A 55688-nucleotide genomic window follows, 5' to 3' on the forward strand; every position below is an offset into this window, starting at 1 on the left:
ACATCACCCATCTGTCTCAGACAGGTTGACAACTTCCGAATTGCTGCAGCGGATGGCGAACAACGTAGCGGATCGCTCTAGCGGCCGGCGGTGCCCGCGATGTTCTCGAGCATGCCGCGGAAGATGATGCCGTGGAAGGGAACCAGCGCGTACCAGTAGAGACGACCGGCGACTCCGCGCGGGAAGAAGATCGCCCGCTGGTGCACGCGCGACCGGCCCGACTCCAGCGGTTCGACCCGCCACTCGAGCCACGCTCCGCCGGGTGCCCGCATCTCCGCGCGCAGGCGCAGCAGCGTCGGACGTTCGATCCGTTCGACGCGCCAGAAGTCCAGGGCGTCACCGGTATGCAGGGTTTTCGGGTCGCGGCGACCGCGGTGGAGTCCGACGCCGCCGACGAACCGGTCGAGCCAGCCGCGGATGGTCCACGCCAACGGGAAGGAATACCAACCGTTCTCGCCGCCGATGCTCTCGACGACGGCGAACACCTTCTCCTGGGACGAATCCGACTCGAGTGACCGCTCGTCGGTGAAGACGACCTCGCCGGCCCAGTCCGGGTCGGACGGAAGCGGATCGGCGGGTGCACCGACCGGTGATGCGTTCGTCCACGTCGTCTCGACCTCTCCCCGTTCGATACGGCCGAGGGCGAGCCGGACCGCGTCGCGGTAGCCGGTGAGGCCGGATTCCGGTGGGGGGATGATCGAGTCGACGTCATGGTTGCGCATTACCGCGTCGGTCGACAGCGATTCGAGGAGCGCGCGACCGAGAGGCGGAGGAATCGGCGTGACCAGACCGATCCACAAACCGGCGAGCTTCGGTGTGAGGACGGGCAGGACGAGGATCCGGCGTTTCGTCAGACCGGCGACCTCCGAGTACTGCTGCATCATCTCGCCGTACCGCAGGACGTCGGGCCCACCGATGTCGTAGGTGCCGCTGCGGGGGAGGGGTGCATCTGCGGCAGCGAGCAGATAGTGCAGGACGTCGCGCACCGCGATGGGCTGGATCCGGTTGTTCACCCAGCGTGGGGTCGTCATGACGGGGAGTCGGTTGCTCAGATGCCGGATCATCTCGAACGACGCCGAACCCGAACCGATCACGACGCCGGCCTGCAGCACGAGCGTCGGAACACCGGAATCCGTCAGGATACGTCCGACCTGGGCCCGTGAATACAGGTGCGGTGAGAGATCACCCGACTCCGGGTGCAGCCCACCGAGGTACACGATGCGGGAGACGCCGTGGTCGCGTGCCGCGTCGGCGACGTTCTGCGCCGCTCGCTTCTCCGCGTCGACGAACTCGTCGCGACCACCCATCGAATGCACCAGGTAGTACACGACGTCGATGTCGCGGCATGCCGCGCGCAGCGATTCGGCGTCGTCGAGGTCGCCACGGACGATCTCGACGTCGTCGGCCCACGGCACGTCGCGCAATTTGTCGGGGCTGCGCGCGAGCACCCGTACCCGGTAACCCGCCTCGAGCAGGCGCGGAGCGAGCCGCCCACCGATGTAGCCGGTCGCTCCGGTGACCAGGACACGCTTTCCGCTCACGGTTCCTCCAGGATGTGGCCGAGTTGGTGGCGCAGCGACGCTTCGAGATCGGGACGCCGGAACCGGTGCCCGGCGTCGATCAGCGCCTTCGGGACGACGAACTGATCGGCCTGGGCGACCTCGCGTGCACCCTCGTCGCCGAGCAGCAACCGGGGGCCGAAACCGGGGACGGGCAGCAGCGCGGGCCGGTGCAGCACCGACGCCAGTACCCGGGTGTACTCCTCGTTGCGCACCGGCTGCGGTGCAACGGCGTTCACCGGTCCGGTCAGGCCGGGGTCGGTGAGGGCACGGTGGTAGACCTCGAGGAGGTCGTCGATGTCGATCCAGGAGAACCACTGCCGGCCGTCGCCGATCCGGCCACCGAGACCGCTCGCGAACAGCGGCCGCATCAACTGGAGCGTTCCGCCGCGGGGTGTCTGGACGATGCCGGTGCGCACGTGCACGACCCGCATGCCCTTCTTCTCCGCGGGATGTGCCGCGGCCTCCCAATCGGAGACGACGTCGGCGAGGAAACCCGTTCCACGTGATGCGTTCTCGTCGAGCGGTGTGTCTCCTCGGTCGTAACCGTAGAGGCCGATCGCGGACGCGGAGACGAAGGTCGCGGGACCGTTGGGTGTGGTCGCGGCGAGTTCGGCGAGTCGGCGTGTCGGTTCGATGCGGCTGTCGCGGATCGCGGCCTTGTGGGAGTCGGTGAACCGTCCCGCGATCGACGCGCCCGCGAGGTGGACGACGGCGTCGACGCCTTCGAGTAGGTCGGGCGCCGGATCCTGAGGGTCCCAGCATCGTTCGTCGGTGCGCTGCGGTTTCCGGCGCACCAGGCGGACTACCTGGTAGCCACCCGTGGACAGGAAGGCCGTCAGGGCAGTACCCACGAGTCCGCTCGATCCGGTCACCGCGACCGTCCCGGGTCGGATGCCCTGCGCGTGCGACCAGCGGTGGCTCGCGAGATCGTCGGCGAGCTGGCGGTGCCGGTAACGGAAGGTCTGGGTGAGGAAACAGCCCGGTACCGGCGTGTCGACGCGATCGGTGACGCGGGTGCGGAATTCGTCGACGACGTCGAAGCGGTGTTCGTGGCGCCACGAGCCGATGACGGTGGCGGGGCGCGACAACAGGCCGTCGTGGGAGAGTTCGTCCACGAAACGTGCTGGCGGGTCGTAATCCTCGGGTCTGTGCCGGGAGATCCAGCGCAGACCGCCGGGGAGACCGAGGACGGCCGTACCGGATTCGAGGGAGTCGGCCTCGGCGACGACGTTCATCGGCTGCCAGGGCGGGATCAGGTGGAGGATGGCGCCGGGCCGGGAGTGCCAGTCGAACACCTCGTCACGCGGTGCGTCGACGACGCTCGAGAATTCGATGCCCATGCCCTACCTCCTGTTTGCAGTGATGCTCACCCGGTGGTGACGGCGCCGGGGCGCCCGGTGGTGACGGCGCCGGGGCGGACTCCTGCACCGTATCCACTCAAGCAGGAAGGATGCTGATCAGAAAGGTGTATGCGTCGACGAGCGGGTTGTGGATGGCCATGAAAGCTGCCTCGACGAGAGCGCGCACTGCGATGTCCTTTCGTTGGGTGTACGGCGAACAGGTTGTCCGTCCAGAAGTTGTTCGGAGCACCGCCACGACCGGATGGGTCGTTTCGCCGTCTTCTTCATCGGGGTGAGCGAATCCGCTCGTATCTGTCCAGAGCGACGCGGCGTTCGTGTGCGTGATCGACGACCGGTTCCGGGTATCCGTCCGGAGGGCCGTCGGGCAGGCTGTGCACACGAGCGCCGTCGATGCTCCGCAGTTCGGGTACCCATCTGCGTACGTATTCACCCGTCGGATCGAACTTCTCGCCCTGCCGGGTCGGATTGAACACCCGGAAGTAGGGAGCGGCGTCGGTGCCGCTGCCCGCCGTCCACTGCCAATTGTGTTGGTTGGAGGCCAGATCGCCGTCCACCAGATGCTTCATGAAATGTCGCGCCCCACGCCACCACGGCAGGTGCAGGTCCTTCGTCAGGAACGACGCGACGATCATCCGCACCCGGTTGTGCATGACGCCCTCTGCGAGGAGCTGCCGCATCCCGGCGTCCACGATCGGGAATCCCGTGCGGCCCTCGCACCACGCGGCGAACAGGGCGTCGGCGTCGGGTCCGGAATCGTAGGTGATGGCGTCGAAGTCGCTGTTGTAGTTGGTCCGGGCGGTCTCGGGCCGCTGGAACAGGACGTCGGCGTAGAAGTCGCGCCACGCCAGTTCGCTGCGGAAGGTGACGGCCCCCTCGTCCGACCGGTTCCTCATGTCGTGCAGCAGGGTCCGCGGATGGATGCAGCCGAACTTCAGATAGGGCGACAGGCCGCTCGTGCCGTCGTAGGCCGGCCGGTCACGGTCGGTGGCGTACCGCTCGAGACCGTCGTCGAGGAATTCGCGCCATCGCTCCAGTGCGGCCGCCTCTCCGGGGGGAGGTGTGGGTTCGTCGCCGGCTTCGGGAATCGGCACGCGTGTGGAGCAGCCGCTCGGGTCGACCCAGTCGGCGGTGTCCGGTCCGGTTGCCGCGGGTGTGTGCCATCCGTGGTCGTTCCAGGCGCGGCGGAAGGCCGAGAACACCTTGTATGCAGTGCCGTCGGGTTTCGTTATGCGGCCCGGCGTGACGGCATACGGCGAGCCGGTGGCCACCAGCGGGACGTCGCCGAGCGCTTCGGCGACCGCTCGGTCGCGTCGCGTGCCGTAGGGACCGTGGTCGGAACTGATGTGGACCGCGGCCGCATCGAACTCGGCGGCGACTTGCGGCACCAGCATCATCGGGTCTCCCTGGACGACGAGCAGGCGCCCGCCGAGATCCCGGTCGAGGGCTTGCAGGCATCCCATGAGGAAGTCGCGCCGGCGGGCACCGGACGGGCGGAGCAGTGCGTCGTCGAGGACGAACAGGGCGAGGACGTCGTCGGCGGCCTCGGTGGCCGAGAGCAGGGTGGGCAGATCGTTCAGTCGGAGATCACGACGGAACCAGATGATGCTGGGGCGGGCCATGGATCCAGTGTCGGGGACAATGGGTGCCATGTCCGACGCATTCGATGTACCGATCCGTGACGAGTCGATCCGGCTCGGTCAGTTCCTCAAGCTCGCAAGCCTCATCGAGTCGGGTGCGGAGGCCAAGGAAGTGATCGCCGACGGCCTGGTGTCGGTCAACGGTGAGGTGGAGGTGCGTCGCGGCCGTCAGCTGAAGGTGGGCGACGTGGTGGAGATCGCCGGGGCGAGCGCGCGGGTCGCGCACGAATAGCGGGTCGACCCGCGCGCTCGGCTGATCAGTTCTCGACGCGGACGACGACGCCGTCGGAGTCGCTGTAGACGATCTCGCCCGGGTTGAATGTCACGCCGCCGATCTCGACGGGCACGTTCTTCTCGCCGGAGCCGGTCTGGGTGCTCTTGCGCGGGTTGGTGCCGAGGGCCTTGATGCCGATGTCGAGTGTGCGCAGGATGGCGGAGTCGCGGACCGCGCCGTTGACGATGACCCCGGCCCAGCCGTTGTCGACACCGCGACCGGCGATGATGTCACCGACGAGCGCGGTGTGGATGCTGCCACCGCCGTCGACGACGAGCACGCCGCCGTTGCCCGGCTCGGAGAGGGTCTGCTTGACGAGCAGGTTGTCCTGGAAGCAGCGGATGGTGGTGATGGGGCCGACGAACTCGGTGCGGCCGCCGAACTGGATGAACTGCGTGTCGCAGCTGCGGATGTCCGGGCCGATCTCGTCGGCGAGGTCTGCTGTGGCTGTGAAGGCAGGGGTGTCACTCATGGTGCGAGGATAAGCGGACACGCTGCCCCGCACCGTGGGAGGTCCGGTCAGGACGCGCGACCGAAACGGCGTTCGTAGTCCTCTCGTTCGCGGGCGGCGCGGGCGCGTGCCTTCGCGCTGAGCAGTTCCGGATCGAGACCGTGCTGCTGGAGGCGGTGCCGCTGCCAGATGGGCATCAACGCCACCGAGAAGTAGACCCATGGCAGCAGCAGCAACAGCATCATCGCGATCGGGATCCACACCGGCCCCGGGATCAGCAGGAACAGCAGGAGCAGCGGGATGATCGGCAGGTTCCATCGCAGCAGGTAGCGGCGTGTTCCGCCGGGGCCCAGGACGTCGTCGCGTACCCACTCCCGCATCTCGGGCGGTAGCGCGCGACCGAACATGTAGCCGATCCGCTGCAGGAAATTCGGTCGTGCACTACTCATCATGAGACCCAGGATAGGCCGTCACCTTTCGTAGAGGCCTGCCAGCCTGTCGGCGAAGTTGTCGACGACGACCTTCCTGCGCAGCTTCATGCTCGGCGTCAGATCACCCGATTCGACCGACAGTTCACGCTCGATGATCGTGAACTTCTTGATCTGCTCCCACCGGTTGAGCTGCAGGTTCAGCTCGTCGATGTATCCGGAGATCAGATCGTGGGTCTTGTCGTGCCGTGCGATGTCCTCGAACGATCCGCTCACACCGTTCTTGTTCGCCCACTCGCCGACGGATTCCGGATCGAGCGCCACCAGCGCCACGCAGTAGGGCTTGCCCTCCCCGTAGACGACGATCTCCGACGCGTACGGGCACATGCCTTTGAAGGTCGCTGCCAGCGACGACGGGGCGACGTACTTGCCCTGCGACGTCTTGAACATGTCCTTCTTGCGGTCGGTGATGCGCAGGTAGCCCTCGTCGTCGAGGCTGCCGATGTCGCCGGTGTGGAACCATCCGTCGTCGGAGAGCGACTCGGCGGTCGCGTCGGGCCGGTTGTGGTAGCCGGTCATCACACCGGGGCCGCGGACGAGCACCTCGCCGTCCTCCGCGATGCGGACCTCCGTGCCCGGGACGGGCCAGCCGACCGTGCCGATGCGGTTGGCGTAGGGACGGTTGACGAACGTCGCGGCAGAGGTCTCGGTGAGTCCGTAACCCTCGAGGACGGGGATGCCGACGGCGTCGAACCATTCGCCGACCTCGGGGTTGAGCGCCGCCGAACCGGAGATGAAGAACCGCAGGTGACCGCCGAAGCGTTCGCGGATGGTGGAGAAGACCAGCTTGTCGGCGAGGCCGTGCTGCAGTTTGTCCAGCAGTCCGGGCGACCTGCCGGCCTGCTTCGCTTTCGACACCTTCCGGCCCACGCCTACGGCCCAGTCGAAGATCTTCTTCTTGGCGCCGCCTTCCTCCTCCATCATTCCCTCGACGCGCGCGTGGGCCTTCTCGAAGATGCGCGGGGCCGCCCCCATGAAGGTCGGGCGGACCACCGCGAGGTTCTCGACGATCTTGTCGACACGTCCGTCCACCGCGGTGGAGAAGCCGATCTGCAGAGGGAGGGTGAGCAGCACCTTGCCGAAGACGTGCGACAGCGGCAGCCACAGATACTGCAGGTCGTCGGAGCTGAGCATGTGCAGCGCGTCGATGGCGGCGGCCTCGTAGGTCCACGCCGAGTGCGGCAGGCGCACGCCCTTCGGCTTGCCGGTGGTACCCGAGGTGTAGATGAGGGTGGCCAGGTGCTCGGCCCTGATGCTGTGGATGCGGTTGAGCACCGCTCCGGAGTCCTCGGCGAGCAGGCCACGGCCCAGGTCGGCGAGCTCATCGAAATTGATGACCCAATCACCGTCGCCGGTGCCCTCGACGACCACGACCTTCGCCACCTCGGGCAGATCGCTGCGGTGGCTCACGAGCTTCTCGACCTGCCCGGCGTCCTCGGCGATGACGATCCGGCTGCCGGAGTCGGCGACGATGAACGCGACGTCGTCGGCGTGGGTGGTGGGGTAGACGGTGGTGGTTGCGGCGCCCGCGCACATGACGGCGAGGTCGCCGAGCACCCATTCGTAGCGGGTGGACGACGCGAGGGCCACGCGGTCCTCGGCCTCGATACCCAGGGAGATCAAGCCGGCCGCGAGCAGTCGTACCCGATCCCCGGTCTGTTCCCAGGTGACCGACGTCCAGCCGTCCTTCCCGTCGGGGTAGCGGAAGGCCTCGGCGTCGGGTGTGGCGGCCACTCGATCGAGCAATAGGCGGGCGACCGAGGGGGCCCGTTCGTCGATGACCGCTCGGTCGACCTTTTCCTCGGAGACGCGCGTCGTTGTCGTCATATGTCGAAGTCTAGGTAGCGGAACCGTCCTTCTGGTGAATATAAGTAGAAACTTATATAGTTGGTTCATGCACGGGTTCGAGGTCCTCGCAGATCCGGTTCGCCGCCGCATTCTCGAACTGCTCGCGGGCGGTCCGCAGGTGGCCGGTGAAATCGTCGCGGCGATCGGCCGGGAGTTCTCGATCTCCCAGCCGGCGGTCTCGCAACATCTCAAGATCCTGCGCGACCAGCGGTTCGCCGCCGTCCACAAGGACGGCACCCGCCGCTACTACGAACTCGATCCCGAGGTCCTCGTCGAACTCGAGGACTGGCTCGCGGGTCTGCATACGCCGGTATTCGCGGCGCTGGACGCCCTGGAGACCGAGATCGCGCGCGGCAAGCGTGAGCGGCGGAGCCGCGACGCCGTCCCGCCCGCGCTCCCTGCTTCCGACGAGAGAAGGAAATCCTCATGAAGAACGTGATCACGAGCAACGAGACGAGTCGCCGCACGGTCGGTCGTCGCACCGTCGAGGGCCACGAGGCCAAGGTTGTCACGATCTCGCGCAGCTACCGCACGAGCGCCGAGGACCTGTGGGAGGCGTGCACCGACCCGCAGCGCATCCCCCGCTGGTTCCTGCCCGTCGAGGGCGACCTCGAGGTCGGTGGCCGGTACCAGTTCCAGGGCAACGCCGGCGGTGAGGTCCTCACCTGCGACCCGCCCCGGACGTTCAGGGCCACCTGGGAATTCGCTGGTCACGTGAGCTGGATCGAGGTGTCGGTCCTGCCCGAACCGGGAGACCGGGCGCGCCTGGAACTGACGCACATCGCCCACCCCGACGAGCACTGGGAGCAGTACGGTCCGGGCGCAGTCGGTATCGGCTGGGACCAGGCGCTTCTCGGACTCGGACTGCACATCGAATCGGGAGAAACGGTGGACCCGAAGGAATTCGAGACCTGGTCGATGTCCGAGGAAGGTCTGCAGTTCGTCCGCGACAGCAGCGAAGGCTGGTGCGAGGCCGACATCGCCGCGGGCGAGGACCCCGAACAGGCACGCGCAGCCGCCGAGCGGACGAGTGCGTTCTACACGGGCGAATAGAACGGGCTCACGCTGCGTCTCCGACGCACGGGGTCAGGCCGGGGCTCCGACGCCGATCACGTCGAGGTCGTGGCCGATGACGAGGCGCCCGGCGAATCCGGCGCCGCATCCTTCCCAGGTGGAATCGGGCCGATTGCCCGGGACCATGTGCGAGAGCACCAGGGTTCCCACGCCGGCTTCCTGGGCGATCGGGCCGATCCTCGATGAGGGTGGCGTGCCGGATCTGCTCGGCGTCCATGACGGCGAGGACGTCCTCGGCCTGCTGTTCGATCGTGGGCACGTGGTCGACGGGATCGGAGAGCCCGAAACCGCGGCGCTGGAAACAGACGGCGCGCGAACAGGTGGCGAGGCGTTCGAAGAGCGAGTGCATGTACGGATCGGTCCACAACAGGTCCAGACGCATCTGGACCTCGAAGAACCACACGACGTCGGTGGGGCCGGTTCCGGCCACCCCGTAGGCCGGATTGTGACCATCGCGGGGTAGATACCGGGTCACCGGCGGATCCATCAGTCCAGACTATCGGGGTAGAAATGGAAGAGGTCGTGTTCCGATGAGGAGGACGGCGGTGTAGAGCTCGCTGAGTCGGGCAATACGGTCGGCGGATCCGCGGGGTTACGAACTCGATGGAGAAGGGATGAACCCATGACACGTGCGTCGGAAGCGGGCGATCTCGGGCGGCGTATGGCCCAGCTCGCTCGCGGCTTCTACCATCCGGCCGATCTCGACGAGACCCTGCGCGGCGTGACCGCGGCCGCGGTCGAACTGGTGGAGGGGGCCGACTGCGCCGACGTCCTCATCGTGACCGGAAGGAAGCATTTCCGCTCTCTCGCCGCGACGTCGGAACTCGCCGAGCATCTCGACGACGTCCAGGAACAGTTCGGGGAAGGTCCGTGCCTCGATGCGAGCTTCAAATATCTCGTGGTGCGCTCCGAAGACCTGCGGACGGAGACCCGCTGGCCGCGTTTCGCGAAGGCCGCGGTGGACGCGGGTGTACTCAGTGCCTTGTCGTTCCAGCTGTATCTCGATCAGGAGAGCATGGGAGCGCTGAACATGTTCTCTGCGAAAGCCGAGGCGTTCGGTCCTCCGGCGGAGGCGACCGCCGAGGTCCTGGCCGCTCATGCCGCGATGGCGATGAGCGCGGCCCGCAGTCGGGGACAGTTCGCGTCCGCCCTGGCGACCCGCGACATCATCGGGCAGGCCAAGGGCATGATCATGGAGCGTTTCGGTATCGATGCCGTTGCGGCCTTCGAACTGTTGCGCCGGCTCTCGCAGGACAGCAACGTCCCCCTCGCGGAGGTCGCTCAGGGGATCGTCGAAGCAGGTCCCGAGCGACGCGACGATCGGGAGACGGGCCTCGACGCCACGCCTGTGTGACAGCACACACGCACCCGGGTAAGTTTAGTGAAACTGCAAGTACTACTCACCGGTAGGGGTGCAACATGCCAGCTCCGAGCGCTGCGACCTTCCAGCGTCTTGCCGACCTCATCGCGATCCCCGACGCCGCCGAGCGGACCACCCGCCCCGTCGTCGAGGCGTTCACCGGCCGGGAGCTGGCCACCGTGCCGGTCGGCACGGCCGAGGACGCGAAGGCCGCGATCGACCGGGCCCGCATCGCGCAGGTCGCGTGGGCGAAGCTGCCCGTCGAGAAGCGCGCCGCGATCATGCACCGCTACCGCGAGCTCGTGCTGTCCCGACGCGAGCAGCTCATGGACATGGCGCAGGCCGAGACCGGCAAGTCCCGTGTCTCCGCGCAAGAAGAGGTGCTCGACATCTCGATGACCGCGCGGTTCTACGCGCGCGTCGCACCGAAGCTCCTGCGCCCCCGCAAGGCCACGGGCATGCTGCCGGTCCTGACGAAGACCACCGTCCTGCACCATCCCAAGGGCGTCGTCGGCGTGATCGCGCCGTGGAACTACCCGATGACGCTGGCCGTCTCCGACGCGATCCCCGCCCTGCTCGCCGGCAACAGCGTGGTGCTCAAGCCCGACAGCCAGACGCCCTACTGCGCGCTCGCCGTCGTCGAACTCCTCTACGAGGCCGGGGTCCCCCGCGACGTCTTCGCCGTGGTCACCGGTCCCGGCACCGTGGTGGGCACCGCCATCGTCGAAAGCACCGACTACCTGATGTTCACGGGTTCGTCGGAGACGGGACGTCTGCTCGCCGAGCAGGCCGGCCGGCGCCTGATCGGGTTCTCCGCCGAACTCGGTGGCAAGAACCCCATGATCGTCACCTCCGGGGTGAACCTGCGCGAGGTCACCGACGCCGCCGTGCGGGCATGCTTCTCGAACTCCGGGCAGCTGTGCATCTCGATCGAGCGGATCTACGTCGAGAAGTCGATCGCCCCCGAGTTCATCCGGATGTTCGGGGCACGGGTGCGCGAGATGTCGCTCGGTCCCGACTACGACTTCGGTACCGAGATGGGCTGCCTCATCAGCGAGAGCCAGGTCAAGACGGTGTCCCGGCACATCGAGGACGCCGTCGCCAAGGGCGCGACCGTCGTCGCCGGCGGGAAGACGCGGCCCGACCTCGGACCGCTGTTCTTCGAACCCACCGTGCTCACCGACGTGCCCGAGGACGCCGAGTGCTACCGGAACGAGACGTTCGGCCCGGTGGTGTCGATCTATCCGGTGGAGAATGTCGAAGAAGCGATCCGCGAGGCCAACGACACCGAGTACGGGCTCAACGCATCGGTGTGGGGCGCGACGAAGGCGCAGGGCGAGGCCATCGCCGCGCGGGTGCGTGCCGGCACGGTGAACGTCGACGAGGGATACGCCCCGGCATGGGGCAGCACCGACGCACCGATGGGCGGTATGGGCATCTCCGGCATGGGACGCCGCCACGGCGCGGAGGGCCTGTACAAGTACACCGAAGCGCAGACGATCGCGACGACGCGCCTGCTCAATCTCGACGGCCCGCGCGGACTTCCGCGGCGGGTGTGGGCGAAGGTGCTCGCCCCCTTCGTCAAGTCGATGCAGTGGCTGCCGGGTCGCTAGGAGCCGGATCGCTCTTCCACGCGATGGTGGTCGCGAGGGGTTTCTCGACGACGAGGCACAGCAGGACCCCGGCGACCACCACGAGCGGCGCAATGTACAGGTAGATCGGCACGAGCGCGTCGTTGTACGCCTCGAGAACCGGAATTCTGCACGATCAGCACGAGAAGCTGCATGGACGTGCCGAATCCGATGCCGAGCACGGCGAACCAGCAGCCCAGCACCCAGATCGGGGTGTCCGCGCCGAGGGTCGACAGGAGCACCAGCCGATCGCGGGTTCGGCGACGCGTCGTTCCACCGCGACGAACAGCACCGCACCGGCCGCCGTAGCGGCGATCAGCGCGTGCGTGTAGAAACCTCCGCTTGTTCTGCGATGGTCTCGACGGTGATGTCGGACAGGTGGGTGTAAGGCCGCGCATACTGATCGCCATGTCCTCGACCAGGATGGTGAACGGAGTGCTGGGAATACCGCTCACCACCCCCACGGCGACCGCGGTGTTCGCGATCCTCACGGTCATCGGTCTGATCGTGTTGCTCCTCCGCCGCTACCGGGTGTGGTTCGCACACGGAGTACCCCTCGCAGTAACCGCCGCCCTCGGCTCGACGGTGGTAGCCGCGCTCCTGATCGAGAAGGTGTGGAAACCGTTCCCGGATCGTCTGCCGTGGGCGGTGTACGGGTGGGCGGCAACGGCACTGCTCGCCGTCTCCCTACTGATCGGACGATGGTTCGTGCGACGTCGCGACCGGGCCCGACCACTCGTCGCGACGGCACTCGTGGTGTCTGCGGTACTCGTCGTGATCTCCGCCGCGGGCCGGATCGACGCGGTCTACGACGCCTATCCCACCGTTCGGACTGTTCTCGGAATCAGCGACTACCGGACCGTCCCCTTCGACGACCCCTCCCTCCGGGCATCGCAGACCGTGCCGGTGGAGGACTGGTCGGCGTCGGACGATCTGCCTGCGACCGGTGCCGAAGGGCTGCGTCGAGGGCGGCGGGCAGCATGGTTCCTCTCGGTCGGAGGACACATCGTGCTGATCGTCGTGGCCGCCGCGAGCACGATCGTCCGCGTGACCGAACAGGACGAGACCCGCTCCCTGTTGTACGGAATCCACCGGCACAGCTCCGTATCCATGGAACTCGCGCCACTCCTCGCGCTGGTCTCCGTGCTCGCCCTGTTACTGCTGACCCGCACCCTGTTCGATGTCCGTGCACCGTAGGGAACCTATCGCCGGGTATGGGCCGGAACCGCAGCCGCCGCAGGCATCGCGCTCGTGACGTACGTGGTGGTGGGCACGCTGGTGGCGGACGGGTTCGATCGTGATCCCGGCATCGGCACCTTGCTCCGCGACGCGCCGCGCCGGCTCCTTCCACCGGTCTACCTCCAGCTCTTCGAGCCTCCCGTGATGCCCCTCGACACCGCCGCCACCCTGTTGTTCGAGTGGATCGGCGTGATCGTTTGGGTCGCCTTCTGCGTGCTCCTGTGGCGCAGCTTCCTCGTGCCCCCTGCCGGGTCGACCTCGGCGACGAGCAGCGGGTGCGAGAACTCCTGCACGACCCGGGCGGCGGATCGATGTCGTGGATGACCACCTGGGCGGGGAATCGGTACTGGTTCGGCACCGACGGCAGGCACGCCGTGGCGTATCGGGTCCACTCGGGTGTCGCCCTGACGGCGACGGATCCGATCGGTGAGCGCGCCTCGATGACCGAGACGATCGACGAGTTCGCGGCGTACTGCCTCGGCAACGGATGGACACCGTGCCTGTACTCGGTGGGCGAGGAGACGGCGACGATCGCCCGGGACCACGGTTGGACCTGTTTGCAGGTGGGTGAGGAGACCGTCGTCGATCTCGCGGACCTCGCCTTCAAGGGCAAGAAGTTCCAGGACGTCCGCACCGCCCTCAACCGTGCTGCCAAGGACGGGATCGAAGCGCGATGGACGACCTTCGCCGCCGCGCCGCTGTCGGTGACCGAGCAGATCGTCGACATCTCCGAGGAATGGGTGGCCGACAAGGGACTGCCCGAGATGGGGTTCACGCTCGGAGGAGTCGCCGAACTGCGCGATCCCGAAGTCCGGTTGCTGCTCGCGGTCGACGCGAACGACCACGTCCATGCGATCACGTCGTGGATGCCGGTCCACCGGGACGGGAAGGTGGTCGGGCTGACGCTGGACTTCATGCGGCGACGTTCGGACGGCTTCCGGCCGGCCATGGAATTCCTCATCGCGTCCGCGGCACGGTCCGCCGCCGACGAGGGCCTCGAATTCCTGAGCTTGTCGGGGGCGCCCCTCGCGAGTATGGACGGTGGGTCCGGACTCGACCGAGGAGCCCTCGACGCCCTGCTCGATCTGCTCGGCCGCACGCTCGAACCGGTATACGGATTCCACTCGCTGCTGGCGTTCAAGGCGAAGTTCCAGCCCCGTTACCGCCCGCTGTACATGGTGTTCCCGGACCCGGCGGCGCTGCCGACCATCGGGATCGCGGTCGGTCGTGCCTATCTTCCCCACATGTCCCTGGAGGAAGGCGGACGCCTGGTCACGCACCTGCTGCGCCGATGACGGTTGCTCACGCACCCGTTGCGCCGATGACGGTTGCTCACGCACCCGTTGCGCCGATGACGGTGGAACTCTCTCGGAAACGGGAGACCGCCACCAGTCCCACCAAGAGGAAGACCACCGGGAGCAACACCGCATTGCCCATCGCGGCACCGAACCCGAGCGTCCCCTCACCCATCTGCATCACCGCACCGAGGGCGGCCGCACCGAGTACCGCACCGACCTGCCGGGCGGTGTTGTACACACCCGATCCGGCGCCTACGAGGTCACCGGGCAGGTCGCGCAACGCGATCGTCGAGTTCGGGGCCCAGCACAACGAGTTCGCGAAACCGAGCAGCACGATCGGGATCAGGAGCCAGCCGACGGTGGCCTCGAGATGCATCGCCACACCGAACGACAGCATCGCCGCGATCATCGCGGAGAAACCGATCCGGGAGATCCGGCCCGGCGCGACCCGATCGGTGACCCGCCCGATCAAGGGCGCCATGATCACCGAGATCACGCCCATCGGTACCAGCATCAGACCTGCGACCTGCGCGGACAGTCCCTGACCCACCTGCAGGTAGAGCATGATCGGCAGGTTCACGGCGTAGACCGTGAAACCCAGCGTCGCCACGGCGGTCACCCCGAGGGTGAAGTTGCGGCGGGTGAACAACCCGAGCGGGGCCAGCGCCTCGGTGCCGCGGGCCACCGCGGTCCGCTGCAGACGCACGAACACCCCGAACGCCACGATCCCGATACCGAGGACGACCCACACCCACACGGTCCAGCCGACATCGGGACCCTGCTGCAGGGAGAAGATCACGCCGGTGACCGCGACCAGCGAGACGACGGCGCTCAGCACGTCGATGCGACGCGCCCCGGTCGGCAGTTTCGGCACGTACCGCGCGACCATCACCAGAGAGATCAGGCCCAGCGGGATGTAGACGAAGAAGACCCACCGCCACCCACCGGTACCGACGAGCACCCCACCGAGGACGGGCCCGAACAGACCCGCCGAGCTGGCCACCGCGCTCCACACACCGGTGGCCGCACCGCGCCGGTCGTGCGCGAAGATCCGGTGGATGATGCTCAGCGGTTGCGGGTTGATCAGCGACCCGCCGAGCCCCTGCACCGCACGCAGCGCGATCAGCCACTCGATCGTCGGAGCCATCGAGCACGCGAAGGCCGCGGCCGTGAAGATCGCCATGCCCACCAGGTAGACGTTGCGCTGACCGAAACGGTCGCCGAGACGACCGGTGACCAGCAGCGGCACCGCGAAGGTCAGCAGATAGGCCGCCGACACCCACACCACCTGGTTGATGCTCGCGTCCAGATCCTCGCGGATACGCGGCAGCGACACCGCGACGAGCGATTGGTCGAGCAGGGTGATGAACAGACCCACGCACAGGGCCGCCAGTGCGCGCCAGGCCCGCGGCTCGGGGATCGGGGCAGCGCTGCGTCCCGCAGCCGACGCACTCACTCCTCGACCGTGATCTCCACGGCGTCGTCGTAGAAGCACACGTATCCCTCGATGGGCTCCATGCCGGGGAACGGCTCGGGATACGACCATGCGACGTTCTCGGCAGGCGGTGTGCCGGAGAACGACCAGTATCGAGCGGCGCCCTTGTAGGGGCAGCTCGTCCGCCACTCGGATTCCTCGAGCACCGAGAAGTCGACGTCCTCGGGAGGGAGGTAGTAGCGGGTCGGGAGGCCGGTCTCGAACACGAGTACGGGGTTGCGGGTCTCGGCGACCACGACGTCGCCGATGGTCACCCGCACGTGCCGGGAGCTGCGCAGGGCGTCGACGCGGTGATAGGGATCGCGTGGATGGGTGAACACTTCGGTCTCCTCCTCGAACCACCGTTCGCCCTCGTCGACGTCGTCGCCCGGCCCGGTCTCGCCCCACCGGAACCACTGGAAGACGAGACGGTCGTCGAGACCGTCGACGTCGAGCTGGCAGACCGGTGAATAGGCCCGATGGTCGCGGACGACGATGTCGTACCACTGCCAGACGTCCTGCCGGGAGCGGCTCGGTGACAGGGAGGCCGCGATCAGGTCGAGCCGGACGTCCTCGCGGGGGAAGGCATAGAACGGAACGGGCTTGCCGGGTGCCCACACCAGCACGGCCCGGGTGCTGTCGACCACCGTCCGGCCGAACCACTCACCTCTGATCCTGCGATCGACGGGTTCGTAGAGGTAGTCGTCGGTCTCCGACGGCCGTCGGAGTACAGCGGTCTTGCGGGCAGCCATACCTCGACCGTATCGCGCCCGTCCAGGGCCGGGACGAATCCGCAGACCCGACCCATCCGCTCGACGACGGGCTCCGAATACGGGGAGAGACGGCGTGAGGGCCGTCACCCGAACCGACCGACACGAACCACTACGCACGCCCACGCCGCTCAGGCGACGACCAGAGGAACACCGATCATGCCCAACTACGAAGCCCGGCAGAACGAGAATCGGCACCCGTACCCGTCCGTGGGTTTCCTCCAGCTGTTCATGGAAGCGCGCACGCGCACCGAGCAGACGACCCCGCGCGCGCAGGTAGGCAAGGCGTGAGGTCGGTCGGCGGCTCCGTCGAGTCCGTCGTCGTGGTGGGTGCGGGCCTCGCGGGACTGTCCGCGGCGCTCCACCTCACCGGTGCCGGCAAGCGCGTCACCGTCCTCGAACGCGAGAACACGGTCGGTGGTCGCGTGGGAACGTACCCGGTGTTCGAGGACGGGCGGCATCTCTACGACATCGACAACGGCGCCAGTGTGCTGACGATGCCGAACCTCATCGCCGACGCGCTCGCGGCCGTCGGAGAATCCTTCGACTCGACCATCCCGGCGCTCGACCTCACCCCGCTCGCACCCGGCTACCACGCGCGCTTCGCCGACGGCACCGCCCTGAACGTGTACTCCGATCCGGACGAGATGACCGCCGAGATCGCGCGCGTGTGCGGTTCCGAGGAGGCCGGCGGATATCGGCGGCTGCGCCGCTGGCTCGCGTCGATCTTCGACGCCGAGTTCGACCGCTACATCGACTCCAACTTCGATTCGCCGCTCGACCTCGTGTCGACACCCGCGGCGCTGCGCGACACCGCCAACCTCGTCCGGCTCGGCGGCTTCGGCCGGCTCGGATCGCGCGTCGGGTCGTTCATCCGGGACGACCGGCTCCGGCGAATCTTCACCTTCCAGGCCCTGTACGCGGGCACCGCACCGTCGACGGCCCTGGCGGTCTACGGCGCCATCGCCCACATGGACACCTCGCTCGGCGTCTACTTTCCGAAGGGCGGCATGTCCACCATCGCCGCCGCGATGGTCGATGCGCTCGTCCGCAACGGCGGCACCGTGCACACCGGGGTCGAGGTGTCGGAACTCCGCGTCGACGGCGGCCGCGCGAAGAGCGTGCGTTCCGCGGACGGCCGGGAGTTCGCCGCCGACGCCGTCGTCCTCACCGTGGACCTGCCCGTGGTCGACGACCTGCTGCTGCGCGCCGGGGTCCCGCCGCGCCGCCGCGCCCGCAGCGCCACCGTCGCGTCGCCCTCGGCCGTCGTCTTCCACGGCACGGTGCCCACCGAGGTGACACAGGCCTGGCCGGATTCCCACCACACCATCGATTTCGGTGAGGAGTGGGCGGAGACCTTCGCGCGGATCACCGCCCCGCGCGGCCGCGGCCGGTTGATGGCCGATCCGTCCCTGCTCATCACGCGACCTGCCGTGACCGATCCGTCCCTGCGGGTCGTGCGCGGCGGTGTCGAGTGCGAACCGGTCTCGGTGCTGGCGCCGTGCCCGAATCTCGCTGCCGCACCCCTCGATTGGGGCCGACTCGGCAGGCCGTACATGCGGGAGATCCAGCAGGTCCTCGAGCAGCGCGGCTATCGGGGACTCGCGAGTTCGATGCGAGTCGACCACATCGACACCCCGCGGACCTGGGCCGACAAGGGCATGCTCGACGGCAGCCCCTTCTCGGCGGCGCACCTGTTCCGGCAGACAGGGCCCTTCCGCCGCCCGAACCTCGTGCACGGCGTCGACAATGTCGTCCTCGCCGGGTCGGGTACCACGCCGGGTGTCGGCGTCCCGACCGTGATCATCTCCGGACGTCTTGCTGCAGAACGTATCTCCGGTGGCGCGACTGCCGGGCTCACGACGATGTCGATTCCGATGGAAGCAGGTGCGGTTGCCCATGGGTGAACTCGACGGGATCGATCCCGATCTGGACGAGGCGTATCAACTGTGCCGTGAGCTCAACCGGCGCCATGGCAAGACCTACTTCCTCGCGACCCGCATCTTCCCGGCGTCCAAACGGGCCGGGGTGCACGCCCTCTACGGTTTCGCGCGGATGGTCGACGACATCGTCGACGTGAAACCGGTCGACGCGGCACCGGTTCTCGACGCGCTCGAACGCCGTCTGTCCGACGCGCTCGGGGGCAGGCCGCCGACCTACGACGAATTCGGTCTCGTGCTGCGGGCCCTCGTCGACACCACGCAGCGGTACGACATCCCGCACGAGTACTACTACGCCTTCCTGCGGTCGATGCGGATGGACATCCCCGGCACCGAACTGTTCCGGTCGCGGTACCGCACGATGGACGAACTGTCGGAGTACATGTACGGCTCGGCCGCCGTCATCGGGCTGCAGATGCTGCCCATCCTCGGGATCGAGGGCGAACGTGAACAGGCCGAGGCTCCCGCCGCCGCACTCGGTGAGGCCTTCCAGCTCACCAACTTCATCCGCGACATGGGTGAGGACCTCGACCGCGACCGCATCTACCTGCCCGCCGACATCCTCGCCGCCTTCGACGTGGACGAGGACCTGCTGTGGCACTGCCGCCGGACCGGACAGCGCGACGTGCGGTTCGAACGCGCCCTCGCGCACCTGATCGCGCACACCCGCTCGATCTACCGTGTGGCCGAACCGGGCATCGACCTGCTCGACCCGAAGGTGCGTCCCGCGATGCGGACCGCCTTCGTCCTCTACGGCGACATCCTGCGGGCGGTGGAGGAGAGCGGATACCGGGTACTCCACCAGCGCGCACGCGTGTCGCGGCGCCGGCGGTTGTCGGTGGCGGCACCGCGGCTGGCCTCGGCCGGTTGGACCACGCTGCGTTCACGGTCGAGACTGGGGATGCCCACCGCGCCGCTCGGCCGGTGAGGCTCGACCGGCCGAGCCGGCATTCGGACACGAATACAGAACAGGACATCACATGGAACAGGTCGTGCTGCTCGACGACGCAGGCCGCGCGGTCGGGATCGAGCCGAAGGCCACGGTGCACACCACCGACACCCCGCTGCACCTCGCCTTCTCGTCGTACGTCTTCGACCACCACGGCAACGTTCTGCTCACCCGGCGCGCCCTGGACAAGTCGACCTTCCCCGGTGTCCTGACGAACAGCTGCTGCGGTCATCCGGCGCCCGACGAGCCGCTCATCGAGGCCGTGCGCCGCCGGCTGCGTCAGGAACTCGGGCTCGACGCGCACGACATCGAGGTCGTCCTGCCGTCCTTCCGCTACCGGGCGGTGATGGACAACGGCATCGTCGAGAACGAGATCTGCCCGGTCTTCCGCGTGCTCTACGACGGGCCGGCGCCCACCCCCGAACCGTCGGAGGTGCACGACACCGAATGGGCCGACTGGACGGAGTTCTCCGAGGACGTCGTCGAGGGACGCCGTGAGGTGTCGGTGTGGTGCCGCGAGCAGGTGGAGCAGCTCCGCACGCTCGGCCCCGATCCGCTGCACTGGCCCGTGGCGTCCACCGCGGATCTGCCGCACGCCGCGCCCGAGCGACTTTGGGGACGCACCGCGCCCGAGCGCCTTTGGGGACGCACCGCGCCCGAGCGCCTTTGGGGACGCGCCGCGCCCGAGCGACGATAGGGCCTCACCCGGCGACCGGGACGTTAACGTCGACCCTGTGATCGACCCGACCGTCCTGATCCCCACGATCATCGGCATCCTCGCCCTCGCCGTGATCTCGTCGGCGGTGCTGTGGGCGTTCCGGGTCCCGCACCGATTCGCGCCCGTCGGTGCCATCGCCCGCGGCGCGGTGCAACTCGCGCTCATCAGCGTCGTGCTCTCCGGCGTCATCACCGACGCCCGGTGGGTCGCGGTGGTGCTCGTCGTGATGTTCACCGTCGCGTGGTGGACGGCCTGCCGACGCATCGGGAGCGAGGCCGTCGTGCGCGGGGTGACGGCCGCCGCGATGCTGACCGGCGTGCTCGTCTCGGCGGGCATCGTCTTCGCGACCGGCGCGGTGGAGGCCACCCCGCGCTACGCGCTCGCGCTCGGCGGCATCATCATCGGCAACACCATGACGGTCGCGGCCCTCGCCGGTCGCCGCTTCCACGAAACCGTCGACGACCATTGGCCCGAGGTGGAGGGCTGGCTCGCACTCGGCGCGACGATGCGGCAGGCGACACTCTCACCCGCACGCTTCGCCGTGCACGCGGCGATGATCCCGTCGACCGACCAGACGAAGACGACCGGTCTGGTGACGCTGCCCGGGGCGTTCGTCGGCGCGATCTTCGGCGGGTTGTCGCCGGTGGAGGCCGGACGGTTCCAGGTGGTCGTGCTCGCCGCGATCATGGCGACGGCGTCGATCACGTCCGTGCTGATGGCGCTCGGTCTCGGTCGCGCCCTGCGCTACCGTCCCGTGGTCGTTGCGTGAGACGGCGGTCTGCGGTGCGGGTGCCGACCGGAGTAGGAGTTGATACAACCGCTGCCGAGGGAAGGATCGTCGATGTTGCTCGTAGCCAACCGGGGTGAGATCGCGTTGCGTGTCGTCCGCACGGCCGGGGACCTCGGACTCGACACCGTCGCCGTCCACGCCGCGGACGACGCCGACGCTCCGCACGTCCGCGCCGCCACGCGAGCCGAGGCCCTACCGGAGTCCGGTCCCTCGGCCTATCTCGACCCCGGGGCGATCATCGGGGTCGCCCGAGCGACCGGATGCACGCTCGTGCATCCCGGTTACGGATTCCTCAGCGAGAACGCCGCCTTCGCGCAGGCCTGTGCGGACGCCGGACTCACCTTCGTCGGGCCGTCCCCGGAAGCACTGCGCGTCCTCGGCGACAAGCGGGCCGCCCGCTCGGTGGCGGAGGAACTCGGCATCCCGGTGACCGCTGCCGTCGAGACGACGGATCCGGAGTCCGTGCGGGCCTTCCTGCGCGACCGTCCGGGCGGGATCGTCGTCAAGGCACTGTCGGGTGGTGGCGGTCGCGGCATGCGCGTGGTCCGCGATGCTGCCGATCTCGACGAGGCGCTCCGGCTCGCCGCCGCCGAAGCACACGCCGCCTTCGACGACGACCGGCTGTACGCCGAGGCGCTCGTCGAGCGTGCCCGCCACGTCGAGGTGCAGGTCGTGGCCGCCGAGTCGGGGTCGGGTACCCGCGCGGTGGCGTTGGGCGATCGCGACTGCAGCGTGCAGCGCCGGCACCAGAAGCTCGTGGAGATCGCACCCGCGCCCGACCTGCCCGACGCCCTGCGGGAGGCGCTGCACGGCGCGGCGGTCCGGCTGATCGGGCAGGTCGGGTGCCACGGGCTGTCCACCGTCGAATTCCTCGTCCACGACGACGGTTTCGTGTTCCTCGAGGTCAACCCCCGGATCCAGGTGGAGCACACCGTCACCGAGGAGGTGACCGGCGTCGACCTCGTGGCGACCCAGCTCGCGATCGCTCGCGGGACGGGATTCGACGAACTCGGTCTCCCGAAAGGAATCACTTTCGACGGCAAGAAGATCGACGGACGTCCTGCGGCGGCGCAGGGCATCGCGGTGCAGGTGCGCGTCAACGCCGAGACGCCGCGCCCCGACGGGATCGCCCTGCCCACAGCCGGGACGCTCACCGCGTTCACGCCACCCACCGGACCGGGCATCCGCGTCGACACCCACGGCCGGCCCGGCCTCGAGGTGACCGGACGTTACGACTCGCTGCTCGCCAAGGTCGTCGCGTACGTGCGTTCCGGCGATCGCGCGGCCGTGCTGCGCAAGGCGTCGACGGCACTCGGCGAGTTCATCGTCGACGGTGTCGGCACCAACCGCGACCTCCTGCAGAAGATACTGGACGACAAGGAGTTCCGGTCCGGCGATGTCCGCACCACGTGGCTGGGGGAGCGGCTCGTGGATTTCGTCGACACCGTCCCGACCGCACCGGTGGAGTACACGGATCTGCGCGCCGACGAACAGGCGGTGCACGCCGAGATGGTCGGCACGGTCGTGGAGATCGCTCGCGCGGGCGACACCGTTCCGGCCGGTGCGCCGCTCGCCGTGCTCGATGCGATGAAGATGCAGCACGAGATCCGGGCACCGGGCAGTGCCGTGGTCGAACGTGTGCTCGTCGAGCCGGGACGCACCGTCGAGCCGGGCACCGTGCTCGCGGTGGTCCGCGTGCTCGACACGGACACCGCGACGGACGACATCGCCGCGGCCGACCTCGACGCCGACCGTGCCGACCTCGACGAGATCCGCCGCAGGCACGAGGTCACCACCGATGCGGCGCGGCCCGAGATCGTGGCGAAGCGGCACGGGCGGGGCCGGCGCACGGCGCGCGAGAACATCGCCGACCTCGTCGATGACGGTAGCTTCGTCGAATACGGACCGCTCGTCCTCGCCGCCCAGCGCGGCCGCCGCAGCGAGGAGGACCTGATCGCGAACACCCCGGCGGACGGACTTGTCGGCGGCACCGCACGGATCGGCGGGGCCGAGGTGGTCGTGATGTCCTACGACTACACCGTCCTCGCAGGTACCCAGGGCCGCAACAACCACCGCAAGACCGATCGGCTGCTCGAACTCGCCGCCCGGCGGCGGGTGCCGCTCGTGCTGTTCGCCGAGGGTGGTGGCGGGCGACCCGGGGACGTCGACGCCGGTTCCGGTGCGGGCCTCGACCTGCCCACCTTCCGCTCGATGGCGTCGCTGCGCGGACGCGTGCCCACCGTCGCGGTCGTCTCCGGCCGCTGCTTCGCGGGCAACGCCGCGCTCGCCGGGGTGTGCGACGTGCTCATCGCGACCCCCGACGCCAACATCGGCATGGGCGGCCCCGCGATGATCGAGGGCGGAGGACTCGGCGTGCACCGCCCCGAGGACATCGGGCCGATCGACGTGCAACGCCGCAACGGCGTCGTGCACGTCGCGGCGCGCGACGAGGCGCACGCCGTGGACGTCGCCCGGCGATATCTCGCGTACTTCACCGCGCCGCACGAGGACCGGCAGGCACCAGACCCGCGTCTCGCGCGACATGTGGTGCCGGAGAACCGTTTCCGCGCCTACGACGTGCGGTCGGCGATCGACGCGATCGCCGACCTCGGATCGGTGCTCGAACTGCGCCCGGACTACGGCGTCGGCATCGTCACCGCCCTGATGCGCGTCGAAGGCGCCTCCTACGGCGTGCTCGCCAACAGCAGCGCCCACCTCGGTGGGGCGATCGATGCCGAGGCCGCCGACAAGGCCGCGGACTTCCTGGAACTGTGCGAATCGCACCGGCTGCCCGTGGTGAGTCTGTGCGACACACCGGGATTCATGGTCGGACCGGAATCGGAGAAGGACGCCACCGTGCGCCGCTTCGGGCGCTTCTTCGTCGCCGGCGCACGCCTGACGGTCCCGTTCGGCATGATCATCCTCCGCAAGGGCTACGGCCTCGGCGCGATGGCGATGGCCGGCGGATCTTTCCACGCACCCGAATTCACCGTCGCGTGGCCGACGGGGGAGATCGGCGGAATGGGACTCGAAGGGGCCGTGCGTCTCGGATTCCGCAAGGAACTCGACGCCGCGGAGACACCCCGCGAGCGCGAGGAGTTGTTCGGCCGGCTCGTCGCCCTCGCCTACCAGCAGGGCAAGGCCCTGCAAGCGGCGACGAGCTTCGAACTCGACGACGTCATCGACCCCGCCGACAGCCGCGCCTGGATCGAGCGACTGGTGCAACCGCGGTGAAGCCGGGTATGCGACAGCCATGGTGACCTATCCCGGCGCACAGGAGTACGTACCCGACAGCCGCGACCTCGCCGAACTCGCCGCCGCGTCCGCGGGATGCCGGGGATGCGATCTCTACAAGGCCGCCGAGCGGACGGTCTTCGGGGCAGGGGTGCGCGACGCACGCATGCTCTTCGTCGGCGAACAACCGGGCAACGAGGAGGACCTCGCGGGAGAACCGTTCGTCGGGCCCGCGGGGCACCTGTTCGACAAGGCCCTCGAACGCGCGGGCATCGATCGCGGGACGGTGTACGTGACCAACGCCGTCAAGCATTTCCGCTTCGACCGGTCCGCCAACGGCCGCAGACGCATCCACAAGAAACCGTCGGGTGGGCAGGTCGCGGCGTGCCGGCCGTGGCTCGAGGCCGAACTCGACGCCGTCCGCCCCGACGTGGTGGTGTGCCTCGGAGCCACGGCCGCGCAGTCGCTGCTCGGTAAGGACTTCAAGCTCACACAGCACCGCGGGGAGGTCCTGCACCTGCCCGAGGAGCTGTGCGGGTCGTGCGATCCGGCGGTGGTCGTCACCGTGCACCCGTCGGCGGTGTTGCGGGCGAAATCGCAGCGCGACGACATGTTCCGCTCGTTCGTGCAGGACCTGGAACGAGCGGCCACGTTGTGACGGCTCAGCCGGTGGTCGCCAATCCGGCCGCGAGCCCGAGCGCCACCGACATCGCGCACACCTCGAGGACGGCGTTGCGCAGCGACTCCTCCTCCGGGAGACGGTGGGACGCGGCAGCGGGGAGCCAGTTGCGCCGCCAGTTCCACGCGAGCCCCAGCAGGGCGCACAGCACGATTGCCTTCGCGAGCACGACGCGTCCGTAGCCGGTGCCCAGCAGTGCGGAGACCGAGCCGAGCCGTACCGCCGCGTCGACCACGCCCGTGATCACCAACGCCACCACGCACCGCAGGGCCAGCTGCGAGTAGCGCGGCAGCAGTTCCGCCCACGCTCCGCGGCCCCGCACGGTGACGGCCAGCGCCACGAGCACCCCGAACCACACCGCGGCCGCGAGCACATGCACGGCGTTGAACAGCGACCCCAGCGGTTGCTGCGCCATGTGGCCGGTGACTGGCCGGGCGATCAACGCGAGCGCCGCGGCGACGAGCACCGGCAGGGTGGACCACGCCGCCGACCGGCGGTACGCCACAGCGGCGACGACGACGATCGCGGCGATGCACACCCATGCCGCCGCATCCACGCGTCCCGTGGTGGTGCCGACGAACTGCCCGAACCGCCCCACGTCCAGGTCCGCGGCGGGAACATCGGCCGCGGTGGACGCGGCCCAGGCGAGGTCGATGCTCGCGAGCACGAGCCAGACACCGCCGAGCGTGGCGATCGTCCGCCACAGCGTGTCGGAGGAAACCGCGGGACGGCGTTGCCGCTGCACCATCACGGCCAGGACCGCGAGTCCGAGCACGGTCGAGCCGACACACAGCTCGATCGCCCGCACCGAACTCGAGGGGGCGGGCAGGGCGAGGGAACCGGCCACGGCGATGCCCGCGACGGTTCCGAAGGCAACGCCGGCAGCGGCCACGACGAGCCACTGCCGGCGTTCCGGGATCATGCGGGTCAGGCCTTCGGCTTGCGCAGCGCGAAGGCGAGACCTGCGGCGACCACGACGACACCTGCGACGACGAACCACCACATGGCAGGTCCGCTGCTGTCGCTCTCGCCCGACTCCGCGCCGGTCTCGCCGGTCGCGGTGTCACCGGACGCCGCTTCACCGGGCGTGCCGGTTCCCTCCTGGGTGAGCGTGAAGGTGCGGGTTCCGCTGACGGGATGTCCGTCGGCGGAGGTCACCCGGTAGGCGATCGTGTACTCGCCCACGGGGCCGAGACCGTCTAGTTCGACGGATGCGTTCGCACCCTCGATGATCGGGTCGCTCTTCGACCACAGGTTGCCGTCCGGCCCGACGACGGTCAGAGCCGCGAACTGCTCCTGCAGGTTCTCGTTGAACGTCACGGTCACCCGATCGGGTGCCTCGGCGATCTGCTCGCCGTCCTCGGGCGAGCTCGACAGCACCACCGAGTGGGCGGCTGCGGAACCGACGGACAGGGTCAGCGCCGCGATCAACGCGGTGAGGAGAACGAGGATGCGCTTCATGCCCGCCGCCCCCGGATCACGGCGCCGAGGCCGAGTGCGGCGCCGAGCGCACCGAGCACCAGGCCGATACCGCCGAGCCACCGCGCGGTGCTGTCGGTGGTGTCCTCCGACGCGCCGGCGGTCTGCTCGGTCTCGGTGGCGTGCGCGTCACCACTGCCGCCGTGCCCGTCGCCGCTGCTCGCCGCGAGGGTCAGGCTGGGGGCAGGACGTTCGGGTTCCTCGTCGCCGGTCGTGATCTCGTCCCACGCCACGACCTCGCCGTCGCTGTAGGTCTGGATCGCGGGGAAGGCGATCTCGTCCTCCTCGGGCAGCGGCCCGACGGACAGGACGAACTGCTGGAACTGTCCCGGCCCGACCTGCACGTCCGGTTCGGCGGTCCACGTCACGGAGGTCGCGAGCTGCGACTCGGGATCCTTCTCGACGGTCGCCGTCCAGCCGGGCAGCGGCTCGGTGCGCGCCGAGCGCAGCCCCGGAAGCTCGACGGTGAGGGCGGTCGTGCCGGCGGTCTCGGACTCGGTGGGGACCCGGAAGGTCAGGACGGTGTAACCGCCCTGCTCGGCTCCGGGTGCGACGACGGTGACGTGGGCCGAAGCGATGCCGGCGCCCGCGACCATCAGCGCAGCGGTTGCTGTCGCGCCCACGAGGGCGCGACGGGAGAACTCGAACATGTATGGGTCTTTCTCGTGGTTGGAGGATCGATCGTCACAGCGCAGCCGTGGCGAGCGGTGGTCCTCTCCGCGAGATGGCCGGGGGTGCACGTCCCCACACGAGCCGGTCGGTCGACGAGGTCGGGGCGAGCACGGCGGGNGACCCGGGGGCCGCGCAGCAGCACGACCCGCAGCGCGGTGCCGCACGCCGCGTACACGTGGGCCGCGGCGGTGAGCAGCACCGCGCACACGGCGACGGCGAGTATGTGGGCGCCCAGCATGGACACCGACAGATGTTCGTGACCGGGCACCAGCACGGTGAGCGCGACGTGCGTGGCCGCCTGCCCACCGGCGAGGAGCACGAGCGGGGACAGCGACGGCTGGTGCGCGCCGAGGATCCCGACGATCGCCGCGACCGCGACCAGCAGTACCGCGACCGGTCCCGTCGGCACACCACCGCCGGCGGCGCCGTGGGCGGCCACCGCCAGCACCGCGGTGGCGATGCCCGCGGTGGTGCCGAGAACGGTCGGATACCTGGTCACTGTCGGTCGTGCTCGTTCCTGATGTGCAGGCCGCGTCAGCGCACGCCGAGGCGCGCGAGCAGATCCGCTTCGATGCCGTCGAGTTCCGACGAGATCGCCGCGTGTGCCGACTTCCGGCGCGCGGCCGGCATCTGCTCGGCCGTCTGCACGGCGGCGGTCAGATCGGTGAGGCGTTCGCGGGTCGCGGTGGCGAACTTCTGCGTCTCCGCGTCCTTGGGGCTGCGCTGCTCGACCTTCGCGAGCGACTGCTCCGCACCCGCGATGCGGGCACTGAGCCGGGCACCGTGACCGGTGAACGAACCCAGTTCCTCGATCGGCACCCCGAGCTGCTGCGCGCGACGCGAGTCGAGCTGACCGCGCAGCGCCGTCACGGCCTGGTAGACGATCGGGACGAGCACCGGCGCGAGCAGACGCGCGACGCCGAGATAACGGCGCACCTTCGCCGCGGTGAGCCCCTGGTTCTCGGCGGCCTTCTTCTGTGCCTTGAGGGTCGCGATCTGTTCCTTCTCGACCTTGGCTTGCGACCTCGCGAGTTCCTGGTCGAGCTTGACCTGCGACTTCGCGAGTTTCTTGTCGATCTTCGCCTTGGCCTTCGCTGCCCGCCGGTCGTTCTCGAGCCGATTCTTCGCGACCAGTCTGGCCTCGATCTTCGCCTTGGTCCTCAGCGCCTTCGCTTCCGCCCTGCGAGTCGCGCGACGCTTCCGTGTGAACAACCCCATCGAACAGCACCCTCCATTCGGTACGACACGACGCTCCGGCGCCCCGCGTCAGCCTAACGTGACGGTGCTGCTGCGAGCCGTCGCCTGTGCAGGGAATACCCTGGAATGTCGTGGACGCAACCGGAGAACTACCGCGGCCCCGACGCGGAGTGTCACAGCGCACAGCCGTCTCCCTCGAGGCCGCTGCGCTGACGAGGTGCCGCCACCGGGTCTATCTCGACGCCACCTTCCCCGACGAACTCGCAGATGCACCCGAGAATCCGGGTGCGCGGCAACGCCAGGAGGCGGCGGCTGCGCATCGCGAGGCGATCCGCCAGACGCTGTTCGACGCCGACCCGGACGGGTGGGTGCTCGTCGCCCCCGAAGGACCGATGTCGCAGCGCGCCGAGCGCACACTCGACGCTTGCCGCGCGGGCGCCGACCGCATCTGGGGTGCGGTGCTGCCGAGCGAACCCGACACCGGACGCCGCGGCCGCTCGGAGATCCTGCTGCGCGACGCCGAACACGGCGGCTACATCCCGGTGATCGTCGTCAACCACAAGGTCACCGATCCCGGACACGGCGCGCTCACCACCGATCTGTTCGCGTGGGCACCCGCTGTCGACGAGACCCGCAAGGTGCGCAGTCAGGTGCGCGACCAGATGCGCCTCGCGCACCTGTACCGGATGCTCGAACGTCACGGACTTGCGAGCCCCGCGAAGGTCGCCGGCGCGATCGGCTACGGCGGCGACTGCATCCTCGTGCACGATCTCGACCAGATCCTCGACGACTACGACGCCCGCCTGGCGGACCGACTCGAGATCGCGCGGGGTCTCACTCCGACGGCGCCGTCGCAGATCGGCGAGTGCAAGACCTGCCCGTGGTGGGACCGCTGCCGCGCCGAACTCACCGTCACCCGGGATGTGTCGCTCGTCGCGCCGGGGCAACGTGCCGCCGTGCTGCGCGAACTCGAGGTGCACACCATCGACGGCCTCGCCCGGTGGGAGGGCGGGGAACCGGAAGCGTGGCCGCAGGGTTCGTTCGAGGACGCGATCGTCACGGCGCGGGCGTGGATCGCCGGTGCGCCGCTCGTGCGTCGCTACCGGCACGTGCACGTCCACCGCGCCGACGTCGAGGTCGACATCGACATGGAGAGCTACCACGAGCACGGCGCCTATCTGTGGGGCACGCTGCTCAATTCGAGATCGTCCTCCGAGTACATCCCGTTCGCGACGTGGGAGCCCGTGCCGACCGACGACGAGGCACGCTCGTTCGCCGAGTTCTGGCGCTGGCTGTCGGACCAGCGGCGCGCGGCCGAACGTCGCGGGAAGACTTTTGCGGCCTACTGCTATTCGCGGTCGGCGGAGGACAAGTGGTTGCTGTCGTCGGCGCGGCGGTTCCACGGCTTCCCGGGTGTGCCGGAGCTCGCGGAGGTCAAGGCGTTCATCGGTTCGGACGAGTGGGTCGACATCTTCCAGGCCGTCACCGACCAGTTCGTGTGTCCGAACGGCAAGGGGCTGAAGAAGATCGCACCGATCGCGGGGCATCACTGGCGTGACGCCGAGGCCGGGGGTGAGGCGTCGATGAGCTGGTACCGCGAGGCCGTGGGCATGGCGGGCGAGCCCGATCCGGCGCAGCGTGTGCGGTTGCTCGAGTACAACGAGGACGACGTGATCGCCACGAAGGTCCTGCGCGAGTGGATGAGTGATCGTGCGGTGCTCGACATCCCGTTCGTCGAGGACCTGTAGCGCAGAGCATGCCACGTGCGTGGTTCCGGTGGCCTCGGCCACCGGAACCACGCACGGGAGATCAGACCAGTGCGGCAAGAGCGAAGGCCGCCAGGGCGATGAGGACACCGCCGGTGAGGGTCTGGACACGACGGTCGACGACGCACATCGCCGACAGGAAGCCGGGCATCGAACCCCCGCGGTGGGTGTGCAGGATGGCCAGTACGCTCGGCATGCAGCGGCCGAGGCTGACGGTTGCGAACATCGCGGCGCCGAGCACCGGCGAACCCGAGGCGATCACGCCGAGGACCAGCAGGTAGTACGCGCTGGACCGGATGAAGATCATGAAGCCGGGGCCGATGAGCGCACCGAACAGCAGCGACACCTTCCACGGCGCCATCGTGCGCCGCAGGTGGCGGGGGAGCTGCTGACGCCGCATGGGCGTCGGCAGGGTGATCATGCCCAGCTCGTGCAGGCCGTAACCGAGCGCGATCACGCCCCAGGCCGCGAGCATCCACGCCCACGGCACCGAGCCGGTCACGAGCGCGCCGAGCGCACCGAAGAGCGCGCCGGTGGGGATGCCCGTCGCGAGCGATCCGAGGGTGTGCCAGCCGAGCCGGCGGATCGGGGTCGACGACCCACGGCGTCCCGGCTGCTTCGGTGCGGCGACCACGCCGGCCACCGACATACCGCAGGTCGACCAGTTGGCGGCCAGTGCGGTCACCGCGCCGGTGGCGATCACCGCGGCGGTCATGGCCGTCGGGGTCGAGGCGGCCGCGACGAGACCGGCGGCGGCGCCGACCACCGCGGCACCGGCGATCAGGCCGCCGCGGGTCTTCTTCGCGACGGCGCTCTCGAGCGTCGGCGTATCTCCGGTACGTCGACTCCGAGGGGCGGGTGAGCCAGAGGCTCACGCACGAGTGTTTCTGTCATCGGGATGCTCCTTTGCTGTGGTGCTTACGGATACGACCGGACGGCGGACGGCGTTGTCCGTCACCCGGTCACGGTGACGGTTCCGGTCATGTACCGGTGGACCGAGCAGTGGTACTCGTAGACGCCCGGCGTCGTGAAGGTGTGCTCGAAGCTCCCCTCGGGGGTGATGCCGCTGTCGAACTCGCCCTCCGATCCGACGTGGTGCAGGACCCCGCCGTCGTCGAACGTCCACCGGACGGTGCCGCCCACCGGTACGGTCACGTCCACCGGCGCGAAGTGCACGTCGCGCACGACGATCTCCGCGTCCGGCCCGGTGGGGGAGCCGGCACACCAGGTCGCGGCCAGCATCGCGAACGCGGCCAAGCCCCACCGGATCCGCATCATTCGACGATGATCGTGCCGACCATCGCGGGGTGCGGCGTGCAGTGGTAGGTGAACGTGCCGGCCTCGTCGAAGGTGTACTCGTAGGTGCCCTCGGTGAGCAGTTCGCTCTTCAGGTCACCTTCGAGCGGTCCGTCGCCCGCCACATCGTGCGGCAGTCCCGAGTCGTCGAAGTGCCACTGCACGGTCTGGCCCTTCTCGATGGTGACCGATGCGGGGCTGTACGACATGTTGGAGACCTCGATGACGACCGCGGGTTCGTCGGCGTCCGCACTGCCGCATCCGGTCAGCAGTCCCATCGCGAGTGTCGTGCCCGCGACCGCGGAAAGAAACTTCTTCATATCTCGTCCTCACCGGATGTACCGCAGATTCGCGGTCATTCCTGCCTCGAAGTGATAGGCGTTGTGACAGTGGAACATCCACTCGCCCGGATTGTCCGCGTCGAACTCGATGGCGAGTTCGGTCCCCGGAAGCACGTTGACGGTGTCGCGTCGCAGACCGCCGTAACCCGGTACGGCGAAGGTGTGGCCGTGGGTGTGCATGGGATGCCACATCGGCGACGAGTTGACCATCGTGATCCGGATCCGTTCACCCTCCTTCATCACCAGTCGGCCGGCGTCGGGGCCGGCCATGCCCCACACGTAGCGGTCGCCGGCCTGGATCAGCTCGACGCGGTAGTCGCGGTCGACGTCCCGCTTCTCGAGCAGTACCGATTCGGCGGGCCGCAGTTCGCTCTCGGTTACGAGTCGCCCGTTCAGCTCCGGAATGTCGTATCCCACATCGGGGTTCGACATCGGCACCGCGTCGTGGGACCGCAGCACGGTCGACGCGTAGCCGTCGCGCCCCTCGACCTTCGCCACGATCGGCCACGCACCGGAACGCACCGTGACGAGCACGTCCACCCGCTGCGCCATGCCGAGGATCACGGTGTCAGCGGTCGTCGGCTGCACGTCGAAGCCGTCCACGGCGACGATGGTCAGTTCATGACCGGCCACGGCGAAACGGTAGGGCGTCTCCGCGGCCGCGTTGACGACCCGTAGACGCAACCGTTGCCCCGCAGCGGCTTCCACCACGGCGGGATCGTTCGGCGGACGCCCGTTGATCAGGTGCAGCGGGTACGCGATGTGCTGGGTCATGCCGCCGAGCGGGACGGAGTCCCCGTGGCCCGCCGACGTGATCTGTTGCGCCACCGAGGCATCGGCGTCCGTGTACTCGGCCGGCCCCGAGCCGTGCCCGGCATGACCGTGCCCGGCGACCTGCGGGTTGAGCGCGGCCAGGACCGCGTCGGGGGTGGTGCCCAGACCGTCGACCCAGTCGTCGAGCACGAGCACCGCGTCGGCGTCCGCGCCGGTGGCGTCGTTCGGGTCCTCGATGATCATAGCCCCGAACAGACCACGGTCGGCCTGCAGTCCGCTGTGCGAGTGGTACCAGTAGGTGCCCGGATCGGGTGCGACGAAGTCGTATTCGAACCGGCCACCGTCGGCGCCGATCGGTTCCTGCGTGACCGGAGCCGCACCGTCCATGTCGTTGCGGATCCGGATGCCGTGCCAGTGCAGCGTGGTCTCCTGCGGAAGCCCGTTGTCCACCGACACCCGCACCCGGTCGCCCTTCGACAACCGCAGCTCGGGTGCGACGGCGGCCCCGCCGTAGGTCCACGTGTTCACGATCCGCCCACCGAGGTCCACGGCGCCCACCCCCGCAGCGAGCGCGAAGGCTGCCGTCGCTCCCGAGGTGGCGCGGGCCGCCTCGGCCGCGGCCACCTCGGGATCGGTGGGACGGATGTAGTCGAGCTCGGTGGCCACCGCCTGCTGTCCGGACGTACCGGAGCTGCAGGCGGTGGCACCGAACCCGAGCGCGCCGAGCCCCACCGCCCCGACACCGAGGGTGCCCAGGCGGAGGAAGCGTCGGCGAGCGAGCACGAGCCCGGAACCGGGTCGTGTCATCGGATCACCTGCGGGGTCAGGAGCGAACGGATGTCGTCGACGGTTCCGGTGACCTCGGCGGCACTGACCTCGGTGCCGTCGCTCGCCGAGACACCGACGATGCGCTGGGCCGACTCGCCGTCGACCTCGGGGCCCGAACCGACCACATACAGGATCGATCCGTCCACGGAGAAGGCCATGGACGCGATGTCCGTCATCCCCAGTGCCGCGAGATCGAGGGTGCGGATCGGAGCGAGGCCGGTCGCGTCGAACAGCTCGATCGTGACGATGTCGCCACCGCGCGCGGAGTGCGGATGGATCTCGCTGTCGGTGTACTCGATCGCGATCCGGTCGCCGGTGTTGTTGATGGCGTTCTCCGCGAAGCGGCCGCCGTCCTGTCCGGCGTTCCCGATGGGAGCGACGGGATCCTCCGGCAGACCGTTCGAGAAGTCGAAGACGAAGACGTCGCCGGTCGCGCCGACGAGCAGTGCCTTCTTCGCGTCCGCGGCCCAGGTCACCTTGCGGTTGCTGACGAAGTCGTCGGGCAGCACCTTCGTGCGCGCCGTCTCGGTGGGGACACCGGCATCGTCGATGGAGATCTGGATCAGCTCGCGGGTGTCCTCGCACACGCTGTAGAGCTTGTGGTCGACGAGCCAGGTGAACGGACCGCACCCGATGATCTGCAGCGCGCCGCTCTCCTTGCCGGCCTCGAGATCGACGACGCGGACGCCGTACAGGCCGTCGTCCCACGTCACGAAGTACTTCCCGTCCGAGGTGACGGCACTGGACCCGGGACGCGAGTGCGCGCGGGCGTAGTCGGGCAGTTCGATCTCGTCCGGCTCGAGCAGGTCGCCCGAGTAGGTGGTGACGGTGAAGTCGGCCTGGCCGCGCGAACCGCGCGGCCGCCACACTTCGGCGGCGAGAACCGCTGGGTCCGAGGAACTCTCGCCGACGAACCCGTGGATGACCGGATCCCAGATGCCGGGACCCACGACGATGCGACTGCCCGCGACACCGGTGACCGGGTCGAGGACGTTCACACCGATCTCGAGCCCGCCCGGAGTCCGGAGGACCGCAAGCAGGTCGTTCTCGCTCGCGGGCTGGATCTCCGAGACATGCACGGGTTCCGGGATGGTGTCGCCGATCTCCTGATCGTCGTGACCGAGGGAGATGCCCTCACCGGGAGTGGTGTAGGGGACGGTCGGGTAGGTGACCTCGCCCGCCGCGGAGGAGGAGTCGTCGTCGCTCGAGCACGCCGCGAGGGACAGTGCGAGAGCGAGCGGGACGGTCGCGGCGACCGCCCGTTGGGTGCGCTTCATGATCCGGCGCCCACCTTCGGTCGTGCGGCGGGACGGGTCTGGCAGTCCTCACCGATGATCGGTGCCATCGTGCAGGTGTACGACTGGGATTCGTCGGACACGCACCAGATGATCTCCTGGTCGAAGCTGCCCGAGACCGGGTTGTACATGATGGCCTGCATGTCGGGTTCACCGCAGAAGGCGTTCGAGCACGACGGTGCACCACAGCAGTCGTAGTAGGCGATCAGGTAGGTCTTACCGGTGTCGGGATGCGTGCAGCATCCAACCCAGAACTCCGCTCCGGGACGGCTTCCCGGCGCACAGGTGGTGACACCGCCGCCGTTGCAGGCCGCGCACGAGGTGCCGTCCATGTTGCACCAGCGCCAGTACTCGCACTCGGCGGGGTCCTTGCCGTCGTAGACCGGAACGAGCGGTTCGGGTTCGGCGGGGGTCGGAGCCGGCGGCTCCTGCGCCAGCGCAGTGCGGGTGACGGGCAGCGAACTGATCAGTGCCACACCGGAAACACCCATGGTCCACCGGCCGATCTTGCTGATCACCGAACGGCGGGAGACCCGCTCGGACATCCTGCGGCCGGTGCGGCCGATGAAGGATCCGCCGCGGCCGGCCATCCATTCGGCTTGTTCCTTGACGGTGGCTTCGTCCACCGGATATCGGTTCTCGTGCATCTCCGGTTCCCCGGATGAGGGTCTGAGGTCCAACGACGTACTCCGATCTCGAGAAGGGGATGAGATTCTGCCCGTACCGACGGGGCGGTCGGCGCTCGCAGATCACAGACCGGCTGCGGCGCGAGTCTTGGCTGCCTCGTGCAGGTGCTGCAGCGAGGGCGTGCCGGATTCGAGTGCGTTGAGGAGGGATTCGACCTGCGCCATGTGGTTGCACAGGCCCTTGGCCTGGATCTTGCCGTGCTCGTCGAGGATCACGCCGTACGGAGTGGTGCCCACCTGGTAGGCGATGCCCACATCGCGGGCGTCGACGTAGCTGAGCTCGGCACCGATACCCGAACCGGCAAGGAAACTCTGGTGCTCCTCGGGCGTGCCGTCGGAGATGATGACGACCTCGAGGTCCTTCTCCGCCTTCGCCATCGCCTTGACGCCGGGCAGCAGGCTCTTGCAGGTCGAGCACGACGGCGCGGTGAACAGCAGCAGCTGCGCCTTGTCGCGGTGGCCACCGACGCCGACCTCGCGGCCGAGGTGGTCCTGCAGGCCGCGGAAGCTCGGAGCGACCTGGTCGATCTTCGGGCCGGTGTCCATCATCCGGGCGCCGAGGGGGCCGAGACGCACCTGCACGCGCCCGATCTCGCGGGCGAGGGCGAGCAGCATGAGGAACAGTGCCGCGACGGCGACGGCCAGCACGATGACCGCGATCAGCAGGAAGGTGTTCACAGATTTCTCCGTTCGGATGTGTCAGTACCGCGAGAGGGGCGAGGCGGCACGAAGTTCGATCGAGGCCTTCGTCAGGTGGTCGTCGACCGGGCGTCGGCCCGGATGCACGATCGACCGCAACTGCACCGCGGTGACGACCACGACCAGCACCAGTGCGGCGAGCGCGACGGCGAGGAGGTGCTCGGCGAGCGACGGTGCGCCGGCGGGAACGAGGGCCAGGGCTGCGGAGACGAGCACGAACGCACCGGCCCGCACCGCGTGGAACCACCCGATCCGCGGGATGTCGTGGGAACCGAATGCGAAACAGCCGCAGTCGAGGTCACGACGGCCTCGGAGAAGGTTGATCGTCAGGCCGCCGAAGAAGCACAGGAACAGCAGTGCGGCGCCTGCGGCCGCCCATCGTCCGGCGATGCCGGTGATGAGCGCGGCACCGAGGACGATCTCGGCCCACGGCAGCGCGAACGACACCGCGTCCTCGAGCGGCGCAGGCAGCAGCTTGTACCCGCGCACCGTGCGCAGCAGACCCTGGCGGTCCCGGGTCTTGGGGATGCCGGCGAGCAACAGCGTGCCTCCGACGATCGATGCGATCAGCACCCACAGCATGTGTGCGACCACTCCTTCCGTTTCGCTTCGGGACCTCGTCGAGGTCCCGGCGGATCCCTCGCAGGTGGGGATGGACACATCCTGCTGCGGTCTCGAGTCGGGCGTGCGACGCCGGAGAAACGAACGGGGACACCCTGAACGAGAACGCGAGCCTTCGAATTCAGGGACGTCGGGGCTCGGCGACGTGGGGTTTTGCGTTCGCCCGAGTCCGCGCGGAAGGCGGTGGCGTGATGCACCTCGCATCGCCTCTGCGAGCGGATTCCCACTTGGACGGCACGTCGTGTTCGCGCAGGTAATGCGGCTGTAACAGAACGGGGTTAGCGTCCGGACGAATCCAGTGAAAGGACCACGGCCGTGACGTCAGCACTCCGGGCGGCGATCGACCGCGCGCAGGACGCGGAACCCACCGGGGATCACGTGCGCTCACCCCTGCATGCGCTCGGCCGCCGGCAGTTGTCCCAGCTCGATCTGATCGGGCAGTCGCTGTCGACGATCGCTCCCGCAACCGGAATGGTGTTCATCGCCCTGTGGATGACCGTGAGCGCTCCGGGACTCGGGGGTGTGCTCACCATCGCCGCGACGACCGGCGTCGTCGTGCTGGTCGCATGGTGCATCACGCAGTTCACGCGACGCCTGGCCGCGGCGGGTTCGCTCTACAGTTTCGTCTTCCAGGGACTCGGTACGCGCGCGGCGCTCGTGACGGGCACGGCGCTCATCGTCGGATATCTCGGCATCTCGATCTCCGTGCTGGCCCAGGGAGCACGCACAGTATTGGATCTCGGTGAGCTTGTGGGACTGAATCTTCCGGGGACGGGACCGTGGCTGGTGACGGCGGCGGTGCTCGGTGGGGTCGTCGCCCTGATCGCGATCCGCGGCGTGCGGTTCGCGACCCGCGCGATCCTGCTCGTCGAAACGTGTTCGCTGGTACTGATCGTCGCGACGATGCTGGTCGCGCCGGCGGGCGGAACGACGACAAGCGAACTGCCGGTCTCACCGCTGAGCCTGCTGCCCTTCCTGGCGCTCATGACCGTCCTGTCCATGGCCGGATTCGAGAGCGCGGCGTTCTTCGGGCCCGAGGCCCGTCGGCCGCTCGTCACGGTCAGCCGGACGGTGCTGATCACCCCTCTCGTCGTCGGGGCGCTGTTCGTCTTCACGGCCGTCGCCTCGCTGACCGGGCGTGGATCGCTCATCATCGGAGCGTATTTCGACGGTGTCGACTCCGGTGCGTCGTGGGCGGTCGTGCTCGCCGTGAAGACGGGCATGGCGTGCTCGTGGTTCGCGTCGACACTCGGCTGCGCACAGGCAGGCTCGAGGCTCCTGTACTCGATGGGTGTCGAACGGGTGCTGCCGTCCGCTCTGGCCCGCGTACACGGCACCCTGCGCACCCCCTACCTCGCGGTGACGACGTTCGTCGCGGTGAGTGTCGCGGGTGCCGTCCTGTACACCCTGGTGGCGGAAGCGGATTCGTCCGTCTTCGACGGTGTCGTCGAGGTCGCGCTGGTCGCGGCGTACACGCTGGTCGCGGTGGCATCCCTGCGGTTCCTGCACCGCATCGGTGAGGACACCACGTGGACGCGGGTCGCGGCGGTGTTCGTCGCGTTGCTCGGTGGTGGTCTGCTGGTGGCCACGGCCGTCGACGGGGTCACGCACTCGCTGCTCGTCGTGCCGGTGGCGCTCGTCGCGCTCCTGGTGTCGGGACCCGTCTGGCGCGCGGTGCTGCGCCGGCTCCGCCCGCAGAGCCTCGCGACGATCGGAGCATTCGACACCGTCGAGACCTCGGATCTGCTGCCGGGTGCGGGGACACTGGTCCTCGACGAGCACGGGCGGCCGCGGATCGTCACGGGGGGCATACAGGAGGAGCGGATGTGACCGCCCACGTGCCGATCCGGTCCTCCGAGACTACTTTCGGAGGACGACAACCCCACGCCGTGCAGAAGGCGCTGGGGATGCTCGAGGCCGTCGCACAGCTCGGTCCCGGCACCACCGCCAAGGAGATCGCCACGTTCGCCGGAGTGCCTCCCGCCACCGCCTACCGGATGCTGAACCTGCTCGTCGCGGACGGCTATCTCGTGCGTGTCCCCGACCTGTCGGGTTTCGCGCTCGGTCGTCGCACCGCCGAACTCGCCCAGGCCGCAGCGGAATCCACCCCGTCCGAGTCGCTCCACGACGTGATGGAGGACCTGCGGGGGTGCACGCGTTTCGGATTGCACGTCGCGTCCTTCGCCGGGAGCCGGCTCCGCTTCGTCGACCAGGATCCGGACCACGAGATCGTCGCCATCACCACGCTGTCGAAGTCGTTGCACGCCAATGCCATCGGCAAGCTGATGCTGGCACACGTGCCGGGGGCGGCTCCGGATGCCGAGTTTCGCCGGCTCACCGAGTTCACGATGTGCGAGCGCGAGTCGCTGGCGCGGGAGCTGCGCGACATCATCTCGTCCGGTTACGCGAAGGAGTGCCAGGAGACCCGGCTGGGCAGGGCGGCGCTGGCCGTCCCGATCCGCGACTCGTCGTCCTTCGTCGTCGGCGGCCTGTACCTGCACGGGTCGGCCGCGAAGGTGCAACCCGATCCCGATCTGGTGAGATTCCTCGTCGACGGCTCCGCCAGGCTCACAGGCCTGCTCTGAGCCGGATCAGTGCGTCCACCACGGGCGCGCCGAACATCGGCGGATCGTTGTGTTCGAGACCGTCGAGCTCGACCCGCTCGTGCAGCCATCGGGCGGCATCGGCGACTGCCGAGCTCTGGGCCGGCGGGACGATGCTGTCGGCGGTGCCGTAGACGACCGTGATCGGCACGTCGATGTGGCCGACGAGTTCGGCGACGGGGAACTCGTCCTTCAACAGTGCGGCGGGCACGAAGGGATAGTGGTGCCGGGCCACGGCGGCGAGATCGGTGAACGGCGAGCGCAGCAGCATCCCGGCGGGAGGTTCGTCGACGGCGAGCGCGGTGACCACGGCGCAGCCGAGGCTCTCCCCGAAGTACAGCACCCGGGCGGGGTCGACGTCGTCGCGTGAACGGAGATGCTCGAGGGCCGCGCGGGCGTCGGCGGCGAGACCCTCCTCGGTGGGGGCGCCGGGATTGCCGCCGTACCCGCGGTAGTCGAACAGGAGCGTCGAGAAACCCGCCGCGGCGAGGTCGGCGGCGGTGTCGACGCGGCCGAGTCGGTTGCCGCCGTTACCGGGAGCGAGGAGAACCGTGAAGCCGGCTCCGGGGCCGTCGGGAGCGCGACCGGGCACGAACCAGGCGTCGAGCGCGAGACCGTCGGAGGTGGTGAGCACGACGTCCTCCGCACCGGGCAGGACGGTCGCGGCGGACGGGGGAGTGGAGCTGTCGGGCAGGTAGATCAGGCGTCGTTGCAGCGCCCACCCGGCGACGCCGACGAGCGCGACGACGAGCACCACGGCGAGAACGATCCGCATGGGTCCGGTCTAACGCATGTGCGCGTTCCCGGCAGCCGGAACTGCCGGAAACGCGCACGGAAGAGGCGGGGTTACCGGAGGAAGGGTTACCGCGGCGCCATGCGCAGCGCGCCGTCCATGCGGATGGTCTCACCGTTGAGGTAGTCGTGCTCGACGATCATCTGCGCGAGCTGCGCGTACTCGGCGGGCTGGGCGAGCCGCGACGGGAACGGCACACCGGCCTCGAGGCCCTTGCGGTACTCCTCGGTGACACCGGCGAGCATCGGGGTGTCCACGATGCCGGGGGCGATGGTGTTGACGCGGATGCCGAACTGCGCGAGGTCGCGTGCGGCGGGGACGGTCATGCCGTGCACGCCACCCTTCGACGCGGAGTACGCGATCTGACCGATCTGGCCCTCGAACGCCGCCACCGAGGCGGTGTTGATGACGACGCCGCGCTGACCCGACTCGTCGACCGTCTCGGTCTTGGAGATCGCGTCGGCCGCGAGGCGCATGACGTTGAAGGTGCCGAGCAGGTTGACGGTGATGACCGTGCGGAACAGCTCGAGGTCGTGCGGGCCGTTCTTCGACAGGATGCGGCCGGCCCAGCCGACACCGGCGCAGTTGACGACGATGCGCAGCGGAACACCCGACTCGACGATGCGGTCGACGGCGGCCTGCACCTCGTCGCCGCTGGTCACGTCGGTGGCGAGGAGCGTGACACCCGCGGGTGCGGCATCGCCGACGCGGTCGATGGACTGCTGCAGGTCGAGGCCGAAGACGGTGGCTCCGGCGTCGGCGAGACGGCGTGCGGTTGCGGCGCCGAGACCGGATGCGGCGCCGGTCACCAGTGCGGCGGATCCCTGAATCTCCACTGTTCGTATCTCCTGTCCCGAGCCGAGGGCTGCGTGAACCCGACGGGTTCGGGCTCGTTGGCACCGAGTCCGACTCCGTCGGGTTCTCTCACAGAGCCCTACGGCGTGTGAGTGTCGTTCGTCACGAACCCTAACCGGTCACGGCCGCGGGTTCCGCGGGGGTCGCGGTCCGGCGGCGCAGTGCGACGACTCCCATCGCCGCGGCGACGAGACACGCGACGGCACCGAGCAGCAATCCGGCCCGGCCACCCCACTGCTCGCAGACCCATCCGGCGATGGGACCGCCGATGGCCGTGGAGCCGAGGAAGGCGACCGACCACAGGGCCATCACCCGTCCGCGCATCGTCGGCGCGGAGGCGAGTTGCAGCGAACTGTTGGTGGTGGACGTGAACGTCACGCTCAGTGCGCCCACGATCACCATGAGCACGATGAGCGTGGTCAGGTTCGGGGCCGCGGCGGCGACCGCCATGGCGATGCCGAACGCGAGGGAGGTGAGGATCAGCGGCCGGGTTCCGGTGCGACCCCAGGTGGCGACGGCGAGGCCCCCCACCACCGATCCGGCGCCCATCGCGGCGGTGAGGAAGCCGTAGGCCCCGGCACCGGCAGCGAAGGTGTGGTCGGCCAAGACCGGCAGAACCACCTGGAACTCGAAGGCCAGACATCCGACGAGCGCCATCATCGACAGCGGGACGGCCAGGTCGGGCGTGCTGCGGACGTAGGCGAAACCCTCACGCAGCTGTCCCTTCGCGCGGGCGGCGGCGGGGGAGCGCTGGAGCCGGGAGACGTCGAGTTGCAGCAAGGAGGTGACGACGGCAACGAAGCTCGCGGCGTTGAGCAGGAAGCACACGCCGAGTCCGCCCGCGGCGATGACCAGGCCGGCGACGGCCGGGCCGATCATGCGGGAGCACGAGGCGAGGACCGACTGCAGGCTCACGGCGTTCCGCAGATCCTCCGGACCGACCAGTTCGAGCATGAACGACTGTCGGGCGGGGTTCTCGAAGCACTGGTTGAGGCCGAGCGCGACCGCCAGGACGTAGACGTGCCACAGGGCGATCGTGTCGGTGACGACGAGCAGCCCCAGGATCAGGGCCTGCACACCCATGAGGGTCTGCAACCCGATCATGAGCCGGCGTTTGTCGGAGCGGTCGGCGACCACGCCGCCGTAGGGGCCGAGCAGCAGCATCGGCACGGTCTGCAGTGCGAGCACGATGCCGATGGCGGTCGCGGAGCCGGTGAGCTGCAGGACGAGCCACGACTGCGCGACCGTCTGCATCCACGTGCCGATGAGCGAGACGGCCTGGCCGCTGATGTAGAGGCGGAAGTTGGGGCCGCGCAGGGCGGCGAAGGTCTGTCCTCTGATGTCGGCGAGCATTGTCACGGGCGACCCCTCCCGGCGGAGGGGCGCGGTGAATCGGCGACGCGCTGCGAGAGTGCCTCGAGGGCGGGCAGTGCGTCGTGCAGAGCTTCGAGGTGCCGGTCGCTCAGTTCGGTGAGGTGACGGGCGAACAGGGCGGTGCGGCGGTCGCGCAGTTCCGCCGAGAGTGCGGCACCGGCGGGAGTGATGTGGACGCGGACGACACGCTTGTCGTCGGTGTCGGGGGACCGGGTGAGCAACCCGGCGTCTTCGAGTTTGCTTACCATGCGCGAACACATGGTGGGGTTGAGCCCTTCGATCTCCGCGAGGTCGCGGACTCCGATCGTCTCGTGGCGGGCGACGGTTGTGAGGAGGGTCGACTGCGAACGCGTCAGCCCTTCCTCCGAGGCGAACATGCCCATGCGGCGGGAGATCCGTCCGATCGCGATACGCAGACGATGGACGTCTTCCGCGTCGAACGGAGGAGTTTCGGATCGAGGGGTGCTGTCCGTGAGTTCAGACATGGAACCACCTCCGAATTTATTTGCCTATCGGCAAGCATACTCCTGTGCAGAGTGGAAAGACACTGTTCGGAACGATGATCAGGGACGCATGAGCGCCGGGGCCTCGTCCTCCGTGACACGGCGGGCGCGCCGGCGGACGACCACCATCGCGGCGACGGACAGCAGCAGGGCCACCGCGCCGGCGATCGGTCCGACGACGCCGGTCGCCGGGAACAGGCCGTCGCCGAGCATCCACGCGCCGAAGCCGAAGAACAGGGCGGAAGCACCGTAGCGAATGGCGTTGTCGGGAAGATGCCGGCCGAACACGGCACCGATGACGATGGCCAGCGCGTCGGCGGCGACCATGCCGACGGTGGACCCGATCCACACCCCGGCCCAGTTGTTGTCGGTCGCGAGCGTGATGGTCGCGAGCATCGTCTTGTCGCCGAGTTCGGCGAGGAAGAACGCCGAGGTCACGGCGAGGAAGGCGGAGCGCGCGACGCGTCCGGCCTTGGACTGCTCGTCGTCGTCGAGGGAGTCGCCGCGCAGCGTCCACGCGCCGAAGATCAGGAAGGCGATGCCGCCGACGATGGAGATGGCGGTCGCGGGGATCGCGACACCCAGATAGTGCCCGACAGCCACTGACACGAGGTGCACCGCGGTGGTCGCGAACAGGATCCCCGACAGGACGACCCACCAGCGATACCGCAGGGCGAAGGTCATCGCCATGAGCTGGGATTTGTCGCCGAGTTCAGCGACGAAGACGACTGCGAAGGACAGGACGAGCGCGGACCACATATGCGTTTCCTCCTTTCGTATGGAGGAAACGGGGCTTCCTCCGGACGCCGGACGCACGGTGCGACCAGCGGCCGAAGGTCTCGCCCACCGGAGGATGATCCGGTCCGCGGGGCCGGGCAGTGCCGTTGTCGGGCGCCGCCAGTATGTCGACCCTGCGATTGGGGGCTACTCCCCTTCGCCGACGACAACGTTAGCCCGGCGAACCGAATTCTGTAAAGGCAATGCTAACTTTAGGAGAACCGAACTCTCGTTTTCAGGGCGCCCTCACGAAGCGAGCAGCATGGCCAGAATCGCGGTGTCGGGGTCGTTGCCCGGATCCACTCCCACCTTGCTGACCAGTGCCGTCACCGTGCCGTCCGGTTCGGCCTCGACCCACGCGGCGCGATGCTCGAGCCCGAGATGTGGGATCCCGGGGAGCAGCACGCAGCCCGAGGCGGCGCCGGCGTTCTCCGGCAGTGACGGCGTCGTCTCCGACGGCGGATGCAGCATGATCAGTGCCGGCGGCTGATGCTCGGCGAACCGTCCGGGCTGCACGGCACGCTCGCCGAGCACCGGACCTTCGGCGACCACGAGGCCCACGGTTCCGGGCTCGGGGTCGTCGGGCAGTTCTTCTTTGACCCCGAACACCGTCGAGGTGGGCAGCAGTCCCGGCAGCGACGCGATCCGCACCGTCATCGCCAGCACCTGGGCCCATTCGCGGGTGGTCGCGGGCCATCTGCCCGAGACGACGAAACCTCGAAGCGACCCGGCGGACTGGAATGCGGACAGCTCGATGCGGCTGTGTTCCTCGGCGTTCATCCCACTCCTCCCTCTCGGTCGGTAAGGGGAGAATGCCCGTTTTCTTCGTTGGCACACAAGAGGTGTCGAGTGCCAGCACTGCCGCTACACCTCTTGCTATCCGCCTCGGCAATTGCTGCGGCGGATAGCGATTCCTGTAGCGGATAGGAAAGACCAGGCCCGGAGACGACGAAGGGCGCCGGTGTCCCGGCGCCCTCGCTGTCGGTCTCGCGACCTGTATGACCGATCCGTACTAGACGATCAGGCCCGAGGTGGCGGTGCGAGCGCGCTCGAAGCGAGCCTGCACGTCCGCCCAGTTGACGATGTTCCAGAAGGCCTTGACGTAGTCGGCCTTGACGTTCTGGTACTGCAGGTAGAAGGCGTGCTCCCACATGTCGAGCATGAGCAGCGGGGTCAGGCCGATCGGGATGTTGCCCTGCTGGTCGTACAGCTGGACGATGATCAGACGCTGTCCGATCGAATCCCACGCGAGGATCGACCAGCCGGAGCCCTGGATGGAGTTCGCGTTCGCGGAGAAGTGATCGCGGAACTTATCGAACGAACCGAAGGCATCGTCGATCGCAGCAGCGAGCTCACCCTCGGGCTTGTCGCCACCCTCGGGGGAGAGGTTGTTCCAGAAGACGGAGTGGTTGGTGTGACCACCCAGGTGGAAGGCGAGGTCCTTCTCGAGCTTGGTCGCCTGGGCCGCCATGGTGCCGTTCTCGCGGGCCTCGGCCAGCTTCTCGAGAGCGGTGTTCGCACCGGCGACGTAGGTGGCGTGGTGCTTCGAATGGTGCAGCTCCATGATCTTCGCCGAGATGTGCGGCTCGAGCGCTGCGTAGTCGTAGGGCAAGTCCGGAAGTGTGTATTCAGCCACGAAGGGTCCCTTCTTCACCGGGCCGTCCGGCCCGTGCAGTTATTCCGTACCTTCTCGGGTTTCCACCCAAGTCCATAACTACACCGTCCGCAACATTCCCCGTAATGCGGACACGATCGGACCGCGACTGTGTCGGAGAGCACCCGGAACGGCCCACGCGTCCGGAAAATAGCTCTCACCAGCGCAAACAGTCGGATATCGGGACCATCGGCAACGGCTGCGTGAACGGGACCTTAACATTGGCGCGTGTTTCGGCCCTTCCTGAACGAACCGACACGCGGGGCCGATGCACCGCGTGTGGATCTGCCGGGCGTCGATGTCGTCCGGTTCGTCGCGGTCGCGGCCGTGCTCTACTCCCACATCGCCTTCTACCTGATCGACGACCTCGGGACGGGCTGGTGGGGCATCGACCTCACCTACGAGGTACTCGTCAAGGGCGCCGGCCTCAACCAGCACCTGTCGTCCGTCGGGGTGACGGCGTTCATGATGCTCACGGGCATGCTCGTCACCCGGTCCGCGATCCGGCAGGACCGCCGGAAGTTCCTCATCGCCCGGGCCGCGCGGCTCCTGCCGGCCTTCTGGGTGGCGATCCTCGCCGCGGTCGTGCTCGTGTGGCTCGGCATCAACGGCACCTTCAGCGGCCACACCACGGTGTCGGTCTCCGAGGCGTTCCTGTCCTTCTTCCTGGCTGCGTTCTTCCTGAAACCACAGGTGATCGTGCTCGGCGTGGTGTGGACGCTCGCCGCACAGATCTCGTTCTACCTGTGGTGCGTGGCGGGACGGTCGCTGCTGCGGACGGCGCCGGTGGCGGTGCCGATGCTCGGCGCCGTGCTGTGCATGCTGGTGCTCCTCTACAACCTGTACGTGCCCGAGCCGTACACGGTGCCGTTCCTGTCGAAGATCGCGTCGACGCTGCCGACCTTGTTCCTGGGGCAGATCGTGTACTTCGGCTGGGCCGGCCTGATTTCGCTGCGCGCCCTGCTGGCGGCGATGTTCGCGCAGATCGCGGTGATCGTGATGGCCACGGACATCAACGTCTACTGGTCGGGCAGCCGCTATCTGTGGACGGTGACGGTGGTCTTCGCGGCGATCGTGCTGGTCGCGCGGTACGACGGGCGCCTCGCGCGCTCGACCGTCGTCTCCTGGGTCGCGACTCGCAGCTACTGCATCTACCTGACCCACACCCTCGTGATGTACCGGATCTACGAGAACACCGTGGGCATCGTCGGCACGACCGCGGCGATCGTGCTGCTGCTGATCGGCTGCGGTCTCGTCGCCGAGGTGCTGTACCGCAGCGTCGAGGTTCCGGCTGCGCACTGGATCAAGAGCCGCTGGCTCGCGCCGAAGCAGGTCGCTTCCGACGAACGGACTGTCGCTCCGACCCGCGCGTAGCATCGGGTCATGTCCTGGTTCGACGAGATCCTCGCCCGTGCAGGTTCGAAGTCGCAGATGGTGACGCGCGAGGACGCGCTCCCCGGTCGCGCCGAACCGCTGCCCGTCCCCGAGACCCACTACGTCAACGGCAACCGCATCGTTCCCCCCTTCCCCGAGGGCCTGCAGGCCGCAGTCGTCGGCATGGGTTGCTTCTGGGGCGCCGAGAAGGAGTTCTGGCAGCTCGACGGCGTCTACTCGACCGCGGTCGGCTATTCCGGCGGCTACACCCCCAACCCCACCTACGAGGAGGTGTGTTCCGGCCGGACCGGGCACACCGAGGTGGTGCTCGTCGTCTTCGACCCGAAGGTGATCGGCTACGAACACATCCTGCAGCAGTTCTGGGAGAACCACGACCCCACCCAGGGCATGCGGCAGGGCAACGACCACGGCACCCAGTACCGCTCGGCGATCTACACCCACGACGAGACGCAGATCGAGGTCGCCGAGGCCACGGCCGAAGCGTTCGGCAAGCGACTGGCCGACGCCGGATACGGGCAGATCACCACGGAGATCGCCCCGCTCACGCAGTTCTACTACGCGGAGGACTACCACCAGCAGTACCTCGCGAAGAATCCCAACGGCTACTGCCCCGTCCACGCCACCGGCGTGAGTTGCCCGGTGGGCCTCGGCGCCTGAGAGAGCGTCGGGCTCAGGGTTCGACGGTGTCGCGCACCACATCTCCGCTCGCAGTGCGAGTGTGAGATGCGTTGGCGTTCCTTGAACTTCCCCGAAGGCGGACGCATTCTGGAAGAAGGGATCATTCCAGAGGGGGAAAGGGACGGCTTGCCGACATGACGACCAGAGCGGGGTATCTGCGGCGCACACGGCGAAGTCTGCGCAGGCGGGATCCGCTCGTGCGTCGCACCGACAAGCTCGAGGCGCGCTGCTTCACCCTCATGATCGCCGTGATGGCGATCCTGATCCCCGTCGCGGTGTGGCTGTCCGCCACCATGTGGAGCTCCCAGCTCGAACTCTCCGAGAAGCAGAACGCCGAACGTGTCAGCGTCACGGCCGTCCTCGACGCCGATGCCCTGAGCGACTCCTCCGGATGGGGCGAGACCGTGAAGATCTCCTCGGCCCCCGCGACCTGGGGTTGGGGCGACGAGACGCGCCACGCGCTCGTCCAAGTGGACAGTCTCGCGACCGCGGGCAGCGAGGTGCAGGTCTGGGTCGAGGCGAGCACCGGCGAATACACGCAGCCCCCGCTGACCACCTCCGCCGCGAAGTTCACCGCCGTGCTGTTCGGGGTGTGGTTGTGGACGTTCTCCGCCGCCGCCGCGGCCGGGCTGTTCGCCCTCGCGCACTGGCGTCTCGAGGTGCGGCGCAGCCGCGAGTGGAGCCGGGACATCGAAGCGTTCCTCGGCTCCACCAGCAGCCACTGACCCGGCTAGGACTGCAGGCACCGCCTGCGCGTCAGAGATCCGCGACGGCGGGCATGACCTCGTTCGCCACCAGTTCGAGGTGCTCGAGATCGGCGAGATCGAGGACCTGCAGGTAGATGCGCTGCGTCCCGGCCTCGGCGAAGGTGCGGATCTTTTCGATCAACTCCTGCGGCGTGCCCGCGAGTCCGTTCTCCCGCAGTTCGTCGACCTCACGGCCGATCCGTGCCGCGCGACGCGCGATCTCGTCCTCGTCCCGGCCGCAGCACAGCACGAGTGCGTTCGAGTAGGTCAGTTCCTCGGGGTCGCGTCCGGCATCCCGGCAGGCCGAGCGCACCCGCTCGAACAGGACCTTCGTCTCGTCCAGCGACTTGAACGGCATGTTGAACTCGTCGGCGTAGCGCGCCGCCAGTGCCGGCGTGCGCTTCTTGCCTGCGCCGCCCATGACGATCGGTGGGTGGGGACGCTGGTACGGCTTCGGCAGCGCCGGGGAGTTCTCGATCCGCACGTGCTCGCCCTCGTACGAGAACGTCTCGCCTTCGGGGGTGTCCCACAGGCCGGTGATGACCGCGAGGGACTCCTCGAAGCGGTCGAACCGCTCCTTCAGCGTGGGGAAGGGGATGCCGTAGGCGAGGTGCTCCTCCTCGAACCAGCCGGCTCCGAATCCGAAGTCGACGCGTCCGCCGCTCATGGCGTCGACCTGCGCGACGGAGATCGCGAGCGGGCCGGGGTACCGGAAGGTCGCCGAGGTGACGAGCGTGCCGAGGCGGATCGTCGACGTGTCGCGGGCGAGACCGGCCAGCGTGATCCATGCGTCCGTCGGTCCGGGCAGGCCCTCGGCGTTCATGGCCAGGTAGTGGTCGGAGCGGAAGAACGCGCCGTAGCCGAGTCGTTCCGCGGTCTGTGCGACGGCGAGGAGGTCGTCGTAGGTGGCGCCCTGCTGGGGTTCGGTGAAGATGCGTAATTCCATGACCCGATCATTTCAGCGACGGACCCGGCGCGGGCCATCGGCGGGTGCTTGTCCACTGTGAGATGTCTCGAGCGTGATTCCCCATGCGTGGATAGGCCTGTTGATGAACCTGTGGAAACTGTGGATAACTCCAGCGGATGGGTTGATGGGGAGTGTTGTGGAAGACCCACCTGCCCCACCTGCGGACAGTATCGGTACGACCACACCCACATCCGTTCACGCCGCGTGCCACTATTGAGACGTGAGCTTTTCCGACGTGCCCACCGTGTCGGTCGACCTGGTACCCGAACTCGGCGACGAGGTCGTCCTCCTCGACGTCCGCGAGGACGACGAATGGGAACTCGGACACGCCCCCGGCGCGCTGCACATTCCGCTCGCCGACGTGCCCGCCCACATCGAGGAACTCGACCCCGACGCCGAGATCTACGTGATCTGCAGGCAGGGCGGCCGCTCCCTCGGAGCGGTCGAGTACCTGGCCAGCATCGGGTACGAGACCTTCCAGGTCGCGGGCGGCATGGTGGCGTGGCAGAAGCACGGACTCCCGCTCGTCTCCGAGCGCGACGAACCGGCAAAGATCTATTGATGTCGGCCTATCAGATCTGTGTGCGCTGTGAGAATCGCTGGCCGGTGACATATCAGCCGCGGCAGTGGTGCCCGGCCTGCCGCGGTGTGCTGCTCTCACCCGTCGCCCCCGACGGGACGGTTCCTCCGTCGCGCCGTAACTTCCGCTGGGTCGCGCGACCCGCGGGTGGTGCTCCGACGACCGAACCGACGTCGCCTGCGCACGGGTGTCCGGCTCCCGAGACCCCGTCCTATCGTGAGATGCCCCGCTGGGGACTGCTCGATCCGCTCCCGGACGAGGCCGTCGAACCCGATCGCGCCGAGACCGCCGCCGACTTCGCGCCGACGCTGCTCGTCGGCACCGCCGTCGTCTTCGGTCTCGCGGCGGTCGCCGAGGCCGTCCGGTACGGAGTGTTGCTGTACAACCGCACCCGTCTCGTCGACCCGCTCGTGCTCGCGTTGTCGGATGCCGCGGTGTGGGCGACCCAGGTGGTCGGGCCGGTCGTGGCGCTGGCCGCGGCGGTCGCATCCGGATTGCGGTTGATCGACCTGCGCCGGCGCATCTACGCCGAGCGTGGTCTCGCCGAGTCGCGGTCGCCGCTGTCCATCCTCGCGGGGCTGGTCGTTCCGGGCCTCAACCTCGCGATGCCCGGTGTCTTCCTCACCGAGATCGCCGACCGCGACCCGCGGTTGCTCCGCGCGATCCGCACCTGGTGGGTGCTGTGGGTGGTCAACGGTGTGCTCATGGTGGCGCTGCTCGCGTGGCGTCAGCGCGACACCCTGCAGGCCCGCGCCGACGGCGTCCTGCTCACCGCCGTCCTCGCGGCGCTCGGGACGGTCGTCGCGCTGTCGACCCTGCACGTCCTGCGCCTGTTCGACGACGCCGACCTGTGGGGACGGCCGCTGCGCCGTCGCCGCTTCACCCACGCGGCAGGTCCGGCCTCGTCGCCGATCGCGCCCATCGTCCCCGCCGCCGTGCGCGAGCAGGAACAGGCCCGCGAAGAACAGGACGACGCTCCGGAATCGGCCGGAGAACGAGCGGACGACGAGGAGCGCGTTGAGGCGGTGGCGCCGTGACCCGCAGCGCGCATCCCCGGGTCGTCGCGCATCGCGGTGCGTCCGCCGCCCTCCCGGAACACACGATCGGCGCCTACGAGCTCGCGTTGAAGGAAGGTGCCGACGGCGTCGAATGCGACGTGCGGCTCACCCGCGACGGTCACCTCGTGTGCGTGCACGACCGCACGATCGACCGCACCTCGAACGGCACAGGTGTCGTCAGCGAGATGACCCTCGACGAGCTCGCGCAGTACGACTACGGACGCCCCGGCGAGCCCGCCGACCTGCTCACGCTGCGGCAACTGCTCGAACTCGTCATGGACTTCACGAGTGTCCCGGTGAAGGTCTTCGTCGAGACCAAGCATCCCGTCCGCTACGGCGGTCTCGTGGAGAGCAAACTGCTCGCCGAACTGGCCCGCTTCGGTCTCGCGACCCCGGCATCGGCCGATTTCTCCCGGGTGGTGGTGATGTCGTTCGCGGCGGGGGCCGTCTGGCGCATCCGCCGGGCCGCGCCGCTGCTGCCCACCGTGTTGCTGGGGGAGACCTCGCGCTACCTGCGCGGCAGTGCCGCGACCACCGTCGGCGCGACCGCTGTCGGTCCCTCGATCGCGACGCTGCGCGAGCACCGCGATCTCGTCGACCGGGCTGCGCTGTCGGGCCGGGCCACCTACTGCTGGACCGTCGACGACCCCGCCGACGTCGAACTGTGCCGCGAGCTGGGCGTCGAGTGGGTCGCCACCAACCATCCCGGGCGCACCAAGCTGCAGCTCGACGCCGCCTTCGATCGGTGAGCACCCCCACCCGGTCCCGCGACCTCGACATCGCGACACGGGTCGCCGTGTAGTTTGACGCCGTGGCCAAGAAGAGCAAGAGAAACAGCGGACCCAAGCCCGGCAGCAACCGCGCCGCGAAGCTCGAGCAGCGCCGACTCGAGCGGGAAACAGCGGCCGCCGCGACGTCCCGGCCCTTCGAAGGACTCGCCTTCGAATGCGATCTCGTGGCACTGCGCGAGTTCGTGCCGTCGGCCCTCGCGGAGCTGCCCGCGGCCGAGGACGGCCGTCGCGTCGTGGGTGCGACCATCCTCCCCGGCGGGGTAGCGGCCCTGGTCCGCGAGGAGAACGGTGAGCCGGTCGCGTACGTCGGCCTGCAGCTCGCCACCGGCTTCGGCCCGGACCCGGCGGGTGAACTGGCCGCGGCCCTGTACTGGGCGCACACGGCCGAGCCGGGCTCGTCGCTGCAGGTCGCGAGTGTCGACGACGACACCCCGCCGTTGGCCGAGCTGATCGACCCGGCAGCCGTGCCGGCGATCACCGTCCACAACGACTTCGACTGGTGGATCCCGGCCGGTGTCGAACCGAGCGCCGAGATCGCGCACACCGTCAAGCACGCGAACGAAGCCGTGCTGCCGTCCGCGCGTCTCGAAGGCGACGGTCTCCGCGGCGCGTGGTGGGTCGATCCGGGCGAGAAGGCGCACCTGCGCTGGGTGCGCCCCGAGGACGAGGACGCGCTGATGGCGGCGCTGTCGCGCGTGCACGCGGCGGGCGGTCTGCACCTCGGTGAGGGATCGCGGTTCGCTGGTTCGTTCCGCACCCACGGTCTGCTGGTGCCGGTCTTCGACCTCGACCGCGAGAAGCACCCCGACGAATGGGTCACCCCGACCATCGAGTTCGGGCAGCGCCTCGACGAGGCCCTCGCCGTGGACGAACCGCTCACCGCCGCCGAGCGCCGGTCGCGCGACGGCCTGCGCAGCCGCCAGGTCACCCTGCGCTGACCCGCTCACGACAGCACGAAGGCCACCTCCTGCGGGAGGTGGCCTTCGTCGTTCCGGGTGGGCTGTCCCCGGATGGAGGAACGATCAGATGGCGCCGCCGGCGGCGAGCGGGGCATTGCCGCGCGGCTCGCGCACCTTCGAGTTGAGCTCGCGGGCCACGAAGTCCTCGAGGTTGAAGAGGTTGGAACCGGCACGGTCGGCCACGGTCAACAGGGTCGTCATCGTCGCAACCTCCTCGACCTGTTCCTGCAGGAACCACTGCATGAACTGCTCGCCGAGGTAGTCGCCCTCGTCGCGCGCGGTGCGGGCGAGCTCGACGATCTGGTCGGTGACCTTCTTCTCCTGGGCGAGGGCCAGCGCGATCGGCTCGCGGGCATCCTCGAACATCGACTGCACCGCGTCGACGCCGGTGAGGTCGACGGCCATGTCGCGGTCCAGGAAGTACTGGACGATCATCATGGCGTGGTTGCGCTCCTCGACGGCCTGCGCGTAGAAGTGCTTCGCCAGCTGCGGGAGATCGGTGTTGTCGTAGAAGACCGCGATGGCGATGTACTGATGCGACGCCGTGAACTCGTGGCGGATCTGGTCGTGCAGCAGCGTGTGGAACTTGGTCTTGGTCATGTCGCCCATCGTCGTCATGATCACGACGTTAGTGCAGGTCAACGCGCTTTTCATCCAAGCCTTGGCTACCCTTGGGCAACGCAGCATCGGCTACCCTACGGAAAATTCGGACAGCCTTCCCCAAGATCGACGACGATTCGCGGCGTCCGTCAGGGGGCCGGAGCGAGCAGTTCCGGCGGGATCGGGTCGCCCTCCGAGATGGCTCCGAAGAACGGCACGGCGCGCTCACGATCCCACAGCAAGACGTTGCCGATGCCGTAGACGTCGTCGAATCCGCCCACCGGAACCGTCGTGGTGACCGTCTCGCCGCGCATCGCCCACGCGAGTCGTGCGAGGTTCCACAGGTGGTCGCCGTCGTCGACCCGCAGCGACCCGGCCGCACCCGACATCAGCGACCATGCCCGGAAGGGGTTCAGGAAGGTGCCGGGACTGGTGGCCTTGCTCAGCAGCGCCGACAGGAACAGGCGCTGGTTGTTCATCCGGTCCAGGTCGGCGAGCGGGGTGGCGCGGGTGCGCACGAAGCCCAGGGCCTGCGCTCCGTTGAGCTCCTGGCATCCCGGTTCGAGCCTGAGTCCGGCGAGGGGGTCGTCGATCGGATAGGGCACGCAGATGTCGACCCCGCCGACCGCGTCGACGATCGACGCGAACCCGCCGAAGCCGATCTCGGCGTAGTGATCGATGTGCACGCCCGTGGCGCCCTCGACCGTCTGCACGAGCAGTTGCGGTCCGCCCAACGCGAACGACGCGTTGAGCTTGTCCTGGCCGAAGCCCGGGACGCTCACGTAGGAATCGCGGGGCAGCGAGACCATCGTCGTGGCGCCCCCACCGGGCGGGATGTGGACGAGCAGCACCGTGTCGGTGCGGTCGGCGCCGACCTCCCCGCCGGTCGCGAGTTCCTGTTCCTGCTCGGGGGTGAGGCCCACGCGGCTGTCGGAGCCGACGAGCAGCCAGTTCGTGCCGGGGGTGTCGCCGACCCGGCCGTCGTAATCGGCGAGCGCATCGACGCGCGCGAGTGTGCCGTCGAGGTAGACCATGCTCGCGCCCATCGCGACGACGAGCACCACCAGGACGATCGCGAGTCGCCGCAGGATGCGCCGGGCACCGAGCGGGCTGCGTGGTGCCGGTCGTGAGGGCGGGCCCGGTCGTGAAGGCGGTGCCGCAGGGCGTCGCGGGGGTGCGGGCGGTGGTGTGTTCCCGCGCGGCGGGCGACGGTTCGGGGCGGGGTCGGCGATCCGTTCGGGTCGCTGCGTCGGTGCCCAGTCGCGTCGTTGCTGCGGGGGCGGTTGCTGCCGGTCCTGCCGCGGAGCGGGCCGGTAGTTCGGGGCGGGTGCCTGCGACCACGCCTGCGGTGACTGCGGTCGTCCGTCGCGCCGGAGCACCTGGGTGCCCTCGGGGGACGGCGGGGGGCCGCCGCGACGCTGTGACGGAGGAGCGCCCCGTCGCTGTGACGGAGGAGCGCCCCGTCGCTGCGGTGGCACCCCGCGCTGCGGGTTCGGCGGTACTGCCCGCCGGGCAGGAGGGCCCTGCGGGGGAAGTCCCTGCGGAGGCCGCGGCCGGTTCCGAGGGTCGCGAGGGTCGCCGTTCACCCGGACAACTCTACGTTCAGGGCAGCCAGGAGACGTGGCCTCTCAGTGCTTGGTAGCCCACGAAGGCGATGGTGTCGATGAGCGCGTGGGCGATCACGAGCGGCCACAACCGGCCGGTGCGCTGCCAGTAGCGCCCGAAGACCAGGCCCATGACGACGTTGCCGAACCCGCCGCCGACGCCCTGGTAGAGGTGGTAGCTGCCGCGCAGCAGGGCGGAGGCGAGCAACGACGAATTCTCCGACCAGCCGAGCTGCCGCAGGCGGGTGAGGAGATAGGCGACGACCAGGATCTCCTCCGCCCCGGAGTTGGCGATCGCCCACAGCACCTCGGTGGGCAGTCGCCACCAGTAGTCCTCGAGCAGGCTCGGCGCGACCGTCAGGTTCAGGCCGGCGGCCCGCGCCACCAGGTACAGCACCAGTCCGGGGAGTCCGATCAGGGCGGCCAGCCCCAGGCCGGGCAGCAGGTCCCGGCGCAGACCGGGTCGGGCGAGGCCCGCGAGTCGCGGTCCGACACCGCTGCGCCAGAGCAGGTACAGGCCGAGGGCACCCCAGGCGAGCAGGCGCACGATGCCGAGGAGTTGGCGGGCGAGATCGATGAACCCCTGCGACGAGCGTGGCGTGTTGAGGGCGACGGTCTGATCCGACAGCGGTTCTGGTGCCAGCGCCGCCTCGGCCAGCGACAGGATCGACGAGATCCCGCTCAGGCCGAAGGTGACGAGCAGGACGATGGTGATCTCGATCCACAGCGCGCGGCGCTCGGTGGGGTCGAGGGGCGGCTCGGGGTTGCGGGATGCGGGCCGCAGCCAGTCGCGAAGGGTCGTCACCGGAGCGATTGTGCCGGACCCTGCGTGGCCGGTCCTTTCGCCGCGGAGAGGCGCCCACCGGTTCGCGGTGATGTGTCCAATTTGACAGCGGTCCATGTGACCCATCACACTTCACATCGCCCGACCGATCGATCGCTCGGGTGCGGATAGGGGCCTTGGGGGCCGAGGGGAATCTGCGACCCGGAAGTAGGGACATGAACATCGAAACATCTGAGAAGAATTCTGTTGCAACAACTTCGGTGACTCTCGCATCGAAGAAGAAGTCTCTTCTCGCCAGCTCCGTGGGCAACATCCTCGAGTGGTACGAGTGGAGCGCCTACGCTGTGTTCGCTCCGTTCATCGCCGCAGCGATGTTCAACAGCGACAATCCGGTCTCGGCATTGCTGTCCACACTCGCGGTCTTCGCCGTCGGATTCCTGATGCGACCGCTCGGTGGCATCGTGTTCGGCCGCATCGCCGACAAGCGCGGCCGCAAGTTCGTGCTCGTCACGACCATGCTCATGATGGCCGGTGGC

At 68.8% G+C, this 55688-nt stretch carries 58 protein-coding genes and 1 pseudogene (1 of these 59 running past the window's edge); 27 read left to right on the forward strand and 32 right to left on the reverse strand.

The window, feature by feature from the left end; translation table 11 throughout:
* Nucleotides 1-77: 77 nt before the first annotated feature.
* The 3 genes from QR64_RS00810 to QR64_RS00820 form a co-directional block, all read right to left on the reverse strand.
* A complete protein-coding gene (locus tag QR64_RS00810) occupies nt 78-1541 on the reverse strand; it encodes an SDR family oxidoreductase (RefSeq protein WP_019290405.1) in 1464 nt (487 codons plus the stop codon).
* Nucleotides 1538-2902, reverse strand: a complete 1365-nt coding sequence (locus QR64_RS00815) for a TIGR01777 family oxidoreductase (protein WP_039583603.1) — start codon at nt 2900-2902, stop codon at nt 1538-1540. Before QR64_RS00815 ends, QR64_RS00810 begins: the two co-directional genes overlap by 4 nt.
* A gap of 284 nt (nt 2903-3186) precedes the next feature.
* Nucleotides 3187-4542 carry a cryptochrome/photolyase family protein gene (locus tag QR64_RS00820; protein ID WP_039583606.1) on the reverse strand — a complete coding sequence of 452 codons (1356 nt, stop codon included), beginning with the start codon at nt 4540-4542 and terminating at the stop codon, nt 3187-3189.
* Nucleotides 4543-4570: 28 nt separating this feature from the next.
* Between QR64_RS00820 and QR64_RS00825 the strand changes: the two genes are divergently transcribed.
* A complete protein-coding gene (locus QR64_RS00825; RefSeq protein ID WP_006553353.1) occupies nt 4571-4792 on the forward strand; it encodes an RNA-binding S4 domain-containing protein in 222 nt (73 codons plus the stop codon).
* 25 nt (nt 4793-4817) lie between these two features.
* Here the strand turns inward: QR64_RS00825 and rraA are convergent, their stop codons facing one another.
* From rraA to QR64_RS00840, 3 genes are read right to left on the reverse strand one after another with little or no spacing between them, the layout of a single operon-like run.
* Entirely contained in the window at nt 4818-5306 is a 489-nt protein-coding gene (rraA, locus tag QR64_RS00830; protein WP_006553355.1) for a ribonuclease E activity regulator RraA, read from the reverse strand.
* A gap of 47 nt (nt 5307-5353) precedes the next feature.
* Entirely contained in the window at nt 5354-5737 is a 384-nt protein-coding gene (locus QR64_RS00835) for a DUF5313 family protein (RefSeq protein ID WP_006553356.1), read from the reverse strand.
* Between the two features lie 18 nt (nt 5738-5755).
* Entirely contained in the window at nt 5756-7600 is a 1845-nt protein-coding gene (locus QR64_RS00840) for an AMP-dependent synthetase/ligase (protein WP_039583608.1), read from the reverse strand.
* 67 nt (nt 7601-7667) lie between these two features.
* Here QR64_RS00840 and QR64_RS00845 point away from each other — a divergent pair, with 67 nt between their 5' ends.
* Together QR64_RS00845 and QR64_RS00850 are read left to right on the forward strand one after the other, a co-directional pair.
* On the forward strand, nt 7668-8051 hold the full coding sequence (locus QR64_RS00845; RefSeq protein ID WP_006553358.1) for an ArsR/SmtB family transcription factor: 384 nt from the start codon (nt 7668-7670) through the stop codon (nt 8049-8051).
* The gene (locus tag QR64_RS00850; RefSeq protein ID WP_039583610.1) at nt 8048-8674 is read left to right on the forward strand and encodes an SRPBCC family protein; all 627 of its coding nucleotides are present in this window, start codon (nt 8048-8050) and stop codon (nt 8672-8674) included. Before QR64_RS00845 ends, QR64_RS00850 begins: the two co-directional genes overlap by 4 nt.
* Before the next feature lie 33 nt (nt 8675-8707).
* Here QR64_RS00850 and QR64_RS26740 read toward each other — a convergent pair whose 3' ends face one another.
* Entirely contained in the window at nt 8708-8845 is a 138-nt protein-coding gene (locus QR64_RS26740) for a hypothetical protein (RefSeq protein WP_198162542.1), read from the reverse strand.
* Nucleotides 8846-8888: 43 nt separating this feature from the next.
* Here QR64_RS26740 and QR64_RS26975 point away from each other — a divergent pair, with 43 nt between their 5' ends.
* From QR64_RS26975 to QR64_RS27410, 6 genes are all read left to right on the forward strand, one after another.
* Nucleotides 8889-9158, forward strand: coding sequence for a hypothetical protein (locus QR64_RS26975; RefSeq protein ID WP_033097880.1), 270 nt, complete (start codon nt 8889-8891; stop codon nt 9156-9158).
* Nucleotides 9159-9317: 159 nt separating this feature from the next.
* Nucleotides 9318-10049 carry a GAF and ANTAR domain-containing protein gene (locus QR64_RS00860; RefSeq protein WP_006553361.1) on the forward strand — a complete coding sequence of 244 codons (732 nt, stop codon included), beginning with the start codon at nt 9318-9320 and terminating at the stop codon, nt 10047-10049.
* Nucleotides 10050-10114: 65 nt separating this feature from the next.
* Entirely contained in the window at nt 10115-11668 is a 1554-nt protein-coding gene (locus QR64_RS00865) for a succinic semialdehyde dehydrogenase (RefSeq protein WP_039583613.1), read from the forward strand.
* Nucleotides 11669-12094: 426 nt separating this feature from the next.
* Nucleotides 12095-12883 (forward strand): hypothetical protein, encoded by a 789-nt coding sequence (locus tag QR64_RS26980; protein ID WP_231913242.1) that lies wholly within the window; start codon nt 12095-12097, stop codon nt 12881-12883.
* Between the two features lie 54 nt (nt 12884-12937).
* Nucleotides 12938-13249, forward strand: a complete 312-nt coding sequence (locus tag QR64_RS27405; RefSeq protein ID WP_162483968.1) for a hypothetical protein — start codon at nt 12938-12940, stop codon at nt 13247-13249.
* A complete protein-coding gene (locus tag QR64_RS27410; RefSeq protein ID WP_162483969.1) occupies nt 13246-14220 on the forward strand; it encodes a bifunctional lysylphosphatidylglycerol flippase/synthetase MprF in 975 nt (324 codons plus the stop codon). The genes QR64_RS27405 and QR64_RS27410 overlap by 4 nt, the downstream gene beginning before the upstream one ends.
* A gap of 37 nt (nt 14221-14257) precedes the next feature.
* On the opposite strand, the gene QR64_RS00885 is transcribed toward QR64_RS27410, so the two are convergent.
* Nucleotides 14258-15679 carry a DHA2 family efflux MFS transporter permease subunit gene (locus QR64_RS00885; protein WP_019290394.1) on the reverse strand — a complete coding sequence of 474 codons (1422 nt, stop codon included), beginning with the start codon at nt 15677-15679 and terminating at the stop codon, nt 14258-14260.
* Complete coding sequence (locus tag QR64_RS00890) at nt 15676-16449, reverse strand: DUF427 domain-containing protein (RefSeq protein WP_006553365.1); 774 nt, start codon at nt 16447-16449, stop codon at nt 15676-15678. Before QR64_RS00890 ends, QR64_RS00885 begins: the two co-directional genes overlap by 4 nt.
* 177 nt (nt 16450-16626) lie before the next feature.
* Between QR64_RS00890 and QR64_RS28540 the strand changes: the two genes are divergently transcribed.
* The 7 genes from QR64_RS28540 (at nt 16627) to QR64_RS00920 (ending at nt 24756) form a co-directional block, all read left to right on the forward strand.
* A complete protein-coding gene (locus tag QR64_RS28540; protein WP_019290392.1) occupies nt 16627-16758 on the forward strand; it encodes a hypothetical protein in 132 nt (43 codons plus the stop codon).
* The gene (crtI, locus tag QR64_RS00895) at nt 16755-18374 is read left to right on the forward strand and encodes a phytoene desaturase family protein (protein WP_039583614.1); all 1620 of its coding nucleotides are present in this window, start codon (nt 16755-16757) and stop codon (nt 18372-18374) included. Before QR64_RS28540 ends, crtI begins: the two co-directional genes overlap by 4 nt.
* Nucleotides 18367-19335 (forward strand): phytoene/squalene synthase family protein, encoded by a 969-nt coding sequence (locus QR64_RS00900; RefSeq protein WP_039583615.1) that lies wholly within the window; start codon nt 18367-18369, stop codon nt 19333-19335. The genes crtI and QR64_RS00900 overlap by 8 nt, the downstream gene beginning before the upstream one ends.
* A gap of 52 nt (nt 19336-19387) precedes the next feature.
* On the forward strand, nt 19388-20053 hold the full coding sequence (gene idi, locus QR64_RS00905; RefSeq protein WP_039583617.1) for an isopentenyl-diphosphate Delta-isomerase: 666 nt from the start codon (nt 19388-19390) through the stop codon (nt 20051-20053).
* 37 nt (nt 20054-20090) lie between these two features.
* On the forward strand, nt 20091-20843 hold the full coding sequence (locus QR64_RS00910) for an ABC transporter permease (RefSeq protein WP_039583619.1): 753 nt from the start codon (nt 20091-20093) through the stop codon (nt 20841-20843).
* Nucleotides 20844-20915: 72 nt separating this feature from the next.
* Nucleotides 20916-24098 (forward strand): acetyl-CoA carboxylase family protein, encoded by a 3183-nt coding sequence (locus tag QR64_RS00915; protein ID WP_039583621.1) that lies wholly within the window; start codon nt 20916-20918, stop codon nt 24096-24098.
* A gap of 19 nt (nt 24099-24117) precedes the next feature.
* Complete coding sequence (locus QR64_RS00920; RefSeq protein WP_006553371.1) at nt 24118-24756, forward strand: UdgX family uracil-DNA binding protein; 639 nt, start codon at nt 24118-24120, stop codon at nt 24754-24756.
* 4 nt (nt 24757-24760) lie between these two features.
* Here the strand turns inward: QR64_RS00920 and QR64_RS00925 are convergent, their stop codons facing one another.
* From QR64_RS00925 to QR64_RS00945, 4 genes are all read right to left on the reverse strand, one after another.
* Nucleotides 24761-25699, reverse strand: a complete 939-nt coding sequence (locus tag QR64_RS00925) for a copper resistance D family protein (protein WP_006553372.1) — start codon at nt 25697-25699, stop codon at nt 24761-24763.
* Between the two features lie 5 nt (nt 25700-25704).
* Entirely contained in the window at nt 25705-26238 is a 534-nt protein-coding gene (locus QR64_RS00930) for a copper resistance protein CopC (protein WP_039583624.1), read from the reverse strand.
* Nucleotides 26235-26906 carry a YcnI family protein gene (locus tag QR64_RS00935; protein ID WP_006553374.1) on the reverse strand — a complete coding sequence of 224 codons (672 nt, stop codon included), beginning with the start codon at nt 26904-26906 and terminating at the stop codon, nt 26235-26237. Before QR64_RS00935 ends, QR64_RS00930 begins: the two co-directional genes overlap by 4 nt.
* A gap of 556 nt (nt 26907-27462) precedes the next feature.
* Nucleotides 27463-28146 carry a DUF6474 family protein gene (locus tag QR64_RS00945; RefSeq protein WP_039583625.1) on the reverse strand — a complete coding sequence of 228 codons (684 nt, stop codon included), beginning with the start codon at nt 28144-28146 and terminating at the stop codon, nt 27463-27465.
* Nucleotides 28147-28295: 149 nt separating this feature from the next.
* On the opposite strand from QR64_RS00945, the gene QR64_RS00950 reads away from it, so the two are divergent.
* Nucleotides 28296-29873 (forward strand): TM0106 family RecB-like putative nuclease, encoded by a 1578-nt coding sequence (locus tag QR64_RS00950; protein ID WP_033097870.1) that lies wholly within the window; start codon nt 28296-28298, stop codon nt 29871-29873.
* A gap of 61 nt (nt 29874-29934) precedes the next feature.
* On the opposite strand, the pseudogene QR64_RS00955 reads toward QR64_RS00950, so the two are convergent.
* The 8 genes and pseudogenes from QR64_RS00955 to QR64_RS00990 all read right to left on the reverse strand — a co-directional run bounded on the left by QR64_RS00955 (nt 29935) and on the right by QR64_RS00990 (nt 36392).
* A pseudogene (locus QR64_RS00955) lies at nt 29935-30785 on the reverse strand (methylamine utilization protein).
* 60 nt (nt 30786-30845) lie between these two features.
* Nucleotides 30846-31169 (reverse strand): cupredoxin domain-containing protein, encoded by a 324-nt coding sequence (locus QR64_RS00960; protein WP_006553379.1) that lies wholly within the window; start codon nt 31167-31169, stop codon nt 30846-30848.
* Nucleotides 31166-31507, reverse strand: coding sequence for a plastocyanin/azurin family copper-binding protein (locus QR64_RS00965; protein ID WP_006553380.1), 342 nt, complete (start codon nt 31505-31507; stop codon nt 31166-31168). The genes QR64_RS00960 and QR64_RS00965 overlap by 4 nt, the downstream gene beginning before the upstream one ends.
* Nucleotides 31508-31516: 9 nt before the next feature.
* Nucleotides 31517-33109: a multicopper oxidase family protein gene (locus tag QR64_RS00970; RefSeq protein ID WP_033097868.1), complete on the reverse strand. Its 1593-nt coding sequence runs from the start codon at nt 33107-33109 to the stop codon at nt 31517-31519.
* Nucleotides 33106-34407 (reverse strand): hypothetical protein, encoded by a 1302-nt coding sequence (locus QR64_RS00975; protein ID WP_006553382.1) that lies wholly within the window; start codon nt 34405-34407, stop codon nt 33106-33108. The genes QR64_RS00970 and QR64_RS00975 overlap by 4 nt, the downstream gene beginning before the upstream one ends.
* On the reverse strand, nt 34404-35072 hold the full coding sequence (locus QR64_RS00980) for a methylamine dehydrogenase light chain (protein ID WP_033097867.1): 669 nt from the start codon (nt 35070-35072) through the stop codon (nt 34404-34406). Before QR64_RS00980 ends, QR64_RS00975 begins: the two co-directional genes overlap by 4 nt.
* Nucleotides 35073-35174: 102 nt before the next feature.
* Nucleotides 35175-35789, reverse strand: a complete 615-nt coding sequence (locus tag QR64_RS00985) for a redoxin domain-containing protein (RefSeq protein WP_006553384.1) — start codon at nt 35787-35789, stop codon at nt 35175-35177.
* Nucleotides 35790-35810: 21 nt separating this feature from the next.
* A complete protein-coding gene (locus QR64_RS00990; protein WP_039583653.1) occupies nt 35811-36392 on the reverse strand; it encodes a MauE/DoxX family redox-associated membrane protein in 582 nt (193 codons plus the stop codon).
* A 354-nt stretch (nt 36393-36746) separates the two neighbouring features.
* Here QR64_RS00990 and QR64_RS00995 point away from each other — a divergent pair, with 354 nt between their 5' ends.
* Nucleotides 36747-38261 (forward strand): APC family permease, encoded by a 1515-nt coding sequence (locus tag QR64_RS00995; protein WP_024102638.1) that lies wholly within the window; start codon nt 36747-36749, stop codon nt 38259-38261.
* Nucleotides 38258-39016: an IclR family transcriptional regulator gene (locus tag QR64_RS01000; protein ID WP_039583626.1), complete on the forward strand. Its 759-nt coding sequence runs from the start codon at nt 38258-38260 to the stop codon at nt 39014-39016. Before QR64_RS00995 ends, QR64_RS01000 begins: the two co-directional genes overlap by 4 nt.
* Here the strand turns inward: QR64_RS01000 and QR64_RS01005 are convergent.
* The 7 genes from QR64_RS01005 to QR64_RS01035 form a co-directional block, all read right to left on the reverse strand.
* The gene (locus QR64_RS01005; RefSeq protein ID WP_024102640.1) at nt 39000-39809 is read right to left on the reverse strand and encodes an alpha/beta hydrolase; all 810 of its coding nucleotides are present in this window, start codon (nt 39807-39809) and stop codon (nt 39000-39002) included. The two genes, QR64_RS01000 and QR64_RS01005, sit on opposite strands and share 17 nt — an antisense overlap.
* An 86-nt stretch (nt 39810-39895) precedes the next feature.
* Nucleotides 39896-40663, reverse strand: a complete 768-nt coding sequence (locus QR64_RS01010; RefSeq protein WP_006553390.1) for an SDR family NAD(P)-dependent oxidoreductase — start codon at nt 40661-40663, stop codon at nt 39896-39898.
* Nucleotides 40664-40793: 130 nt separating this feature from the next.
* Nucleotides 40794-42041, reverse strand: a complete 1248-nt coding sequence (locus tag QR64_RS01015; protein ID WP_200886441.1) for an MFS transporter — start codon at nt 42039-42041, stop codon at nt 40794-40796.
* Nucleotides 42038-42541, reverse strand: a complete 504-nt coding sequence (locus QR64_RS01020) for a MarR family winged helix-turn-helix transcriptional regulator (protein ID WP_200886442.1) — start codon at nt 42539-42541, stop codon at nt 42038-42040. The genes QR64_RS01015 and QR64_RS01020 overlap by 4 nt, the downstream gene beginning before the upstream one ends.
* 78 nt (nt 42542-42619) lie before the next feature.
* Nucleotides 42620-43318, reverse strand: coding sequence for a TMEM165/GDT1 family protein (locus QR64_RS01025; RefSeq protein ID WP_006553393.1), 699 nt, complete (start codon nt 43316-43318; stop codon nt 42620-42622).
* A 264-nt stretch (nt 43319-43582) separates the two neighbouring features.
* Complete coding sequence (locus tag QR64_RS01030) at nt 43583-44116, reverse strand: hypothetical protein (RefSeq protein ID WP_024102643.1); 534 nt, start codon at nt 44114-44116, stop codon at nt 43583-43585.
* A 232-nt stretch (nt 44117-44348) separates the two neighbouring features.
* Nucleotides 44349-44972: a superoxide dismutase gene (locus QR64_RS01035; RefSeq protein ID WP_006553395.1), complete on the reverse strand. Its 624-nt coding sequence runs from the start codon at nt 44970-44972 to the stop codon at nt 44349-44351.
* A 297-nt stretch (nt 44973-45269) separates the two neighbouring features.
* Between QR64_RS01035 and QR64_RS01040 the strand changes: the two genes are divergently transcribed.
* The 3 genes from QR64_RS01040 (at nt 45270) to QR64_RS01050 (ending at nt 47788) form a co-directional block, all read left to right on the forward strand.
* Nucleotides 45270-46364, forward strand: coding sequence for an acyltransferase family protein (locus tag QR64_RS01040; protein WP_033097862.1), 1095 nt, complete (start codon nt 45270-45272; stop codon nt 46362-46364).
* A gap of 9 nt (nt 46365-46373) precedes the next feature.
* A complete protein-coding gene (gene msrA / locus QR64_RS01045) occupies nt 46374-47042 on the forward strand; it encodes a peptide-methionine (S)-S-oxide reductase MsrA (protein ID WP_006553397.1) in 669 nt (222 codons plus the stop codon).
* Between the two features lie 155 nt (nt 47043-47197).
* Nucleotides 47198-47788, forward strand: coding sequence for a hypothetical protein (locus QR64_RS01050; protein WP_235366950.1), 591 nt, complete (start codon nt 47198-47200; stop codon nt 47786-47788).
* A gap of 31 nt (nt 47789-47819) precedes the next feature.
* On the opposite strand, the gene QR64_RS01055 is transcribed toward QR64_RS01050, so the two are convergent.
* Nucleotides 47820-48755 (reverse strand): LLM class F420-dependent oxidoreductase, encoded by a 936-nt coding sequence (locus tag QR64_RS01055; protein ID WP_039583630.1) that lies wholly within the window; start codon nt 48753-48755, stop codon nt 47820-47822.
* Nucleotides 48756-49011: 256 nt separating this feature from the next.
* Between QR64_RS01055 and QR64_RS01060 the strand changes: the two genes are divergently transcribed.
* From QR64_RS01060 to QR64_RS01075, 4 genes are all read left to right on the forward strand, one after another.
* Nucleotides 49012-49338, forward strand: coding sequence for a rhodanese-like domain-containing protein (locus QR64_RS01060; protein ID WP_039583631.1), 327 nt, complete (start codon nt 49012-49014; stop codon nt 49336-49338).
* A complete protein-coding gene (locus QR64_RS01065) occupies nt 49338-50393 on the forward strand; it encodes a DUF4328 domain-containing protein (protein ID WP_039583632.1) in 1056 nt (351 codons plus the stop codon). The genes QR64_RS01060 and QR64_RS01065 overlap by 1 nt, the downstream gene beginning before the upstream one ends.
* Nucleotides 50390-51163, forward strand: coding sequence for a glycerophosphodiester phosphodiesterase (locus QR64_RS01070; protein ID WP_016694581.1), 774 nt, complete (start codon nt 50390-50392; stop codon nt 51161-51163). Before QR64_RS01065 ends, QR64_RS01070 begins: the two co-directional genes overlap by 4 nt.
* 62 nt (nt 51164-51225) lie before the next feature.
* A complete protein-coding gene (locus QR64_RS01075) occupies nt 51226-52143 on the forward strand; it encodes a DUF5926 family protein (RefSeq protein WP_006553403.1) in 918 nt (305 codons plus the stop codon).
* A gap of 84 nt (nt 52144-52227) precedes the next feature.
* Here the strand turns inward: QR64_RS01075 and QR64_RS01080 are convergent, their stop codons facing one another.
* The 3 genes from QR64_RS01080 to QR64_RS01090 form a co-directional block, all read right to left on the reverse strand.
* Complete coding sequence (locus QR64_RS01080; RefSeq protein WP_229568520.1) at nt 52228-52773, reverse strand: ferritin; 546 nt, start codon at nt 52771-52773, stop codon at nt 52228-52230.
* Nucleotides 52774-52913: 140 nt separating this feature from the next.
* A complete protein-coding gene (locus QR64_RS01085; RefSeq protein WP_235366952.1) occupies nt 52914-54143 on the reverse strand; it encodes an LCP family protein in 1230 nt (409 codons plus the stop codon).
* Between the two features lie 223 nt (nt 54144-54366).
* Entirely contained in the window at nt 54367-55173 is an 807-nt protein-coding gene (locus QR64_RS01090; RefSeq protein ID WP_006553406.1) for a CPBP family intramembrane glutamic endopeptidase, read from the reverse strand.
* Nucleotides 55174-55367: 194 nt separating this feature from the next.
* Here QR64_RS01090 and QR64_RS01095 point away from each other — a divergent pair, with 194 nt between their 5' ends.
* Nucleotides 55368-55688, forward strand: partial view of an MFS transporter gene (locus QR64_RS01095; RefSeq protein ID WP_037217341.1) — the 5' end (the start) only. 981 nt of this gene lie beyond the right edge of the window; the window shows 321 of its 1302 coding nt (coding positions 1-321); the start codon lies at nt 55368-55370; the stop codon falls past the right edge of the window.

Origin of the sequence: Rhodococcus sp. Chr-9, assembly GCF_000801125.1 — a bacterium.
GTDB lineage: Bacteria > Actinomycetota > Actinomycetes > Mycobacteriales > Mycobacteriaceae > Rhodococcus > Rhodococcus pyridinivorans.

What these genes read in the sequence shown, in the direction of transcription:
- QR64_RS01030 (WP_024102643.1), bottom strand. Translation starts at nt 44,116, where the DNA reads ATGAACGCCGAGGAACACAGCCGCATCGAGCTGTCCGCATTCCAGTCC.
- QR64_RS00975 (WP_006553382.1), bottom strand. Translation starts at nt 34,407, where the DNA reads ATGAAGCGCACCCAACGGGCGGTCGCCGCGACCGTCCCGCTCGCTCTC.
- QR64_RS01065 (WP_039583632.1), top strand. Translation starts at nt 49,338, where the DNA reads ATGTCGGCCTATCAGATCTGTGTGCGCTGTGAGAATCGCTGGCCGGTG.
- QR64_RS00915 (WP_039583621.1), top strand. Translation starts at nt 20,916, where the DNA reads ATGTTGCTCGTAGCCAACCGGGGTGAGATCGCGTTGCGTGTCGTCCGC.
- rraA (WP_006553355.1), bottom strand. Translation starts at nt 5,306, where the DNA reads ATGAGTGACACCCCTGCCTTCACAGCCACAGCAGACCTCGCCGACGAG.
- QR64_RS01080 (WP_229568520.1), bottom strand. Translation starts at nt 52,773, where the DNA reads ATGGGCGACATGACCAAGACCAAGTTCCACACGCTGCTGCACGACCAG.
- QR64_RS00890 (WP_006553365.1), bottom strand. Translation starts at nt 16,449, where the DNA reads ATGGCTGCCCGCAAGACCGCTGTACTCCGACGGCCGTCGGAGACCGAC.
- QR64_RS26980 (WP_231913242.1), top strand. Translation starts at nt 12,095, where the DNA reads ATGTCCTCGACCAGGATGGTGAACGGAGTGCTGGGAATACCGCTCACC.
- QR64_RS00965 (WP_006553380.1), bottom strand. Translation starts at nt 31,507, where the DNA reads ATGAAGAAGTTTCTTTCCGCGGTCGCGGGCACGACACTCGCGATGGGA.
- QR64_RS01025 (WP_006553393.1), bottom strand. Translation starts at nt 43,318, where the DNA reads ATGTGGTCCGCGCTCGTCCTGTCCTTCGCAGTCGTCTTCGTCGCTGAA.
- QR64_RS00825 (WP_006553353.1), top strand. Translation starts at nt 4,571, where the DNA reads ATGTCCGACGCATTCGATGTACCGATCCGTGACGAGTCGATCCGGCTC.
- QR64_RS00925 (WP_006553372.1), bottom strand. Translation starts at nt 25,699, where the DNA reads ATGATCCCGGAACGCCGGCAGTGGCTCGTCGTGGCCGCTGCCGGCGTT.
- QR64_RS00990 (WP_039583653.1), bottom strand. Translation starts at nt 36,392, where the DNA reads ATGCTGTGGGTGCTGATCGCATCGATCGTCGGAGGCACGCTGTTGCTC.
- QR64_RS00845 (WP_006553358.1), top strand. Translation starts at nt 7,668, where the DNA reads ATGCACGGGTTCGAGGTCCTCGCAGATCCGGTTCGCCGCCGCATTCTC.
- QR64_RS00920 (WP_006553371.1), top strand. Translation starts at nt 24,118, where the DNA reads ATGGTGACCTATCCCGGCGCACAGGAGTACGTACCCGACAGCCGCGAC.
- QR64_RS01050 (WP_235366950.1), top strand. Translation starts at nt 47,198, where the DNA reads ATGACGACCAGAGCGGGGTATCTGCGGCGCACACGGCGAAGTCTGCGC.
- QR64_RS00945 (WP_039583625.1), bottom strand. Translation starts at nt 28,146, where the DNA reads ATGGGGTTGTTCACACGGAAGCGTCGCGCGACTCGCAGGGCGGAAGCG.
- QR64_RS00835 (WP_006553356.1), bottom strand. Translation starts at nt 5,737, where the DNA reads ATGATGAGTAGTGCACGACCGAATTTCCTGCAGCGGATCGGCTACATG.
- QR64_RS00935 (WP_006553374.1), bottom strand. Translation starts at nt 26,906, where the DNA reads ATGTTCGAGTTCTCCCGTCGCGCCCTCGTGGGCGCGACAGCAACCGCT.
- QR64_RS27410 (WP_162483969.1), top strand. Translation starts at nt 13,246, where the DNA reads ATGACCACCTGGGCGGGGAATCGGTACTGGTTCGGCACCGACGGCAGG.
- QR64_RS00860 (WP_006553361.1), top strand. Translation starts at nt 9,318, where the DNA reads ATGACACGTGCGTCGGAAGCGGGCGATCTCGGGCGGCGTATGGCCCAG.
- QR64_RS00970 (WP_033097868.1), bottom strand. Translation starts at nt 33,109, where the DNA reads ATGACACGACCCGGTTCCGGGCTCGTGCTCGCTCGCCGACGCTTCCTC.
- QR64_RS00840 (WP_039583608.1), bottom strand. Translation starts at nt 7,600, where the DNA reads ATGACGACAACGACGCGCGTCTCCGAGGAAAAGGTCGACCGAGCGGTC.
- QR64_RS00930 (WP_039583624.1), bottom strand. Translation starts at nt 26,238, where the DNA reads ATGAAGCGCATCCTCGTTCTCCTCACCGCGTTGATCGCGGCGCTGACC.
- QR64_RS01005 (WP_024102640.1), bottom strand. Translation starts at nt 39,809, where the DNA reads ATGCGGATCGTTCTCGCCGTGGTGCTCGTCGTCGCGCTCGTCGGCGTC.
- QR64_RS01020 (WP_200886442.1), bottom strand. Translation starts at nt 42,541, where the DNA reads ATGTCTGAACTCACGGACAGCACCCCTCGATCCGAAACTCCTCCGTTC.
- QR64_RS00820 (WP_039583606.1), bottom strand. Translation starts at nt 4,542, where the DNA reads ATGGCCCGCCCCAGCATCATCTGGTTCCGTCGTGATCTCCGACTGAAC.
- QR64_RS00865 (WP_039583613.1), top strand. Translation starts at nt 10,115, where the DNA reads ATGCCAGCTCCGAGCGCTGCGACCTTCCAGCGTCTTGCCGACCTCATC.
- QR64_RS01055 (WP_039583630.1), bottom strand. Translation starts at nt 48,755, where the DNA reads ATGGAATTACGCATCTTCACCGAACCCCAGCAGGGCGCCACCTACGAC.
- QR64_RS00960 (WP_006553379.1), bottom strand. Translation starts at nt 31,169, where the DNA reads ATGATGCGGATCCGGTGGGGCTTGGCCGCGTTCGCGATGCTGGCCGCG.
- msrA (WP_006553397.1), top strand. Translation starts at nt 46,374, where the DNA reads ATGTCCTGGTTCGACGAGATCCTCGCCCGTGCAGGTTCGAAGTCGCAG.
- QR64_RS28540 (WP_019290392.1), top strand. Translation starts at nt 16,627, where the DNA reads ATGCCCAACTACGAAGCCCGGCAGAACGAGAATCGGCACCCGTACCCG.
- idi (WP_039583617.1), top strand. Translation starts at nt 19,388, where the DNA reads ATGGAACAGGTCGTGCTGCTCGACGACGCAGGCCGCGCGGTCGGGATC.
- QR64_RS00815 (WP_039583603.1), bottom strand. Translation starts at nt 2,902, where the DNA reads ATGGGCATCGAATTCTCGAGCGTCGTCGACGCACCGCGTGACGAGGTG.
- QR64_RS00900 (WP_039583615.1), top strand. Translation starts at nt 18,367, where the DNA reads ATGGGTGAACTCGACGGGATCGATCCCGATCTGGACGAGGCGTATCAA.
- QR64_RS00980 (WP_033097867.1), bottom strand. Translation starts at nt 35,072, where the DNA reads ATGCACGAGAACCGATATCCGGTGGACGAAGCCACCGTCAAGGAACAA.
- QR64_RS00850 (WP_039583610.1), top strand. Translation starts at nt 8,048, where the DNA reads ATGAAGAACGTGATCACGAGCAACGAGACGAGTCGCCGCACGGTCGGT.